Here is a 57,671-nt window from a genome sequence, read left to right on the forward strand (position 1 = left end):
GAGGAGCTTGTGGATGTGAATTCGATTGATTTCTCCCTGCAGCAAAATGGGCAAACAGTTCAGCAGGGAAATACCAAGGACATGATTTTCTCCTACGAAGATCTGATTGTGTATACTTCCAAATTTATTACCCTCCGCAAAGGGGACCTTATTTACACGGGTACGCCTGTGGGTGTCGGTTCGGTAGCCATCGGCGATTTATTGGAAGGTTTCATCGGCGAACAGAAGATGTTTAGCTGTAAAATTAAATAAGCTGGGACATCTTATGACAAAAAAAAGAATAGCATTACTGGCCCTCCTCACTTGTATGGCAGGCCTAAGCCAAGGGCAAGATATTATCAAAAGCCGCAATTATCCACAAAACTATTTTGTACGGCCCATGGACATTGCGCCGCAGGCTTCAGGATCGTTCGGCGAATTGCGCGCAACGCATTTCCATGGTGGAGACGATTACCGGACACAACAACGCATCAATATTCCTGTGCATGCAACGGCGGAAGGTTTTGTGTCCCGCGTCAGGGTTCAGATAGGTGGTGGTGGTAATTATGTTTATATTGATCACCCCAATGGTTACACCTCGGTATACATGCACCTAGAAAGTTTCAATTCGGATCTTGCTAAAATCATCAAAGATGAGCAGTACAAGCAGAAACGTTTTGATGTCGATGTATTCCTCAAACCAAATCAGGTGCCGGTGAAAAAAGGCGAGTTTATTGCAAATTCGGGCAATACAGGCGGGTCTGCAGGCCCACATCTTCATTTTGAAATCCGTGACACAAAAGCGCAGCTACCACTCAATCCACAGTTGTTCGGGCTGCTCTTCCCGGATGGTGTAAAACCGATCATCCGCGGCGTGACGGTCTATGATTTAGGCTCCGAACTATTTGATGAAAATACACCACGCAGGCATCAAACCATCAGATCTGTTGGTAGCGGCAATTATAGTTTAGCAACAAACGCCCCCATCTCTGTGAATGGCACCTTTGGGCTAGGCATTAACACGGTTGATAAACGCAGAGGTATCTCATTTACGTATGGTGTCTACTCGATCGAACTTTTCTTGGACAACAAAAACATCAGTACGGTGCTGTTTGAATCAATCCCTTTTGATCAGACCCGTGCGATCCAGTCTTACGTAGACTACCCTTACTTAAAAAAGTCCGGTGTACGCGTTCAAAAAAGTTTTAAAGACCCAAACAATCCGATCAACATCTATAAACACTTGGACAACCTGGGGAAAATCGAATTGAAAGACAATGAGGTCCATGATGTCAAATATGTTGTCAAGGATGTTCAAGGGAATACGAGCGAATTGAATTTTAAGGTGCAGAATAACCCTTCACTTTCCATCAGCCGTACAGGTGCTACAGGCCTCAAAATGTTCCACTATGCTGACGAGAACAAATATGAAGCGGAGAATGCCCGGGTTTATATGAGCAAAAATATATTGTATGACGACCTTTACTTCAATTATTCGCAGGGAGCAAAACCTGCAAAAGGCTACTCGGCAATGCACTATATCCACAACGCTTATACACCGGTCTTCGGATATTACAAGCTCATGATCAAACCAGACTACAGCTTGTCTGAAAATCTTTATGACAAGGCTTTGATTGTTTCTTCCGACGGTGGAGCACAGGGAGGTAAATATGAGAACGGTTGGGTCGTGGCCAATGTACGCGAGTTTGGCGGTTTTTATGTTGCTGTTGACACCATTGCACCGAATATTGTGGCACGTAACCTGGCCGACGGAAAGAATGTGAGTGGACAGCAATCCATTGACTTTACAATCAGCGACAATCTCTCTGGAATAGATACTTTTGACGCTTATATTGATGGAAAATGGGCCTTGATGAAATATGACCCTAAAACGAGACATATCTGGCACGACTTCGAACCCGACTTAAGCAGTGGCCGACATGCGTTTAAACTCGAAGTGAAAGACAACAAAGGGAATTTAAAGACATACGAAGCTTCTTTTATAAGGTAGTCCTCTAATTTTTGGCAATAAATCAGGGGGTTCAAGAGATTAATCGTATCTTAATCGACTAAATACAATGTAATATGGCAACACTAGAAATAGGACAGAAAGCACCGGATTTCAGTGCAAAAAATCAAAATGGTGAAACAGTCCATCTTTCAGATTTTAAAGGGAAAAAAGTTATTTTATATTTTTATCCAAAAGACAATACCCCAGGCTGCACCACGGAGGCCTGCAATTTCAGAGACAATTATCAGTCTTTGAAAAAAGATGGTTTTGAAATCATAGGCGTAAGTGTGGATGGCGAGGCATCGCACCAAAAATTCATCAGCAAACATGAGCTTCCTTTTCAGCTGCTTGTAGATGAAGACAAGAGCCTTGTAGAGGCTTATGGTGTATGGGTCGAAAAGAACATGTATGGCAAAAAGTATATGGGCACAGCACGCACCACTTTTGTGATTGATGCAGATGGCATTATCCAGCATATCATCAAAAAAGTAGATAACAAAAATGCGTCCCAGCAGATCCGTGATTTAGGCATTTAAAGAATACCTCTTATCAAGAATCTTATATCTAAAATCTAAAACTAATATCTATATTTGCCACTTATGAGCAAACAGACAGACGACTTTTTCAAAAGTGTAGTATCACACGCGAAGGAATACGGTTTTGTATTTCAATCGAGCGAAATATATGACGGATTAAGTGCCGTCTACGATTACGGTCAATTAGGTTCGGAATTAAAAAACAACCTAAAGACTTATTGGTGGAAATCCATGGTGCAATTGCACGAAAACATTGTTGGTATTGATGCCGCAATTTTCATGCACCCTACGACATGGAAAGCCTCTGGTCACGTTGATGGCTTTAACGACCCGATGATCGACAATAAGGATTCAAAAAAACGTTACCGTGCTGATCAATTGATCGAAGATAAGATTGCACGTTATGAGGCAGATGGCAAGACAGCAGAAGCTGCTGCATTATTAGACGCTTTGAATACCGCATTGAATGCAGACGATTTAGCTGGACTAAAAACCATCATTGAAGAACATAATATCGTATGTCCGGTTTCAGGCACCAAAAATTGGACTGAAGTACGTCAATTTAATTTGATGTTTGCAACTCAGATGGGTGCTATGGCAGATGGAGCAGATCAAGTTTATCTTCGCCCTGAAACTGCACAAGGTATTTTTGTCAACTTCCTTAACGTTCAAAAGACAGGACGTATGAAAATTCCTTTTGGTATTGCACAAATTGGTAAAGCTTTCCGTAACGAAGTAATTGCACGTCAGTTTATCATGCGTATGCGTGAATTCGAGCAAATGGAAATGCAATTTTTCTGCCGCCCGGGTACTGAATTGGAATGGTATAACAAATGGAAAGAGACACGCTTGAAATGGCACTTGGCCTTGGGCTTCGATCCATCAAACTACCGTTACCACGATCACGATAAATTAGCGCATTACGCAAATGCTGCAGTTGATATTGAATTCAACTTCCCATTCGGATTCAAAGAAGTTGAAGGTATCCACTCGCGTACAGATTTTGACTTGAAACAACATCAGGAATTTTCTAAAAAGAAAATGCAATATTTTGATCCTGAAATCAATCAAAACTACATTCCATATGTAATTGAAACTTCAATTGGATTGGATCGCCTTTTCTTAACAGTATTATGCAACTCTTTGGTAACGGAAGATCTTTCTACTGCAGAAAAACAAGATTCTCGTGTTGTATTGAAATTTCCACCAGCATTGGCACCGGTAAAAGCTGCAATTTTACCATTGACCAAAAAAGATGGTTTACCAGAAAAAGCACGTGAGATCCTAAATACGTTAAAATTGGATTACAACGTTCAATATGACGAAAAAGATGCCATTGGAAAACGTTACCGTCGTCAAGACGCAATCGGAACACCAATCTGTATTACAGTCGATTACGATTCACTGGAAGACAACACCGTTACCATCCGTCACCGCGATACGATGGCACAGGAACGTGTTGCCATTGCCGATCTTGAAAAAATATTGAATGACTTGGCTGGTTGGAATACCTTGCTAAAAAAATTGATATAGCCAATCCGCTATCACAGAAAAGGTGTCCATTGCTGGACACCTTTTTGTTTTAATAGATGTAGGGCGGCTAGATGCTAAGTACAATAACTGTGCTAGTATTCTATCACAATATGATCGTCCCAATGTTCGTTCTTCACGACCTGAAAGCCCAAATTCCCATTGGCAGTCTCCAGCAATTTGCCCTTAAACTGTATTTGAACATTATTTCGGATTTCGCTTCCCAGTTCAAATGTACGCAGTAATTGGCCGTCTTTGAAAACTCGAAACTGATACCGAATAACCTTGTTATCAAGATAATAGCCCATAAATTGGTTAAACGAAAAACTTTGATCAGCTACCGTAAAATGTGGGACAACAGTCAACACACTTTTATCGAACTGATCGCTACTTCGCGTCATAAAAGGATAATAATGAAATACAGGATGAAGTTGCTCCACCTGAATACTATCAATTGCGCTCAGATCTTCGCTGTCTGTAAAGGTCAACTTGACCTCACTGTAGATCCGGTTTAACTTCAGTACCCGCTCTAGCGCCCCGTTAACCTCAAAGGTATCCCGACCTGCAAACAACTCCGCAGATTGTTCAGAAAAAGCATTCCTAGCATAAAAGTGTTCAAAATCCACAGCCTCTGCCATAATCAGCGGCAATATTGAATTTTTAGCAATCAGACTCAGATAATAGGTTCCATTCGGCAATTCAACATCGAAAGTTTCCTGCGAATTAAGTACGCCCGATTTGATCATGGCCTTCGATTTTGCATCGAACACATGATAGTAAAACTTGCTTGGTAAAGCGGCCGGGTTGACTTGTCCGTAAACCATTAAGTTATCCATCTTAAAGGTACCTGTCGTTGGACTGTAACCCGCTCCTCCATCCCTGCTACCCGCAAATAATGAAATTTTCAGCCAGAGCTCTTTGCTATTACCAAGAGGAATATTCGCCAACGATACACTCACAGGGATTTTGGATGAAAGTGACACATTCGATGGATACTTGATTGTGTCCGAGAGCGCCAAAAAACTATTCCCCTCATCCAGCGAATAACTCAAAAGCAGCGCCCTTGGTCCTGTACTCGAACTATTGCCATCAAACGTCCAGCTGCCTAAGGATTGAATACCTTTGGTAGGGATTTTGATTAGGATCTCTTTCCCGCCCTTAAAACTTATGGCTTTTCCCGTTGCGGGCCAACCGCTCAAAAAATCATAGTCTGTCTTTCCATTGTTGTAATCGATCAAAACAGCGGCATCGAGTGCGCCTTCTGGAACAGTGTTGCTATTATCAAACGTCCAGTGGTACAGCAATTCGTTTTCGGAAGCAGCTCCGCTCAGCGCTGCTCGTTTTGCCGTGGTTGATTGTTTTTTTAGAGGAGTAACAATCGCTTCAAAATCCTTGACTTTGAATTTTACCGCATGAATTGTTTCATCGTTTTCATCGGGAAGTTTTGCATGCTTTTTGCACGAAGGCATTGCGGCTAAAACCAGGATGAATACACATGAAAGAATTCCCCAAGTTGACTTGGATTTTCTTTTCATAAATATAAATGATTTATAAGTTAATTAACCGGCAGACTAAAATTAACTTATAAATCATTTCACTCCAACAGTATAACTAAAAAGTTACAATCGTTTTCTCACTTTTACAAGTGGTCTCTTTATCTATTTTTTGAACGTATATCTTTCCAGAAGAGGTTGTTAATTTCATTTTAAGCACATTGTTCACCCCTGTTGGACGTACATACTCGCCATTAAATTCGTCCCATTCATAGATCGGATTACCTTCTTCGTTCAACCAGATATAGTTATAACGCGCATCGACTTTATCTTTTACCGTCAATTGTACTGTGTTTTTCTTCTTGTCGATTTTAACCTGAATATTCTTTGGCTTATCAATTTTGTCCAATATGTTGATGTAAACTTTTGTTTTCTCGGAAACCCGGTCATCCCAAATACCACGGACGAGGTATACTTTTGACTCCACAATATTTTGCAAAAAAATATTATTGCCCGTCTCTTCCCAAAATCCTGTGGCGGCATCATACCAGCGATATTCAAGTCCGGCAATAGGATGCTTTACTGTAAGCACCTGAGCACCACCATAACAGGTTTCCAATGTATCGCCCCATGTGGTCGATGGTTTCGCTAAATCAATCAATTTTACCTGATTAAATGTCCATACAACCGAGTCTCGATGGTTGACATAGGATGGATTACGTAATAGATTTGTCGTATCTTGAATCATCACCTTCAAGGTATTCGCTCCAACGCTTAGCATTCCCGGATCAAGGTAAATCGAATCAATGTCGGTCGCAATTGTTTGATCATTCAACAACCAGGACATTTTAAAGGTGTTCGGAGAAGGTTTTGCCAGACGTAGCGAAAACTTCTGAACACTATCTAAGGTAATCGGGTTATCGAGGGCAGGTTTTACCTGAATAAATGGACTTGACTTCTTCTTGATGGAAGCAACAAATTGCTCTTGACAAACGGGACAAAATGGAGCTACCAGGTATTGCATTTTACAATATTCATGTGGTCTAAACCAGTTAGAGGGCGAACCTTTACCACCATAAGAGTAAATACCAACTCCGTCTTTTCCAAGCCAGTATTTCCAGGGGACCTGCTTTGCATCTGCCGATTGCGAGCGGTTTACAGACTCAATAGCATATTGATTACCAGCCCAATACTCATCCGCAAGCTGGGCAAAAGAATGTCCAATTTCGTGCACCGCGATGTCATTGCTCTTAAAATTAACAGTAGAAGTTGCCCATTTTCCTCCTGAACCACCATAAAATGGGGAATTGACCAGCACAACGACCTGTGTATAATTTAGGGTATGCATTTTCAATACCTCTTCAATACGATCATTTTTCTGCGGTACAACCAAACGATGTAAACCACCATTGTCAAAGCTGCTTCCAAAAATCGTGTTCGGATGAGCAATCGGAACAGCATGATCCCGTGTAAACTTATTGTAACGGGGGGGATATTTACTCAGATCGGTTTCACCATGTACACAGTCACCCGCTTTGCAGTCGTGCGCTGCACCAGATTCCTCGGATACCGTACGAATAGCAAACACATTAAAAAAAACTGCTGTATTGTTTGAAGGGTTCGATCGAGAAAAAATAGTTGGTAAACTGCTTGGCATCGGCAGCGTAGTCATCCAGCTGTGCTTTGGTGTAACCGTCCCCCAAAATGACCAAATTGACAATATGCTTATCCGTTCCTTGGTATTGCAGCGTATCGATCTTAAAAAGAGAAGATTGGGCCCGGAGCTGCAGCGAAGATATACATAAAACTAGGAGTGCAATAAATAGATTTTTATTCATCGGAATGGTTATCGTTAGAACTCAAAAATACCATTTTAGCACCTGCTATTTTTAAATTTTATTGACGAGTCTTTCTCCGATATTGTCAACAAAACCATTCTTCCGATTTCCGCGGAGGCGAGCCTACCAAAAATCAACGGCATGAGGATCCAGCTATAGCTCGGAAATCCCCATAGACTATTCCATTAAACGGCATAGTAACATCCGCCAAACAGCCTAGTCGCGCATACGATGTTCCTGTACATATTCACTCGGCGAAAGTTTGGTTATTTTCTTGAACACCCGATTGAAATTGACAACATTGTTAAACCCTGTTTTAAAAGCGATATTAGAAACACTTTCCGAAGATTCGTCAATCAACATTTTACAGGCGCGTTCAATCCGGATTTCATTGAGGAAGGTAACATAGGTTTTCCGGGTATGTTTCTTAAAATACTTGCAAAATGCGTGTGGTGTCATGTGTGCTACCGCAGCTATATCTTCCAAGGAAATCTTGTCTCCAAAATGCTGGAAAGTATATTGGAATATTTCATTGATTCGCAATCCTTCGGCATCTGAGAACTTCTTTTGTGGAATACCTGTATACAGCGAAGTCCATTGATCCACTTTTTTACTTAAAAAATTAATCAGCTTCACAAACGAGAGGAGACGATCTATGCCCGCACTCACGTTAATCTGTACAAATTTTTCTTTCAACGCGACGGAGTGCTCTGCATCCAATTTTTTACTGACGTTGATGTGTTCCAGGAAATACTTGACATCATCGAATTCAGGAAAATCCAGAAAGGGTTTAAAATGTTCGTAGTCGAAAAAAATATGGATGGCATGAATGCCATCCCTTATATCTTCCCCCGTTTTGAACATATGCGGTTCATCCGCATCAACGATATAGATCTCGTCCTCTTCAAAACTATGTGTAAAGTTGCCAATCATAAAGGTTCCCCGCCCTTTCAGGATGTAGGTCAGTTGGATTTCCTTGTGTCGGTGATAGTTGCTATAGAATGAAGGCAGAATGTCTTCCTGCACACAAATAGATCCTTGGTAAACAACCGGAACTGTAAATTGAACGACTTTCATTATGTATTGAAATAACAAATATTAAACAGTTAATTCAAATATAAGATTTTTTAAGACAATAATCGTTAATTTTTAGCAAGAAATTCCTTTACCTTCCCTAAAAACTGTGGCATTGCTGGATCCTCACCACTCAAGGATAAAATTTGGAAGGTCTGCGGATTTATCCATAGATAACTTGGCGTACGATCTATACCAAAATCATTTTCCATCGTTGCCTGGTCATTATAATTCAAAAAATAACTCTGTTTGCCGAGGGCCAGCTCCTTACTTGATTTGATCCATTTATCCAGATCCTTATCCAGCGAAAAATAGATAACCCTTACCCCCATAGCGTTTAACTGAGATTCTTTTTTCCGTAACATTTCCATATCGGCCTTGCTATTTGTATTGGAAGTTCTCCAAAACGCGGCAATCAGCATTTTAGCCTTTGAAATATCCTTTAAATTCAAACTATCCCGTTCCACATTCATGGGGCTAATAGCAGGAAATACAGGCATATTTTCATAGAAGTCTTTCACCCTATCGACCTTTTCGCGGGCAAATTTAAAATAAGGATGCTTCTGCAAATCCGTATTAAAACTCAGCAATGCGGCATCGAATTTTTTATAATTCGTCTGATCCAAGGAGATGTATTTAAAAAAATAAGGCAATACTAAGGATGAACGGTGGGTACTATCGAGAATAAAATCGGCGTATAGTGTGCGTGGATTAAATGCGGCATTGCCGCTTAAGCGCTGTATTTCATCCACTGTTTTCTCATAGGAACCATCATTTCTCGCAGCCATCGAAGGCAACTGACTCTCCAGCTGCCTTACCCGTTGGCTTTTATTTGCTGTTTTATTTTTTTCCTCCTCTTCACGCTGTTTATAGTTCGCATTGAACTGTATGAAATCCTTGGCATTCTGCGAAGAGGTTGTCAAGGTAAACTTGCCCTGATTTTCACTCAGATCATAGTCACTCCCGCCTTCGACAAATAATGTATAGGCCTCCATACCCTTTATCTGAATATCATAAAATCCGGCCATGGCCAATTCGCCTTCCAAAACAAATTGCCCATTGGCAACCTGCGTTTTTACAAATTGCTGCAGTTTATTATCGTGATCGACGAGGCTCACCTGAGTCCCGTCCCCGGCAGTGGTTTTTCCGGTTATCTTATAGCTAAAGCTATTCAACAAGGCGGCTGTCTTCGCCGATTCGGACTTTTGTGTACAGGCTATCGTCCCCAAGGCCAGCACAGAAATCAAGCAAAAATAGTTAACGAACTTCATAATCTTTATAGTTTCCGTTTTCAAATAGACGAAGCTTTCCTTTTTTACCTTTAATCTGCACGGCGGAAACCTTTCCATTTTCCCATTTGATGTCTACGGTATAGTTTCCACGGGTTTTAAGTCCCTTAACTTCACCCTTTGACCAGGCTTTGGGTAGAGCAGGTAATAGATGGATATAACCATTGTGGCTCTGTATCAACATCTCGGCAATTCCGGCTGCACCGCCAAAGTTTCCGTCTATCTGAAAAGGCGGATGCGCACAGAACAAATTAGGGTAGGTACCTGCCCCGACTCCCTGATAGGTTGTTTCATTGGTAAAAGCGGGCTTAAGCAACTGCCTTAGAATTTCGAGTGCATGATCACCATCCTGTAATCTCGCCCAAAACAATATTTTCCATGCTCTAGACCAGCCGGTTCCTTCATCACCACGTACAGCTAAAGTCTTACGTGCTGCGTCAGCCCATTCAGGTGTCGTCTGTGGCGAGATAAATGCCGCGGGATACAGACCATATAAATGTGATACATGTCGATGTTTAGGTTCAACTTCCTGATAGTCCTCGAGCCATTCCATTACGCGCCCCGATGGGCTAACGACTACAGGCGGAGGGACATCCTTCAGCTTCGCTTTCAAGGCGCCGGCAAAACTATCGTTCGTCGCAAGGATAGAATCAGCTTTGATCACCGCCTGGTATAACTCACGTACGATCTGGTTATCAATGGTAGGTCCCATCACAACCGCAGCAACTTTTCCATTGGCCATTCGGAAAGCATTTTCCGGCGACACCGACGGTGAAGTGACCCACCATCCTGTTTTAGGGTCCTGAACCAATGTATGATCGTAGAACTCTGCAGCTCCTTTGAGTATCGGATAAATCTCTTTGAGGTAATTTTTATCTCCGGTAAACAGATAATGTTCCCAGAGATGGTTACATAGCCAGCCTGATGCCGTACTCGCTCCCCAGGAAGCCTGCTCACCCGGAGCGGAATACCCCCAGATATTCGTCATCATATAGACCACCCAACCCGGTGCGTTATAGTAAGCCTTTGCTGTCTGCTCGCCAGTTTTTGCAATCCGCTTTATCATTTCAATAAAAGGCTTATGATATTCGCTCAGGTTATTGACCTCCACGCCCCAATGATTCATCTGTGCATTGATATTGAGATGATAGTCACCATTCCAAGGTGTATTGATCTGATTAGCCCATAGTCCCTGCAGATTTGGCGGCAGAGAATTTGTATTTTTAGGAGCAGCACTTGAAATATTCAAATACCTTCCATACTGATAATAAATCGTGGCCAGATCAGGGTCCTGAACTGGATTTTTATAGAAATTGGCAATCCGTTCATTGGTAGGGATAGCGTTATTCGCCTTATTTCCAAACAAATTAAGATTTACCCGATTAAAGATTTCTTGATAGGCAGCAAGATGGTTTTTATATATTTTCTGTTCGTCAGCAGTTTTTGCGGCTGCAACAGCCGCTTTGACAACAGGTAAAGGATCCTTCCCATAATAGGAAGTACTTGCTGAGAAATAGACCGTGAGACCGCCTTTTGCAGACAGCTCTAAGGTTTTATCTTTTTTGCTGATCTGCAGATTTTTACCTTTAACCTGAATTAATCCAACGAATTTCAGATTTTTACCTCCCTTTCCATCAGGCAAAGATCCCTCGATCAGAATCCCATCGTCCAACAAGGTATAACGATCAATATTTTCCTGGCGCTGGAATGATATGCCTAACTGCTGTACCTCATCATTATGTTGACTTAATTGGATAACACCTACATTATTGTCAAAAGAAGTATAATAACGACGTTGGAACTGTTGTCCGTTAATCCTGAATGAAGTTTGTGCCGAGGCTGTCGCTAAGTCCAAGGAACGCTTGTAATCTTTGATCCTTCCCGCGGGCAATTTATAATCCAGTAAAAGGTCGCCGAATAGCTGATAACAGCCATAGGGAACCTTTGCACCATTACCAAAACCAGACCCCTTGCCTTTGGTCACAAAAGTTTCATTGACCAGTTTTTCGGCTTCATCATTTTTACCAGCTTTAAGCAGTGCCTGAATGGCTTCAACATTTTTGTAGGCTTCATAATTATTGGGATCTTCTGGACTGCCCGACCACATACTGATCTCGTTGAGCACGATTTTTTCCTGACTAGGATTTCCATCTGGCATCATGCCGATGAGTCCGTTTCCTAATGGCAAAGTTTCTTCCCAAACCTTCGCGGGCTTATTATACCAAAGTACGAGTGGATTTTGTTGGGCAAAAAGCAAAGTGGTATGACATATACATACCACGATAAGCATTAAAAATTTATTTGCCATACAATTCAAGTTCCGCTATGGCCAATTCATTGCCGTCGATAAATTGTTTTGGTTCAAATTTGATAAACTTGGTTGCGCTGTTCGTATCAAAAAACACCTGTTGCAAAATTGGATTTGCCTTAATATTGGAAAACTCGCCCTCTTTAACAAGGGTCCATGTTTTCCCGTCGGTACTGGTTGATATTTTATAATGTGTTGGTGTCCCTATGTTCTTTCCATCCTGACGAGGAAGGAAGCCGATACCAGAAACAGGTTTGTCTGTAGCGACAACGATTACACCTTGATCGGCAACAGTCGCATAAGTACTTGGTTTTCCGTCAGATATATAAGCATTATTATTGGATCTACCTGTCGAAATCTTAAATCCAGTCAGCTTTTTCACCTCTTTGGTATTAAATGCAAAGGGCTCGTTATACTCCTTGAACAATCCAAAATCACTGAGCGTAATCGCTACAGGAGCATAAACATGAAGACGTAGTTTACTTGCAGTTTGAGGTTGCTCGATTTTGATGAGGCGGTTTGCGCCGATACTTGTTGCTTTGGCCAAAGGCTTCCAGCTGTCATTTTCCCAACGTTCAATCGAAACACTATCGATACGTTGTCCCAACTTAATATTCTCTCTTAACTGGATAAGGTCGAACTTAGCAGCGGATTTTAATTTTATTTCCAATGTTGCCGATGTTTTGGAATCGTCTGTTGCCCAATAGCTATAGCGGTCGTTATCGGTAATAAATGAAGTACCATAGGATTTTGAATCACCATTACGGACATTGGATGCCGTGATGGTTGCTCCCTTAGCCAGATTTGTACGGAAAGTTTCCTTCACTTTTTTCCCAAAAGCCTGCAGCGACTTCACATCATTCTCATGTAATGTACCAGAAGGCATCGGTGCTAAGCCAAGATTCATGCATGCTCCTCTTCCAACGGATTTTAAATAGATCTCAAAAAGCTGATTTGGTGTTTTTACACGGCTATCTTGTTCTTCATGATAAAACCATCCCGGACGTTGTGGCACGTCACATTCAGCAGGTATCCAATATTTACCATTACGGTCACCTGTTTCGGCATTATGTGATTCTGTCGCTCCGGGAACAGCGACTTTTCCATTTAAGCCAATCGGCGTAAATGTTGCCCATGATGTTTCGGCAGCAAATCCTTTCTCATTACCCACCCAACGCATATCGGGACCGATATCTGAGAAAATAACGGCTTCAGGCTGTAATTTTCGTACAATAGGCCAAGTTTTCTCATGCCACTCATAGTAAGTTGTTCGATCGATGATACGCTTCCCTTCATGGCCACCATAAAAGCCGTCACCACCATTTGCTCCATCATGCCACGAGGTAAACAAAGAGCCATAATTGCTCATCAATTCGGTCAGTTGCTGTCTGTAGGCATCTGCATAGGCCGGTGTGCCGTAACGTTCATCGTGACGGTCCCAAGCAGAAAGATATACACCAAATTTCATCCCATTCCGATGGGTCGCTTGCATAAAATCTTTGACCATATCACCTTTTCCATTTTCCCATGGTGAAGAAGCGATACTATAGGATGTTGTCTTGGTTGGCCACAAACAGAATCCATCATGGTGTTTTGCCACACTAATTAAGCCCCTGAAACCACCTGCTGCCGCTGCCTTAGCAATTTGATTTGCATCAAAGGCCGAAGGATTAAACAACGAGGGCTGTGCATCACCATAACCCCACTCCTTATTTTGGAAAGTTGTCGGCGTATAATGAATCAAACAATACGTTTCCATCTCTTGCCACTTTAATTGACGCTCGGTTGGCAGAGCCCCGTAAGCTTTTAAAGTATCTGATTTGGCTACAGGCCCGCTGGAAAGTAAAATGGAGGATAACAAGATTGTCAACATAGTCTATATTTATGTGCTAGAAAATTAGGTTGTAAAGCCCTAAGATAAGAAGTTTTGCAAAATGCTGTATGTAACATTTGCGTACAAAACCGACCGATGCTCAGCTCCAATAGGATAAATCCCAGGTCAAATCGTATTTTTTGTTTTAATCAATCGATTGATTAAAACAAGAATTCCAATTTATCAATGGTACTATTTACAGCCAGTTATTTAACTTTTCGTATACCGGCATAAGCGATTTTTTATCTTCAACACCAAAGAAAAACATGCTTTACCTCGATTGATATGCTATATCAAACCAAAACTGTCCTTTTTTCACCCTAATTTCCCCAAAAATCAGATTCTTTCGCTTGTCGGTCAAACAAAAATCATCCATAAGTTATTAATAGAGGATAAAGTAGTTAACAGCATTCAAATAGATGCTCCATTGGGCTATACCTGAGATTGGCATGATAATTATAAGTATAGGGCAGAAAAAGGAACGTTTTTTCTAAAAGTGTCTGTCTTTATTGACCAAAAAGAACCTTCAGGTTGTTTTCATGGTTTTTGATGCTGAAGAAATAATGAAAGTTTAATATTATTAAAAATGATTATGAGAGGTAATTTAATGATTTTAGCGGTTGCATTGGCGTTTTCAACAATCGCATGTAACACAACTGGAAAAAAAGCTGAGGCAACAGGTAGCGGCGACACTGCGACTACGGTTCAAAAACCAAGCACAGTGGACAATGCGTCTCTGGAAGGCACCTGGGAACTTAAATCCCTGACCACACCAGAAACTGCAGGAAAACAACTTAAGGATTTATTTAAGGACAAAATTCCAACATTGACTTTCAATACAAAAGACCACAAAGTAGATGGTAACAACGGCTGTAATGGTATTGGTGGAACTTACGAAAGCGAAAAAGGCAATTCGATCAAAATCGGTGATAAATTGGTTTCAACCATGATGCACTGTGAGAATGCGGCTTACAACGAATTTATGAATGGTTTAAAGTCTACGACAAACTTTGATGTACGGGATAATGAATTGACATTTATTTCTGGAGATATCGTCGTGATGCAATTCGTCAAAAAATAAGTTAGTTTAATGATATAAGAGAGGCCGGTACATATACCGGCTTTTTTCATTTAGGAGTCGAGGTTATCCACCAGGTTATGCTTCGGATAACATTCACAACTATTGATTCATCCCAAAGCATAAAGTTTAATAGTGTTATGTTTCATTAATTGAAAAGGCTTGCGTCCCATTTTTTCTCATTGGGCGCAGTTCGTTGGCCATTTTCAAAGATCGTCACAGTAGTTTTTTTCAAATAATTATTTTTGGACAGTGCCCTCGGCATAAGATCTTCAAGTACTGTAAGTCCTCTCACCTTATTTTCTTGTGTATCATAATTACTAAATATTTCTACTGTCTTGGAGGTAACATAGGAAAATTCAGATACAATACTGTCCAAATTTTGTTTTTGATTAAAATAAAACGTCCTGTCGGTATATAATTTACCATCAACATATCGATATTCTTTTTTCAACTGGTTCCCCTCATATTCATAGCTATAGAAATTAGTGGGGACATCTTTTTGAACGATTGTTCTTTCAACAATCAACTTATTCCGATACAATAATTCATGCGTTTCAGTAAAAGCCATCATTGCATTGGTACTCTTTTTTTTCAATATTGCTCGATTGCCACTTAAGTTAACATCCCAATAAATTTCATCGGTAAAATAAGGCTTGTAACCTGTTGCCAAAGGTAATGGCATCACATCACCGGTAATGCGCGTAAGTTTATTCCCTTTATAGGCCAGTTTCATCTCGCTCAATGGAGATATTAGCTCTCTATCTATATAAGAGTTTAAATAAAAAATCGCAATTTTTTTTTGTTTGTTCCCTAAGTCCATTTCTCCTTCCTTTGAACAGGAAAAGCAAAGCACTAGGATTATAATACAAGGCAAAAGCCAATTTTTTTTTCATAAAATGGGTTATTTCGATGCTAATTATACAAATATAAAATTTTCATCTCGTACCTTTACACATCATGAAACAAGATCAATCTAAAATCATACGTGAACAGGTCGATCGTTCAGCACTTCGCGAACATTCGACTCCTTTATACCTTACATCAAGTTTTATCTTCGACAGCGCTGAACAAGGTCGGGCGGTCTTTGCTGGCGAAGAGGATGCAATGATTTATTCCCGCTATGCCAATCCAAATACTTCAGAATTCATCAACAAAGTTTGTATTCTTGAAGGTGCAGAAGCAGGATTGTCTTTTGCATCAGGTATGGCAGCAGTATTTGCCTCCTTTGCAGGAATTATCGAAAGTGGAGACCATATCGTTTCTTCACGTGCAATATTCGGTTCTACACATCAGTTATTTACAGAACTCTTCCCACGTTGGGGTGTTACAACAACTTACGTAGACGCAGCTAATCCGGAAGAATGGGAAAAAGCGATTCAGCCAAATACGAAAATCATCTTTTTAGAGTCACCTTCTAACCCTGGTCTGGAATTGGTTGATTTGGAATGGTTGGGTAAATTCAAGGAGAAATATCCTCATATCATTCTGTCGATCGACAACTGCTTTGCCACACCTTATCTTCAGAAACCGATTCAATATGGATTTGACCTGGTTATCCATTCGGCGACCAAATATATGGATGGACAGGGTCGTGTTTTGGGTGGAATTGTTGTCGGGAAACAAGAGCTAATCGATAAATTGATGTTCTTTATCCGTCATACAGGCCCCGCATTATCGCCATTCAATGCCTGGATCATATCAAAAAGTTTAGACACGTTGGGCATCCGTATGGACCGTCATTGTTCTAACGCATTGGCTTTGGCCGAGGCATTGGAAAATCATGCGGAAATTGAGGATGTAAAATATCCATTTTTACCAAGCCATCCACAATATGAGCTGGCCAAGAAACAAATGAAAGCTGGTGGCGGTATTGTAACCTTTGTTGTCAAAGGTGGTTTTGAGCGAGCAAAAGCCTTTGTGGATCATTTGGAAATGATTTTATATACCTCTAATTTAGGAGATTCAAGATCAATCGCAACGCATCCAGCCTCCACCACACACTCAAAATTGTCGGAAGATGAACGCCTGAACTTAGGCATCAAACCGGGCAGTATCCGCCTGTCTGTGGGTCTGGAAGATCAACAAGATATCATCAACGACATCTTGCAAGCATTAGAAAAAACAAAATAACAACAAGAAGACATATTAAATAAAAAAGCCTTTGCATAAGCAAAGGCTTTTTTTATTCACTCGCATCCTTCTTAATTCAACGATGCGATCGCTGCAGCATAATTTGGCTCATCAGCAATTTCTGCGACTTGCTCTTCGTACAATACTTTTCCATTTTCATCCAATGTGATGACAACACGGCTCAATAAACCCGCCAAAGGTCCATCAGCGATAGCCAATTGATAAGCATCTGAAAAGTTTGAATCTTTATACTCTGATAATGTCACTACGTTATTTAGCCCCTCTGCTGCACAAAAGCGTCCTTGTGCAAAAGGCAAATCTTTCGATATACATAACACAATAGTGTTATCCAACTGCGATGCTTCTTTATTAAATGCACGTACGGAAGCAGCACAAGTTCCGGTATCTACACTAGGAAAAATATTTAATACAATTTTTTTTCCTTTGAAATCTGTAAGAGACTTATCGGAAAGATCGCCTGCAGTTAATTTAAAATCAGGAGCTTGCTCGCCAACCTGTGGTAAACTGCCTTTCGTGTTTACTGGATTGCCTTTAAAAGTGATTGTAGCCATATAATATGATCGTTTAATTTTTAGTATCCTTGCACTTAAAGGTACGAGCAAAAAAAATATTACACAACATTTATTAATTTTAGTCAAACATTTATTATGTTAGCATTGTATTTGAAAGAGGAATGTTAACCAAACAATAAACACTAGTATGAAGAAACTACTATTCTCAATACTTTGTGCAAGTCCGTCACTCTTGTTTGCACAAGGATCACAAGTGAATCTACAAAGTCCCAAGGCAGTGGGAATGGGAGGAGCAGGCTCTGCTTACTTTTTAGATGAATCTTCCATTTTCTATAGCCCGGGTGCTTTAGCAAAAATGGACCATAATGCTATTTCAGTTGCAGGTAATGCCGTAATGTACAAATCTGCATTTCAAGAGGTTGGAAGTACAGTTGTTTATCATACTAGAAATCAGATTTCAACTCCTTTTTCATTATTTGCCGCATTCGGCCCTAAAAATTCCTGGTGGAAAGCCGGTATTGGAGTCTACACACCTTATGGTGGAGCCGTCGATTGGGGGAAAGATTGGGTGGGTAAATTCAGTTTGGTTAGCCTTTCGCTACGTGCAATCTATATTCAGCCCACATTAAGTTTCAAACTAACTGAAAATTTTAGTGTTGGGGGTGGTTTTGTATACAACATTGGTACCGTAGACCTCGAAAATTCTGTTCCTGTATTCTATCCGGACGGTCACGCCGGATTGGCAACCTTAAAAGGAACTGGAACTGGAACGGGGTATAACGTGGGTATACATTATAACCTAGAAGACGAATTTGCCATATCGGTAAGTTACCGCTCTAAAGTCGTCACCAAACTTAAAAATGGGGATGCAAATTTTGACGTACCTGAATCCGTCGCAAGCAACTTCCCTGCGGGCAACAAATTCAGTGCTGAATTACCGCTACCATCCACATTTGCCGCAGGCATCGCCTTCCCTATTTCGGAGAAATTGAAGATGGCTCTTGATGCAACGCTCATCAACTACGACATCTATAAAGCGCTAGATTTCGATTACAAAGAAAACACGCCCGTATTGCAAGATACGCATTCACCAAAAAAATACGATAAAGCAGGATCCGTCAAAGCAGGATTGGAATATATTGCTTCCGACCGCTTGCAATTACGTATAGGTGGCGGTGTGATCGCAACACCCGTGCAACAGAGCGCCTATGTTTATCCCGAGACACCAGACAACACCAGATACTTAATATCGGGAGGTTTTACAATAAAACCATCACCAAAATTTGACGTCACAGGTTCCTTTGCGTATCAACGGATTGTGGCTCGCCAGTCAACCAACGTGGAGAGCCATCTATCAGGTACTTATGCAACAAATATTTTTGCTCCTGGTATTGGTGTAAGCTATAAATGGTAATTAACAGCCAAATTTGACTAAGATGAAAAAAAACAAACTTTATATAGCTGCGGCGTTAGCACTTTTAGCGATCGCCTCATGTAAACCGACCTTGGACGAATATACGCCTTCGGCTGGATCGCTTAATTTTTCAAAATATGTTGCCATCGGTAATTCATTGACAGCAGGATATGCCGATGGCGGACTCTACTTAGAGGGCCAAAAGGTGGCTTACCCCAATTTAATTGCGGAACAATTGAAACAAGTGGGTGGAGGTGAGTTCAAATCGCCATTTTTCAGTGAAGATCAAGCCAATGGTTCTGGCTATATTACGCTTACAGCACTTGTCAATGGACAGCCTGTGACGGCACAGGTAACCGATAAATTAGCTTATCGCTCGGCTTCACCAAAATTATTGACCAAATATACAGATCCGATCAACAACCTTGGTGTACCAGGCATGCGTATGGATATGGCTTTTGTAGCTGGGATAGGGTCGCAGGCCGGAAATATGTACTTCGAACGTTTGCTACCCGATGCAGATGCGATGAAAACATATTTTGCCTATTCAACGACGCAAAACCATACCTTCTTTAGTTTTGCTTTGGGCAATAACGATGCTTTAGGCTGGGCGACTAACGGTGGTGTGGAAGATGGACCAACATCAACATTGACCTCTACAGCGCTCTTCACGTCTTTATTGGGCAACTATGTAACGACATTAACAGCAGGAGGTCAAAAAGGCGTACTGGCCACAATTCCAGATGTAACAGCAACACCTTATTTTACGACGGTAACCCGTGCTGCTTTATTGGCAGCTGTGAATGCAACAAATCCGCCGACACCGGTAACAAATATCTACATTGCAACAAAGTCAGGTCCTCGTGCTGCTACTGATCAAGATTATTTTGTTCTCCCTTTCTCTTCAACAGGATTATTGGGGAAACCAAATGCGGCACAAATTCCGTACGGCTTACACCCACTGAATCCTGTGGAAGACAAATACGTGCTTGATGTAAGCGAAACGGCAACAGTTGTACAACGTATCAACGAGTATAATGCGGCCATCAAAGCTGCTGCGGACTCAAAAGGCCTGGCTCTAGCGGATGTACATGAGTTCTTGAATAATGTAAAAGATGGTGTTCGTATCAACGGACTAGCGGTTAGTGCAAAATATATCACTGGAAATGCTTTCTCTTTGGATGGTATCCACCTAACGCCAATTGGAAATGCCCTAATGGCCAACATCTTCATCAGTGCGATCAATTCAAAATATGGATCGAAGATCCCACAAGTTGACGTAGCAAAATATCGCGGTGTTAAACTGCCAGATACTGCCCCTGCTTCAAACTAGTTAATGATCTACATACTGACAAAAGGCAGACGAATATTCGTCTGCCTTTTTTGTATATTTGTTTAGTATAGATTGAACCGAAAGAAACTCGTATGGATTGAAAAAGGAGATGAAGTATAACCCCATCTCCCCACAGCCTAAATGAGCAAAAAAAGAATAAAATAGAATAAGATGAAAATCAAATTAAACCGTGTCAACCAAGCTGTGCATTTCGAAGCCAGCAGTGAATTATCCCCTGTCAAAGTCAACATTGATGGCTCGGAAGCTATCGGCGGTGAAGGTAAAGGTGTTCGTCCAATGGAATTGGTTTTAATGGCACTGGGTTCTTGCAGCGTCTTTGACCTCCATAGCATACTGGTAAAACAACGCCAACAAATTGACGATATCCAGGTCGAAGTAGAAGGTAAACGCCGGGAAGAAATTCCACAAGTATTTACAGATATTCACATTAATTTTTTCCTAAAAGGTGAAATTGATGAGGTAAAAGCAGCCAAAGCGGCTGAATTAGCCGTTAAAAAGTATTGCTCAGTACACGATATGCTTGCCGCTGGTGGTATTAATATCACGTATTCGTTGAAAATAAACTAAGAAAATACTTTCTGGGCATCTGATAATCCTCCACATGCGATGTGGAGGATTATTGTTTTATCCGTGTTGCATTCATTCCCATTTACCGACAGATGGAAAATATACGAAGTCAATAGAATCTGTAGCAGGATTTAACTTTACTAAGGTTAACTGATTTACAAACGATTCTGTTCTTCTGTTCTAGTGGGCTGATTACTGCTTTTGACTTTCTGATTTCCAAAATGATACCGCAGCGTCAGATTTACTTTTCTAGTATCCCGATAGTCCCTATAAAAATTATTTTGATCGCCGTACTTGGATGATATCGTCATTTTCTCTGTTTTGAAAATATCCATAAATGATAGATTTACTTCAAATTTCTTTTTAAAGAATTTTCGATTTGTCATCACATAGGTACTTGAATACCCTGTAATATGAAATGGCCCCTGTATCGTGGGCGATGTAAATGTATTACCCAGTTCAAGGTTCCAACCGGCATCCTTATTCAGCACATAGTTGGTGCTTACGTTTCCGTTGCCGATATACACATCATTCTTGTGCAATACGTCATCAGTACCCATAAAGTAATTCTGGTTATACATCCCCTCTAGCTGCAGATTCAATCCCCAGCGCCCGGTCAGCTGAAAACTCTTTCCTAAGTCTATCCCTGCCCCTTGTCCTTTCTTGATATTGGTATATTGGAAAATAAGTTGGTGATTGTTGTTATCTTGGCGGGAAATTTCCATATTGGGCCACTTTTCAAATCGGTAGAAGAGATCGATATTCCAGTTGTTTTTTGTCCAGGTCAGATTCAGGTTATGAACGATCGTCGCCCTTAAACGTGGGTCTCCCTGAAAATAAGAAAAACGATTGTAATAAGATTTTGCGGGATTAAGCCAAGAGTAAGAAGGTCGGCTGATACGCTTCCCATAGGAAAAACCAAACTGCTGATCGTCAGTCAAGGCATATTGCATGTAAAATGTCGGAAAGAGCACAAAATAATCACGCTTATTGATATCAGCTGGTTCGGATACAATACCTTCCAAATCGGTATATTCTCCCCTTAAACCTGCTTTCCAGCTCCATTTTTTCCAGGCATAGTCCAATGAGCCATACAAAGCCACATTACGTTCTTTGTAATCAAACACACTACTCTTATCAGGCCTTTGCTCGAGCTCTCCTGATTCATCATCAAAGAAAGCAAGGGTACTCGTCGTTTTCACATCGCTAAATTTTCCACCAAACTCCATCCCCAGCTTCTTTATTTTTCCGGTGAAATCTATCTGGGAAGAAAAAAGCCGATTTTTATTTCCATTATTACTAATAAATCGGGTATCTGTCGGTTCCTCCCCCTTAAATCGCAGCTCTGTCAGTACATCCTGATCATTTGTCGAATGATTGTCAGTGAAGTAGGATGACCAATTTATGCTCCACCTGGAATTAAGCTTCTTTGTTACCTGAAGGTAGAGGTTATTCGTTTTTGTCGATCGTTGATGATCATTGGTGGTAAAATAACTGGACTCCTGTACATGATTTTTATCGTATATAATGGTGGGCACCTCATAAATACCATAGGTTTTCGGTCCGTAATATCCATTTAGTCCAGCATTAACCGTCCAGGTTGTATCGGGTGTATAGTCTATCGAAAACACATAGCTGTTCTGACTGTTATTGGTATCAAATCGATCCATGACACCTTCCCATGAGGTTTGCTCATTTGGATAATAAACATAATTCGTTTCATAGCGTGCGTAAGTCCCTCGTCCGAAATTATACGTACCTCGAAGATTGAATTTTTCATTTTTATAATACTGGGTTAGTCCAAACAGTTGCTTCCAGGTACTGCTTTTTTCGGCCAATGCAACCACCGTGCCTCTATAGCCATATAGGTTGGATTTGGAAAGTTTAATATTGATAATCGTACTTCCCTCAGCTTCATATTTTGCAGGTGGATTGGTAATAACCTCTATCGATTGCACGTCGCTACCTGCTGTATTCTCCAGATAGGTTTTCAGTTCGTCCCCCGTGAGCATCACTTTTCGGTCATTAATGAGGACAACAATATTTTTGTTTCCACGGACCATTAAATCCGCACCATTCACCATCACCAATGGCGTACGCTTCAAAATATCCCAGCTATTCAGTGCTGAAAGATTGGAATTCTGAACGTTGAACTCTAAGCGATCCAACTTACGGATCAATCGGGGAGCTCGACCCACGACCTGCGCTTCTTCAAGTACCTTTGCTTCGGGAATAAGTTCAAGTAACAAAGGGCGTGAAATGGTATCGCTGCGAAAAAAAAGTTCCTGAGACTTGAAGTTCAGATAGCTTGTCCGTAGATAGTATCCACTAGGATGATCCAGCGTAAGTAAGAATTTTCCAAAATGGTCAGTCTTTACTTCACGGATCTCTTGATAGTTGCTATCCAATAGCATAACAGTCGCTCCCGCCAGCACAATTTTGTTTGCATCCTGTACTTGTCCCCCGATTTGCTTGGTCTGTGCCGAAAGCAACAAGGGGAAAGCCAGAAAAAATAGGATCAATTTCATGTACAAATAAATAGTATTTTAATAGTAGTATAGCTTATCCGCATTATTCTATTTGTTAGAATTTATGTTTTGTAATACGTAGGCCAGTTTGTGGTCATACCTATTTGACAATCGCGGCCATTTCATACGCTGATATTCTATGCTTCAAAAGTGTCTATAGTGACGGCAAATAATGGTTAATAAAGGGTTAATACTGGGTTAAGGTATATTATCTTAGCCCTCAGCAGTTATATTTGTGTATGGAATTGAAACCCAAAAGTTATATCGTCCTCTTCGCGTTATTTTTTGCCGTACTTATTGGCATACAGGGGTATCAATTGTACAATACTTATCAGCTCAAACAGCGTGATATTTTTGCCACTGTGAAAAGCAAGCTGGGCAAGCTTCATGACAACGACAAGCTTTTTGATGATGATTTAATGAGCAAAGACATTGCTAGAGATTACTACATCAAATTGGTTAAACATGAGATAACGGCCGAAAAATTAAAGGAGTTATACCATGCAAACGCCCATAAAACATCCCAAAGGCTCACGCGATATGTCGACAGCTTATTTCAACCCTTGGGAATGGATGTCATCCTGAAAAAGGAAATTTTGGGTATTTACTTCAAGAACCTAGAAAAACAAATCGCAGCGGGGCCTATCACTGTCTACATAACAAATGGAACGTTTCGTCAACCCGTAGAACTCTCTTCAAGCGAATGGATAACAGAAAAAACAGAAACACAGAAAATCAAAGACAGTATCCAAAGCCGAGAGATCTTGTACACCTTTTTTGTACATCGGAAAACTTCCTTTGAGGTAACGAATCTCAACTGGATATTGTTCAAAGAACTTACTTCGCTCCTATTGAGCACCTTATTTATTCTAGCCGCTTTTCTTTGGCTTTTTTATAGAACCATTCAGAATCTCCGAAAACAGCAGAAACAGATCACCGTACTGCACGATGTCGTCGACAATATTTCACATGAACTCAAAACACCTATTGCAACCCTGAAGATTGCCGCTAAAACACTTCGAAAATCAACAGACGAAAACATTATAACGGTTATTGAGCGACAAGTAAATCGCTTGGAACAGACAATTGATCCCCTTAACGAGAACCTTCAAACAACTGATCAGCCTCCTGTTACCAGAGCAGAACTTCAAGCTATTTTCGACGATTTTCAATTGACCAATCCGGCTATCGCATTCCAATTAAGTCCTTTGCCTGACGGCAAACTATGCCTGAGCCCAAATGATGCGACAACATTATTTCAGAACCTGATGAACAATGCCGTAAAATATGGTGCAACTTGGATTGATATCTTTTTTGAGGATCAAAAAGGTAAACTCTCGGTTTATATACAGGATAACGGTTATGGCATGGAGGAGTCCGAGCTACCCTATATTTTCGACAAGTTTTACCGTATCCAAAAAGACAATGTTCACGACACCAAAGGCCTGGGAATCGGCCTTTTCCTTGTAAAAAAAATCGTCGATCGTTATCACGGACAGCTTACTGTAACCAGCGAACCCAATGTCGGGACTACGTTTAAAATCCAGCTGCCGCATACGCTTGTTCCATCATCGGAAATATGACCAAAAACAAGGATAAGCTGTGAAAAGACAATAGGCGGCCATAGACTAAAGCATTTATATTAACTCAACTACTGAAAACAAAAATGAATAAAATATTACTCGTTGAAGATGATCCAGATTTTGGTTATATGCTTAAGCAGTACCTTGAGCTATCCACATTTGCCATAGACTGGATAGCGCAGCCCAATGATCTGACGGAAAATTTCCAGCTGCTAGCCGATTACGATCTGGTTATACTGGATGTTATGCTTCCTCAAATCAGTGGTTTTAGCCTCGCCAAAGAAATCAATGCACTATACCCTGCTTTACCCTTTATCTTCTTAACAGCAAAGGAGCAAAAAATAGATAAGCTCACGGGACTAAAAATCGGTGCAGATGATTATGTCACTAAACCTTGTGATCCCGAGGAACTATTGCTTCGCATACAAAATATATTAAAGCGGAATCAGAAAAATAGTACTCCAAAATCGATCGCCATCGGGAGCTATCTATTCCATCCTGAACAATTATTATTAAGCCATACTTTGGAACAATTTAAGCTCACTGAACGTGAAGCACAACTTCTCCTCTTTCTATGGCAACACAATGGTCAGCTTGTCACACGTGAAGAAATCCTTGAAAAGGTATGGGGAACTGCAGATTTCTTTACAGGAAGGAGCATGGATGTCTTTATTACCCGAATCCGCAAATATTTAAGTCTGGATCCCAATCTGAGCATCAGTTCGAATAGAGGTGTCGGATTTACGATTCAATTTTAAGAGTTATCCAGCAATCTCTTCCTTCCGTTTGTTCCATAATTTCTCTGCCCAACGGCCGACAAACCAAAAGGACACGGCCAAAATTAAAAAGAACACTGCTCTATTGATATTATCCCAGAGATACTCGACATAGCGGGTATAGATATTGAGCACTAAAAATACAAAGCCTACTTCTCTGCTGACGTTATCTTTCGCTTTTAAGCCGTAGACAACCAGGAATACCGACACGGCAGTGGATAAAATACCCCAGTAGAACATATGGTATTGACGTACAGTCGTCCATTCATAGAAATCAGCATAATTTCCAAAAATAGAAAGGGTCCACAAGGATACCATCAGATAGATCAATCCGACAATATAACTGATGGGCTGAAAGATTTGTAGCCGTTCAAACCTGGGTTGAACCCAAACAGCCAACGCGGTTATCAGTGCCCCAAAAATGGTAAAACGCAGCGGATAGTTCATCCCCCAAAACTTAAATCCCCAATTGCTATGGTAGGCGGTCTCGGTCGCAAACCATACGCCCAAGGCCAAAAGCATAAACGTCCAAATCAGCTTACTCTCGAGCTTAACGGCAAGAAAGCCATAAATCGCCACGGAGAGTAAAAATAACAGGGAATAGTGCATCGTATCTTTATCCAATACTTTACCCATAAACCCGATACAGGCCGCAGTTCCGAAAACCCCAATCAGCATCATGGTTTCCGTGGATAGATTTTTATAAGGATAGCGTTTCTTATACCGAAAACCCAGCGTATAGAATAATACAGCCACGGCAGCGAAAAAGAAGCAAAATAGGATATTAGGTGCTTCGTAGAGGGTATCCACAAAGGCCAAGAATGATGCATCTGTAAACAACGAAAAAACAGCGAAGACCAGAGATGCCAAGGCAATCCAAAAGGCATATCTAGCCAGTTGTCCCCAATCAAAACTTTTCACGTCTAAACTATCCATCAGCTCGTTCGCTTTTTGTTCATCCAATAAGTTCTCTTTCTTCCAAAATTGGACAATATCGTCGATCGATTGTTTCTCTTGTTTGCTGACGTCGTATTTTCGCATAAATTTAGATTTACTGTGCAAGGTACATTATTTTTTTAAATCACTTGTATATCACATTTTGTTCCAAAAGTCAGATAGGCTCGCATAATTCCTTTAAAATCTGTAATTTTGCATGTTTTGCATTTAATCCCTCACACGGGGACCTTAAGGAGTTTTCATGGCAGTAAAAAGAAGCCCAGATTTGGGCGAACAAAGTGAAGTTCAGGTATTTGGAGCGCGTGCGCATAATCTAAAAAATATAGATGTTTCTTTTCCGAGAAATGAATTGGTTGTTATCACAGGTTTAAGTGGCAGCGGAAAGTCTTCCTTGGCTTTTGACACCATTTATGCCGAAGGACAACGTCGGTATATGGAGACATTCAGTGCCTACAGCCGTCAGTTTTTGGGTGGCATGGAACGTCCGGATGTGGACAAGATATCGGGCTTAAGCCCAGTGATCTCCATTGAGCAGAAAACCACCAGCAAAAACCCGAGGTCCACTGTTGGAACCATTACTGAGGTGTATGATTTTATGCGTCTACTATTTGCCCGAGCAGGAGAAGCTTTCTCCTATGTGACCGGGAAGAAAATGGAGCGTATGTCGGACGATCAGGTTATCGAACGGATTTTGACTGAGTTTGAAGGACAGTCCCTGAACATCCTGGCACCAGTGGTTAAGGGACGTAAAGGCCACTACCGTGAGTTGTTTGAACAAATCCGTAAGCAAGGTTATGTGAAGGTACGTGTGGATGGAGAAATATTGGACCTTGTTCCAAAAATGCAGGTCGACCGCTACAAAATACACGATATTGAAATCGTCGTAGATCGTCTGAAAGTAGAGCGTGAAGATAAAAAGCGCTTACAAACTTCCGTGATGCAGGCGATGAAAACAGCGAAAGGTATCATCAAGGTCTCCACGAAAGATAATCAGGAGCAATTCTATAGCCGTTATCTCATGGATGCCGAATCGGGGATCTCTTATGATGAGCCACAGCCAAATACCTTCTCATTCAATTCCCCATACGGTGCGTGTCCTACATGTGATGGTTTGGGCTATATTTTTGAAATTGATAAGAATGCCGTTATCCCGGATAAAAAACTAAGTATTCAAAAAGGTGGTTTGGCCCCTTTGGGACCTACCCGGGAAAATTGGACTTCGGAAGTATTGAAAGCTGTCGCAAAAAAATTAGATTTTACCATTACGACACCGCTTGAAAAACTAACTGAAGAACAGATTGACCAGCTTTTATTTGGCAATAAGGAAGAGCCTATCGTTGTCACTGTATCTTATGGAAGTTATGGCACGCGTGAATATCGTGTTGAATTTGAAGGAATCTTTAAGATGCTGGAAGAGTTTTCGGGAAAATCATCGGATGAGGCGCCTTCTTTAGATGACTTCAGAACGAAAGTGACCTGTCCAACCTGTGCGGGAGCACGTCTGAAAAAAGAATCTTTACATTTTAAAATTGCGGATAAAAACATCCATGAGCTCTCAACGATGGACATTACATCCATCAAAGAATGGTTTGATCAGGTAGAAAGCAAACTTGATGAACGCCAGCTCATTATTGCAACAGAGATATTAAAGGAAATCCGTGCACGTTTAGGCTTCCTGCTGGATGTCGGCCTAAATTACTTGACTTTAGACCGTACAGCTAAAACACTTTCAGGTGGTGAAGCACAGCGGATCCGTCTGGCCACACAGATTGGTTCCCAACTGGTGAATGTACTTTATATTCTGGATGAACCGAGTATTGGGCTCCATCAGCGGGATAATGAACGTTTGATCAATGCGCTTAAAAACCTACGCGATATTGGCAATTCGGTCCTTGTTGTAGAACATGATAAAGACATGATCCTACATGCCGACCATGTGATCGACATGGGACCTGCTGCAGGCGTTCATGGTGGGACTGTGGTTGCCGAAGGTACACCAACAGAAATCCTAAAATCAAACTCTTTAACAGCAGCTTACCTCAACGGGACAAAAGAGGTTAAGATTCCTGAGAAACGCCGTGAGGGCAATGGAAAAACATTGTCATTACATGGAGCAACCGGACATAACTTAAAAAATCTGTCTGTCTCTTTTCCATTAGGAAAACTCATTGTTGTATCGGGTGTTTCAGGTTCGGGTAAATCAAGCCTAATCACAGGTACTTTATACCCGATTTTGAATAAACATTTTTTCAGAGCCAAAGCAATTCCACTGCCTTTCAAAAAAATTGAAGGGTTAGAACATATTGACAAAGTCATCGAGATCGACCAGAGTCCTATCGGCCGTACACCACGGTCCAACCCTTCGACCTATACCGGTGTATTTTCAGACATCAGAACCTTGTTTGTTCAACTTCCAGAAGCTAAGATCAGAGGCTATAAACCAGGAAGATTTTCCTTTAACGTCAAAGGTGGTCGTTGTGAAACCTGTCAGGGAGCCGGGCTGAAAGTCATCGAAATGAATTTCCTTCCCGATGTACAGGTTCCTTGTGAAACATGTCACGGAAAACGCTACAACCGAGAAACTTTAGAGGTACGCTACAAAGGAAAATCCATTTCCGATGTACTTGATATGAGCATCAACGATGCTGTGGATTTCTTCGAAAATGTACCGAGTATTTACCGAAAGATCAAAACACTGCAGGATGTAGGTTTGGGTTATATCACCTTAGGACAGTCCTCGACAACCTTATCCGGAGGTGAGGCACAACGGGTAAAATTGGCTACTGAACTTTCTAAAAAAGACACTGGAAATACATTCTATATCCTTGATGAACCGACAACAGGTCTTCACTTTGAAGATGTCAATGTCCTTATGGGCGTTATCAATCGTCTGGTCGGGCGCGGGAATACCATTTTGATTATTGAGCATAACCTTGATGTCGTTAAATCGGCCGATTGGGTCATTGATATCGGTCCCGAAGGTGGCAAAGACGGTGGGCAGGTTCTATTTGAAGGAACACCTGAAAACTTAATTAAAAATAATAAAAGCGAAACAGCACGTTTCTTAAAACTGGAAATGTAATGCCTATGAAGCGGCAGTCGCGAAGTATTATGTTTCACGGCTGCTGTTTGCCCGGGATGGCTCGGTTATTGCGCAGGAATGTTTTCCAACTCCTTGGGCTTTGTCTTACAGGGGCAATAGATATCGCACACTGACTTTGACGGCCGAGGAATAGGACACAACTATTTATCAATGCCATCCATTTTTCATTTGTATAAATGAACACATTAAAGGTTTTTGCTTTTAAAGAACATATGGAATGTCCAGTTGATTTTCATCAGTGTTTATACGCTGTAAATATGGATATTTCTTAACTTTGTATTATATGTCGGATATTATTCAATTACTTCCAGATAATGTTGCTAATCAGATTGCGGCGGGAGAAGTGGTGCAGCGACCAGCGTCTGCCATTAAAGAATTGATTGAGAATGCTATTGATGCTGGAGCTGACAAAATAAAACTTATTGTTAAAGATGCAGGCAAGTCATTGATCCAGGTCATTGACAATGGCTGTGGAATGAGCGTAACTGATGCTCGTCTTTGTTTTGAACGTCACGCAACATCGAAAATTCGTAAGGCTGAAGACTTATTCGCTATCCGCACAATGGGTTTCCGTGGTGAAGCAATGGCTTCCATTGCTGCGATTGCACAGGTAGAGCTCAAAACACGCCGCATTGAAGATGAACTGGGTACAGTTGTTGAGATAGAGGGATCAAAAGTTGTCAACCAATACCCGGAAGCTGTTGCTGCCGGAACAAATATTTTAGTTAAAAATCTATTTTACAATATTCCTGCGCGAAGGAACTTTCTAAAGAGTAACTCCGTAGAAATGCGTCATATTATTGATGAATTTCAACGTATTGCCTTATCAAATCCACAGATTTTCCTAACCCTACATAGCGACGGAAATGAGATCTACCATTTGCCGGCTGAGACGCTGAAACAACGTATTGTCCATATTTTTGGCAACAATTACAATCAGCGACTTGTCCCGGTGGAAGAAGATACGTCAATCATCAAGGTAGAAGGTTTTGTTGGGAAACCTGAATTTGCAAAAAAAACACGTGGTGAACAGTTTTTCTTTGTCAACAAACGCTTTGTACGTGATCCATACCTGCACCATGCAGTCATGAATGCTTATGAAGATATTTTACAGGCCGAAACATTCCCTTTCTATGTCTTATTTATCGACATAGATCCTGCACGCATCGATATCAACGTACACCCTACCAAGACCGAAATTAAGTATGAAGACGATAAGGCTATTTACGCCATTATCCGTTCAGCCGTAAAAAGATCGTTGGGACGATACAATATCATGCCATCTTTGGATTTTGAACAGGAAACAAGCTTCACCAATCTTATTACAAAAAAGGCATTGGATGAAATTATCGTTCCAACGGTAACTTTTAATCCAGACTTCAATCCATTTGATACAGACAAATCAAAATCTGGCTCGAGCTACACGCGCTCAGAAAGCTATGCTGAAGGACTCAGTAAGAAAACAGGTGGCATACCCAGCAATTGGGATTCCCTGTACCAAATCGTCGAAAAGGAGGAATCTGTTCAGCTGCCATTGCATGCGGAGCCGGAATTGCATACGGATAGCTCACAGGTCATTCAGGTCGAAGATAAGTCATCCTCAAAGCTCTTTTTTCAGCTCCATAATAAATATATTGTCTCTCAGATTCACTCTGGATTTATTCTAATCGATCAACAGGCTGCACATGAGCGTATTCTCTTTGAGCAATTTCTTGCGCAACTGGACCAACATAAAGGTCTGAGTCAACAAAGTTTGTTTCCACAGACTTTGGACCTAAATGCTGCCGATAATGAATTAATGAAAGACCTTCTTGAGGACATCAATGGCTTAGGCTTTCAAATTCGTGAATTTGGAAAAAATTCCTATATTATTGACGGAATTCCTGCAGACTTAGGGACAGGATTCGACGAAATAAAGATGATTGAGAAAATATTGGAGGATTACAAAAACAATCAATCTGAGTATAAGCTCGCTAAGCGCGAAAATCTTGCAAAAAGCCTGGCCCGTAATGCGGCCATTAAACCTGGTACCGCGTTGGACAATACAGCAATGGCAGAGCTTGTAGACAGACTGTTTGCTTGTCACTCACCCAATATCTCCATCTATGGCAATCCTGTAATTGTAACATTTACATTGCAAGAATTGGCGGAAAAATTTGGCAAAAATTAGAAGATAAAATATATGTTTCCACAACTGACACCTGTTATCAAGAATTTATTGATCATCAATATCATATTTTATATTGGATCACAACTTGTACCTGTAGCATATGATTATCTTGCGGTCTATTATCCGGACTCCCCTTATTTTAAAATCTGGCAGGTGATCACGCATATGTTTATGCACGACAAGAACAATATTACCCATATTTTCTTCAATATGTTTTCCCTGGTCATGTTCGGTCCTATGATTGAGCAGGTCCTTGGTTCAAAACGTTTTTTAAATTTCTACCTGGTTTCGGGAATCGGTGCCTGGTTTCTTTATACAGCTGTAAATGGTATACAACTCTATAATGCGACAGGTTCTTTCGCTCCACTTCACGGCTTAAGCGGAAACGAACTTATTGCGATGGCCAATACCGGAAATAATGAAGCCCTAACTTACCTCATTCCGATGTTGGGGGCCTCAGGAGCGATTTATGGTGTTCTATTGGCATTTGCCTACCTTTTTCCAAACATACCGCTTCAATTTTTGTTTATTCCTGTACCAGTCAAAGCAAAGTATATGATCGGTGGATTTATCCTCATCGAAATTTACATGAGCTTGTCTAGACCAGGAGATTCTGTGGCTCACCTGGCGCATGTCGGTGGTGCACTATTTGGCTATCTACTGCTTAAACTGTGGAAGATTAGAAAAGGAATTTATTAATATCGTGCGCAATGAATAACATCGGTTTAAAAGATTTTTGGAGACAAACCTATAAAACTGGCTCGCCCGTACCTTTGGTGATCAGTATTCAGGTCTGTTTATTTGTCCTCATTTATTTTTTAGATCTACTCTTCGAATTAAAAATTGTACCACAAAGCTTTTTGGAGCCTATTGTACGTCGATTGAGTTTACCGAGTAATTTCTCAGCATTTATCGCACAACCTTGGTCATTAATCACATCAAATTTCGTTTACGTCAAGCTTCTGACCATACTTTTTGATAGTCTTTGGCTCTATTGGGTTGGTCAGATCTTTTTTACCTTCTTAAACAAACGGCAATTTCTATTTGTTTATATTGCTTCTTGGTTGCTCGGCAGCCTTCTTTATGTGGGCTTTGGGTCACTTATTCCCGTTTCTGACAGCGTTCAGCTCATGGGCGGCTCTCTCCCGTTGGCAGCAGTATTAGCCGCGATTGTGACTTTGGTTCCCAAGTACGAATTACGCTTTCTCCTTATTGGTACTGTTAAGCTAAAATTAGTGGCTATTATTTATTTTGGATTCGAATTCCTTACCCTTACGATGACCAATCGACCTGCTGCCATTTCGTATTTTGCAGTTATACTTTTTGGAATGGGATTCACTTATGCGCTAAAATCGGGAATGGACTGGTCTACGATTTTTCAGAAAAAACAACAGAAGCCTGCAAAAATGAAAGTCGTTGTAGGTAACAATATTCCGACAAATCGGAAACATCGTTATGACTTACCCAATCAGGACGAAATCGATGCTATCTTAGATAAAATTTCTGTTTCTGGCTACGACAGTCTAACGAACCATGAAAAAGAAACGCTCTTTAGGGCAAGCAATAGTGGTGACAAGGTTGATGGATAAAAGGACATTTTTAAGAAGAAAACTGGGCTTTATAAGTAAAACAATGTTCCTGGCAAATATGCTTGCGATCGTTGCATTACTTATGAGCTATTCGGCGACCTTCATTAATCCCAAATCCTTTTGGCCAATTGCATTTATGGGCCTGGGCTACCTTCCAATTCTCCTTATCAATATTGGATTTATCTTTTACTGGCTACTCCGCAAACGAAAAATTGCACTTTATTCACTCGTGACAATCCTCATTGGATGGCCTTTTTTAACTAAACATTGGAACATTCGAAAAGAGAATGCCCCTGTATCCTCCGAGACACGTACCCTTCGCATCATGACCTTCAATGCTCATTTGTTCAAAAAAGTAAACGATGAGAAAAAAAACTTTAAAGCCGACGTTGTCCGAATTATTGACAGCATATCTCCCGATGTGATCTGCTTTCAGGAATATATTAGCAAGATTAAAGGAAAACATGTGTTCTCCGAGGAATTCAAAGATAAACTGGGCTATGATTATTTTTTCTTTGAGCCTAGTTCTAAAAACGATTACGAGGCTTATGGAATGGCTGTCCTATCCCGCTTCCCAATTTATGATTCAGGTACCATCAGAGACAACGATTACGGAATCAACCGGATTAGTTATGTAGATATCAAAAAACAGGATACACTGATTCGTATCTATAATATACATCTCCGTTCTTTTGCGCTTCAAAATGAAGACAAGGAATTTATCCAAAATCTGTCGAATAATAATGAATCGGATAATTCGAGGACACGTAAATTGAGCCGTAAACTTAAGAATGCCTTCGAGCTTCGTAGCGAACAGGCGCATTCGTTAAAGAAACACATGAATGAATGTCAATATCCTTATATTGCGGTAGGTGATTTCAATGATACGCCAATGAGCTACTCGGTCAATCTAATTGGAGACAGGCTGTATAATGCATTTAAGGAGAAAGGTAATGGCTGGGGAGTAACCCATCATGCCCTGCTTCCGATATTCCAGATCGATTATATTTTTGCCAGCCTGAAATTTCAGGTGATGAACTATCAGATTGTCAAACAGAAATTGTCGGATCATTATCCTGTATGGTCTGATCTTAGACTTAAACCTTAGGCATTTGATAGCCCAACGTTTTAAGACCTATTTCAATAAATTTATCTCTTCGGTTTTTGATTTTGTAATACGCTTCACGACCAAAATAATACCGACCTACCAAGGCCTCGATATCGGATTGAATTAAATCATGTAAGTTTTTTGCTTCTTTGGCTGTGACCGCGATCCGCTTTTGGCTATTAAGATATGAAATGAATAGATCAAATTCTGTTGCGGGCAAGTGATAGCCACTAATAAAATTTTCGATAGAATATGCCGGCAGATGTTTCGTGAAACGATCATAAACAAACTCTTCGATCGCATTGGAATGAAATATCTCGCGGTACTTGGCACTGGTTTCATTGGTGTCAATCGGGATAGTCACGTCCGGAAGAATACCGCCACCACCGAAGACAAGCTTTCCTTTACTGGTTGTAAACATTTCCTTTTGACTGAATTCGGTATCCATTGTCCATAGATCGAAGCCTGTCATGTATTTTGCCGCATCAAAATTTGCCCGTGCATATTTTCGCTGAATACACCTTCCAAGCGGTGTATAGTAGCGAGCAACAGTCAGGTTGATTGCAGAACCGTCTGAAAAATCAAACTGCTCTTGTACCAAACCTTTGCCATAGGATCTGCGACCGACAATAGTTGCCCGATCCAAATCCTGAAGAGCACCGCTCAGTATTTCGCTCGCTGATGCTGTGCTTTCATTGATCAGCACAATGACCCGGCCATCACCAAAATCGCCCGCCTTCTCAGAATAGAAATCCTGGCGTAGTTCATTCGCACCCTCGGTATACATCAACAGTCTCTTTTCTTTGAAAAATTGACCAGCCAGATCAATTGCCGTATGTACAAATCCGCCACCATTATTACGTAGGTCCAAAATAAGATCTTGAGCTCCGCTTTTTCGTAAGTCAATGAGTGACTGCCGGAATTCATCTGCTGTCTTATGTCCAAATCTTCGAATTTTCACATAAGCTGTTTTCGGAGCGATCATATACGATGCATCTAAACTCGAAACATTTACCTGATCACGAATGACTTTTATTGGATTGCCCAATACTACTCCATTGCGTTGAATGGAGATCAATACAGCTGTCCCCTTCTTTCCGCGGATCAGTTTTTCAATTTCGGATTCCGCAACCTTTCTTCCGACAAGATCCTTATTTCCGATCTTTAAAATGCGATCGCCAATACGCATACCTGCTTTTTCAGCGGGACCAGCTGCAACCATCCCAACAACAAGTAGCGTATCTTTCAGGCGAAAGTACTCTACTCCGATACCATCAAATGTTCCCTCAAGCGTTTCCTGCTTTGCTAGCACTTGATTGGGTTTCAAAAAGGTGGAAAAAGGATCCAGGCGGGAAACAACATGCTCAATGGCTTCATCCTGCACGGTGTCTATACTGACATTGTCGACGTAATTCTCGGAAATTAATTGAATGAGATATTGTAATTTATCGGAATTGCCATTGGAGCGCAAACTTGAAAAGGTGGTTTTCTGGTTACTTCCCTGCTCCTCGGCATAATTTTGTCCCAACAGCAAGCCGAGAAGCAATACTGCAGCATATGTAGCGGCTACAAAAATATTTCGTTTAATACTTTTCTGCATGGGAAATCTTCATGAATTACCGAAGATGAGACAAACTATTCAACAATTAATTACTTTATCAAAAATAGCAAGTTTATTCGGTTAAACGAGTTTTTGAACCCATATTTTTACATTAAAAACAAAAAATTCACGACCTTGTTTTGGCCAGCAAACAAAGCTGTCCATGATTAAAAGTCTTTATCAAAAATCATAACCAAACAGCTCGTAGGAGTGCCAAACATTTAATTACAATAGATGACAATGATCTCTATAATTTAACTTGCAAATTCGCGTAAATTTATCTTAGTTTGAATTGAAAAAGATTCCACTTTATGCACGAAATCGAACCTTATTACAATTGGCGGGACTATTACATTGCCGCTGAAGATGAACAATCCCCATTTTATGGTACAGTCTACAGCGAATTCGATTTTGACAAACAGATCTATAATTTTCTTTTGCACCCACAATGGGATGAATTCGGTTCGCTTACCTTATATCTGAAAATACTGTTTGTAGACTATGAGAAACAGTACTGTATTATCGAACTGATTGGTGAATGGAATGATGCAATCTACAATGACATCATGTTGCTCAAGCGAGAGATTATCGATGTATTGATCAGTCAAGGGATCAAGTATTTTATTCTAATCGGAGAGAATGTACTGAATTTTCATGCTTCAGACGACTCTTACTATGAGGAATGGTTTCAGGATATCGAGGACGGATGGATTGCGGGCATTGGTTTCCGTGAACATGTTATTGAAGAATTCCAGCAGCAAAATATAGATTATTACATTAATTTCGGTGGTACATTGAACGTGATTCCCTGGCGGACGTTAAAACCGAAACAGGTTTTCCACCATGTGAATGATTCCTTGACAAAACGTCTTGGTTTTTAAAACCTGCTTATTGTGTCTTTATGCTTTAATCCTTGTTCTTTACTGTATTATCCTGTAACTTTGTGAGTGATGTATAATGTGCTTTGCACATATGCTTTTAATTTTTACGTTTTACTTATACTTACATACTATGTCATTCAGAATTGAAAAAGACACAATGGGTGAAGTTCAAGTACCTGCAGACAAATACTGGGGTGCACAAACAGAGCGTTCACGCAACAACTTTAAAATCGGACCGGCAGCTTCAATGCCACACGAAATCGTCGCAGGCTTTGCTTATTTGAAAAAAGCAGCTGCTTATGCTAACCACGAGTTGGGGGTATTACCTGTAGAGAAACGTGATGCGATCGCTACAGTATGTGATGAGATCTTGGCGGGCAAATTGGATGATCAATTTCCATTGGTTATTTGGCAAACGGGCTCGGGTACACAATCCAATATGAATGTGAATGAGGTTGTAGCAAACCGTGCACAAGTATTGGCTGGACATAAAATTGGTGAAGGTGAACCTGTGTTAAAAGCAAATGATGATGTAAACAAATCACAATCATCTAACGATACTTTCCCTACAGGAATGCATATTGCGGCTTACAAAGCTGTTGCTGAAGTTACCATTCCAGGAGTTGAAAAATTGCGTGACACATTGGCGAAAAAAGCTGAGGAGTTTAAAAACGTAGTTAAAATTGGCCGTACGCACTTAATGGATGCTACCCCATTGACTCTAGGTCAAGAGATTTCAGGTTATGTCGCTCAATTGAACCATGGTCTGAAAGCTTTAAGAAATACACTTTCGCATTTGTCAGAACTTGCATTGGGTGGTACTGCTGTAGGTACAGGATTAAATACACCAAACGGCTATGACGTTGTCGTTGCTAAATATATCGCTGAATTTACTGGCCTACCTTTCGTAACCGCTGAAAATAAATTTGAGGCATTGGCTGCTCACGACGCAATCGTTGAAACACACGGTGCATTAAAGCAATTGGCTGTTTCATTAAATAAAATTGCAAACGATATCCGTATGTTGGCTTCTGGCCCACGTTCAGGTATCGGTGAAATCTTGATTCCTGAAAACGAACCAGGGTCATCGATTATGCCAGGTAAAGTTAATCCAACGCAATGTGAAGCATTGACAATGGTTGCGGCGCAAGTGATGGGTAATGATGTGGCTATTACAATTGGTGGAACGCAAGGTCACTACGAACTAAACGTGTTCAAACCATTGATGGCCGCAAACTTCTTGCAGTCTGCTCGCCTATTGGGTGATGCTTGTGTTTCATTTGAAGAGCACTGTGCAGCTGGTATTGAACCGAACTACAAACGCATCAAAGAATTGGTAGACAACTCATTGATGTTAGTAACGGCACTAAACACAAAAATTGGTTACTACAAATCAGCAGAAATCGCGCAAACAGCACATAAAAACGGCACTACGCTTAAAGAAGAAGCGGTACGCTTAGGTTATGTGACTCCTGAAGATTTCGATGCTTGGGTAAAACCAGAAGATATGGTTGGAAGTTTAAAATAAGCTGTGACTTTTATTTCAATAAAAAATATACGAACAAAGACATACCTATTGGCACTTGCCATAGGTATGTTTTTCTTTTTTACTGCCTGCAAATTCAATTCGGATATGCAGAACGAAGGCGCACCCTTTTTACAGGGAGAATGGGTCCAAGACAGTATTCCAGGACAACAGCAGATGATGCAGTATACCTTAACCGATTTCAAGTTTACCTGTGATTCTGTTTACGCGACCATGCACGTCAACAATAAGGTACAAACAATCCCGGATAGCTGTTACAAAAATGGATCCTGGACAGAACATGCAAAAGGTATTTATGTTTTGCGTGGAGACTCCATCATTGTCGATGGTATTTATACCAAAGAGAATGGCAAGCAGAAAATTTCAGGCTGCTATCTTTCCGGCCAGTATATCCCCCGCTTTAAAGTTGTTTATCATGCTGCGGATTCGGTGGTACTGGAAAGCAGATTAGATCAACGTCAGATCATCTTAAGAAAGACTAAAAATATTACTTGTGTCCCTCAAAAAAGGTATCAGTAATTTTTAGTACAATCTATTTATTATCTTCGTACCATTATCGTACAACCTCAACCTTAAAATACAATGAACAAAGGAATTATCGCTTTGGCATTTGGCGGACTTGCCATCGGAATGACCGAATTCACGATGATGGGTATCCTGCCTGATATTGCCAAAGATCTTCATATCGAGATCCCTACTGCCGCGCACCTAATTGCACTATACGCACTGGGTGTTGTTGTAGGTGCCCCAACATTAGTCCTATTTACGGGAAAATATCCGCCAAAGAAGGTATTACTTTTTTTAATGTTGCTCTTTTTTATTTTCAACGGACTATTTAGTATTGCTCCAGGTCAATTTTTGATCAGCCTCTCCCGTTTTATGGCGGGGCTTCCGCATGGTGCATTTTTTGGTGTTGGATCTGTTGTTGCTGCTCGGTTGGCACCAAAGGGAAAAGAAGCCCAGGCTATATCTATCATGTTTACAGGAATGACCATTGCCAATTTGGCTGGAGTACCGCTAGGAACCTACCTCGGCCATCATTATTCATGGCGTTTGACGTATGGTATCATCAGTGTATTGGGGTTAATCACTTTTGCAGCAATTTATGCTTGGATGCCAAAAATTGAAGCTTCCAAAGGGAATAATATCTTTAGCCAGCTCAACTTCTTCAACAAAAAAATTGCTTGGCTATTAATGGCTATTATCGCCATCGGTACCGGTGGACTTTTTGCATGGATCAGTTACATCGCACCTTTAGTGACCAATGTGTCGGGCATCGCTGCTGATCGTGTACCGTTGATTATGGTCCTGATCGGTGTCGGTATGTTTTTCGGGAATCTTATCGGCGGAAAACTGGCCGATACAATCTCCCCAACCAAAGCTGCGATCGCTAGTTTTTCCGCCATGGCACTATGCCTTGTGATGGTTTACTTTATATCGCCATTGGGCTGGACAGCTTATCCTTTGGCATTTATTACTGGACTGGTATCTTTTACTATTGGTTCGCCGACACAACTGATGTTAATCCGCGCTTCAAAAGAAGCTGCAACATTGGCTGCGGCAGGTGGCCAGGCTGCCTTTAACCTCGGCAATACCTTAGGTGCATTTTTAGGTGGAATTCCAATAACGTTGGGTTTAGCTTATAACACACCTTCGCTTGTTGGCGTGGGCATGGCGAGCATTGGCGCACTCCTAACCCTGCTGTATTTGAAAGCCTACGACAGTAAAAGTCAATAAAAACAGCATAATCAAATGGCGCGAACCAGTTATATCAGTGTACTACGTATTGTTGCGATATTCCTCGTTATATTGATTCATTCATCTTCGGGCTACCTAAACAGCAATGAATTTGAGTCATTCGACTGGAGTTATGCCAATTGGCTCAATAGCTTCTCGCGCTTTGCGGTACCCCTGTTTGTCATTATTTCAGGCGCTCTGCTGCTACAGAAAGATGAAAGTACGGGACAGTTTTATCGGAAACGTCTGTTAAAAATTGTCCCGCCCTTTCTTTTTTGGACGATCGTCTATCTTCTCTATTATTTTATTCGGTACATTGATTTTGACTATATTGGTTTTCCACAAGTTATTAACATTGTGTTAATTCGCTTAAAATCAGGAACGAATGCACACCTTTGGTATCTATACATGATACTTGGGCTCTACCTTGCAGTTCCTTTCATATGCAAAATTGTTGGCAACTGCAGTAAAAGGGAGCTTGAGATCTTTTTGGGATTGTGGTTTGCAGCGTTATTTTTTACGAATAAATGGTTCAATAGTTACCTACCTAATTTTGACCTGACCTTTTTCTCGGGGTATGCGGGCTACCTAGTCTTGGGGCATTATTTACGTAATTATCCAATCCAAATGGTCAAATTATCAAGTTTTACGTTTTTTCTGATCTGTTGTTTAATTACGGTTTCGGGGACATCGCATTTGAGTGTTTCTCGTGGAGAATTTGACCCGACACTTTACAACTATCTTTCGCCAAATATCGCATTGAGTGCAGGCTTTTTATTCATCTTCGTGCAAGGCCTTAAACTCCCAGAACAGCTCAACGCTTTCTGGGAATTTATTGACATTCACAGCTTTGGCATTTACTTATGCCATATTTTATTGCTGAATTATATTCATCCTTTACTTCCATTATCCACTTTGTGGAAAATCCCGGCAGCAACGGTTCTCACCCTGTTGGCGAGTGCCTTACTGACGTATCTTCTCCGAAAAGTTCCCTACGGTAAATACGTCAGCGGCTAATTCTGTTATCGGAGCTTCGTTTTACAGTTTCTCTCCTTCGACCTTATTGTACACATAGAGATGTGCATTGGGACCATCGATCGCATGGCCTTCCTGATCTAGTCCAATCAGCTTATTTTCACCGACCTTCAATTTCATATTTGTCTCTTTCCCTGTGAGATGAACAACGGATCCGTTGTCATGCCACATGACTTTGCCAGTATCTTCAACCTTGGTATTTTTATTAATATATTCACTGACGATGGCAAAGGTATTATCATTCTTTAAGGTGATATTGGTTTTGATACCTTCACAATCTGCACAGGGAATAGTAGCTTCATAGGTACCAGCCCAATCCAGTGAGTTTTGTGATGTATGGGCAGTATCTACTGCCGCAGTCTCATGTACTGAAGAATCTGCTGTAGCATGCGGACTCTCTTTTGAAGTTTGATTGCATGCACTTAGCGAAACTGCTGCTAAGCAAAGAAATAATACGGATAATTTCATATCTATTGTTTTTTGATGTACGACACCGTATAGCAAGCAATTTCAGCGCCAAGAAAAATCAGGTGCCATGCTGATGCTATGAAATAAAAAAGGCTTCTTGAAGAAGCCTTTTTTATTGTAAATAACTGGATTGTTTACAGTTCAAATAATCTATTGGCTACCGCAAAGGCGATAGTGCATAAAATCCTATTCAGATTAGAATGGTAGATCATCATCATCTGATGAACCAGCCAAATCTACAGGAGCAGGCATATCTGCGTAACCTGGAGAAGATGGTGCTGGAGCAGCATTACCCAATTTTGTTACACGCCATGCTACCAATGAATTGAAATAAGTTGTTACGCCATCTTTATTAGTCCAAGGACGACCACGAAGATTAAAAGATACTTCTACCTCTTCACCAATTGCTAGGTTATCAAAAATTGACGTTCTGTCTTGTGTTGATTCAAAACGGATATACTCAACAAATTGTGGGTTTTCGGCATAAGCTACAATCATATCGCGTTTTTTGAATGATTCTGTCACTTGTTGTGTCGCTCCTATCTCGTGTACTTTTCCTCTAATTTCCATAATCAAAAAAATAAATATTAAAGCGTAAAATTAAGCAATTTTTGAGGAAGAGTTTAATTAACTTTGTACAAAATATGATGGAAGTTTTCAACACCCCCAATAAAGTTATTATAACGTGCAATAAGCGCTTATCACCTTATTTGCAACAGGAAGTTAAAGAGTTAGGTTTTGACATTGTCAGGGCATTTCCTACAGGAGTAGAATTAAAGGTCAGTATAAACGATACGATCAAGCTCAATCTGAACCTGCGCACAGCATCTCAGATTTTGTATTCGTTAAAAGAGTTTACGGCCAATAATCCGACGGAGCTCTATGACGAATTGAGTCAAATCGCATGGGAAGAACTCATTCAATTTGACGGATACTTCTCTGTCAGCTCCAATGTGGACAATGAGACAATCAGCACACCATTATTTGCAAACGTCAAAGTTAAGGATGCAATCGTAGACCGTATCAAGGAAAAAAAGGGTATGCGCCCTAATTCAGGTCCGGACAATAATAAAGCGGTTGTGCACTTGTACTGGAAAGATGACCGTGCTGAAATTTTTCTAGATACCTCAGGTGAAACACTAGCGAAACATGGCTACCGGAAGATCCCGGGAAAAGCGCCAATGTTGGAAGCCCTGGCAGCCTCTACTATTATTGCATCCAAATGGGATGGTAATTCTCCTTTTGTGAACCCGATGTGTGGATCCGGAACCTTAGCTATTGAGGCAGCTCTGATTGCTACAAACAGAAAACCTGGATTATTACGCATGAACTATTCATTTATGCATTTCATAGGTTATGATGAAACAGTTTTCTTCCAGGAACGTCGCGTACTTAAAGATCAGATCAATAAAAAAGCGGCTCCGCAAATTATCGCAAGTGATATTTCGGAAGAGGCTATCAACGTCTCCAAGATGAACGCAAGAACTGCTGGTGTAGAGCAATTAATTTCATTTGAAGTATGCGATTTTGCCGAAACACACGTTCCTAAAGAAGGAGGTGTCATTTTATTCAATCCTGAATATGGTGAACGTTTGGGCACACACAGCAAGCTAGAAATTACCTATAAGCGTATGGGAGATTTCATGAAACAGGAATGCAAAGGTTATAGAGGCTATATATTTACTGGAAATCCAGATCTGGCAAAGAAAATCGGGTTGCGCGCATCCCGACGTATAGAATTTTATAATGGTAAATTAGATTGTAGATTATTAGAATACGAATTATACGAGGGTACTCGCGAAAAAACAAAAGTATTGTATGAATAACATTATTGAGCGCACAGTAGCATTTGTGCAAGACCGGTTGAAATTTGCAGAAGCAGGCCACGATTGGTCGCATATTCAACGCGTATGGAACAATACGAAGTTAATTTTAGAAGATGAAGAAGCAGATGTTATGGTGTGCGAATTGGCGGCGCTATTACATGACATCGCTGACAGTAAATTCCATGATGGCGACGAAACAATCGGCCCTCGTGTTGCCGGAGAGTTTTTGGCAAGTCTAGAAATTTCGCCTGAGATCATTGACCATGTCAAGAAAATCATCTTCAACATGTCTTTCAAAGCAAGTTTAGGTGAAGTTTCATTCCATTCAAAAGAGATGGAGATCGTGCAAGATGCTGACCGTCTAGATGCTATTGGCGCAATAGGTATTGCCCGCGCGTTTAGCTTTGGCGGAAACAAAGGCCGTGAGATGTATAATCCCAACGTTCCCGTTCAGGAATATAAGGATAAGGAAGCGTACAAGCATTCGGAAGCTCCTACAATCAATCACTTCTACGAAAAGCTACTATTGTTAAAGAATAAGATGAATACAGAAGCCGCGAAAAGAATCGCAGCGCATCGCCATGAATATATGCTCAGCTTCCTAGATGAGTTCATGGCCGAATGGAACGGTAAAAAATAAATTACACTTAACAATTCCTAAATATAAAAGTGGTACTTTAGATCTTGTACATCGAGATAAAAAGTACCACTTTTTTGTCCTATGTAAAATCAGCTTTTAAACAGCTTTGTAAGAAACGATCCTATCATTAGGGGTCGATTTTTTACCATAAACATCTTAATCGGTAATATAAATGCCCAAAAAGAGAAATAGAATAGGAATAAATCAACGAGTGAAACGTGCAAATTATGCCGTTGAAAACAAACACTCATACATAATTATCACATGAAAAAACATATTTTTAGCTGTCTGACACTGGCCATGGTGATCTCATCTTCAGCATTATTTGCACAAACTAAGGCCATTGCACATCGTGGCGTATGGAAAAACAGCCATCTTCCGCAAAATTCCATTGCTTCTTTAACAGCAGCCCACGACCTTAAGCTCTTCGGATCCGAATTTGATGTGCATTTGACCAAAGACAATATTCTTGTGGTCAACCATGATAATGATTTCTATGGTATCGATATTGCCACAGCAACGTACAAGGAGCTCTTAGAAAAGAAGCATCCTAACGGTGAGTCTATTCCCACCTTGGAAGAATATCTTAACGCTGGTAAAAAATTGAAAGGTTTACGTCTTATCCTTGAATTGAAAATCAATAAACTAGGCGTAGAGCGTACACTTGAAGCGACAACAAAAACGGTGGAAATGGTTATAAACTTGAAAGCAGAGAAAGTCACTGATTATATTTCCTTTAGCTTTGAGGCTTGTCAGAAGATTCACGAACTGGCGCCTAAGGCCAATATTCAATACCTCACAGGTGACAAAACTCCTGCTGAGGTGAAGGCTGCGGGAATAAATGGTTTGGATTATCACTTTTCGGTTTTCAAAAAGAATGCGACATGGCTGAAAGATGCACATCAACTTGGCATGAAAGTGAATGCGTGGACAGTAAACACAGAAGAGGAAATGACAAATCTAATTAATCAGAAAATTGATTTTATTACAACTGACGAACCTGAATTGTTGCTCCGTGTATTAAAGAAATAACAATACCGTTGAAATAATCATGGATCCTAATCAGTCGACCACTTACCAGGCCGACTTGATGAGCATGACCGTTTCAGTACCTTTTTAAAAACTAGATTCTAAATGAAAAAAAGTATTATTCTCGCTTTAGCGCTCTGTCTATCTTTTCTGTCTTATGCACAGGAATTTATTGCAGCCAGCTATAATATCCGTCAAAGAAATACCGTCGATGTTGACAACATGTGGAACGACCGTAAAGTTCCGCTAACCAATCTGATTAAATACCATGGCTTTGATATCTTTGGTATCCAAGAAGGTTTTTTTGATCAGGTTCAAGATCTTAAAAAGCTCCTTCCTGGATTTGATTATGTGGGTGTTGGTCGCGACGATGGTGCACAAGAGGGCGAGCACTCGGCTATTTATTACAATACAAATCGCTTTAAAGCAATAAAGAGCGGAACTTTCTGGCTTTCGGCAACAGATACCGAACACCCGAATAAAGGCTGGGATGCAGCACTACCGCGAATCTGTACCTGGGGTATTTTTGAAGACAAGGCCAACAAAAAACGCTTCATCTTCATGAACACGCACTTTGACCATATCGGACGTACTGCACGCACCGAGAGTGCCAAGTTGATTCTAGAAAAAGCAAAAGAGTTTGCCAAAGACCTACCTTTGATTTTAACCGGCGACTTCAATGTGGATGAAAAAGATGAGGCTTATTTCACATTAGCCAACAGCAAAGTAGTCACTGACGTACATGAACTGGCAACATTCAAATATGAACCCAATTCTTCCTTCAATGGCTGGGGCAAAAGCATCAGACCAACAGGCCGCATTGATCATATTTTTATTACCAAACCTTTCCAGGTTAAAAAATATGGTATCCTGACGGACACGTATATGAATAAATTCCCCTCAGATCACTTTCCAGTAGCAACGACGCTCTCCTGGAAATAATATCATGTTAATTACAACAACCCTATAACACAAACAGCAGGTTCGCTTAGAATCTGCTGTTTTATTTTGTGGGACAGCTTTTTATTTATACCGCATCAGGGATAGCGATTCAGCACGGTGTAGCGCATCTGCTACGATTCTTGACAATAGCTATGGTTCCTAGCAATTGCTTTAAACTTTCACATAAATTAACAGTCGATATGTTTAATTTTGACAGCAAAACAATAACATGATGAAATTTCCACTATTATATTGTACACTATTTGTCTCAGGACTACTTTACTCCAATGCAAGCGAAGCGCAGATTTTCAAGAAAATCAGTGAAACATTGACAAAAGCAAATCAGAGCCAAACCGACAGTACTAAAACGACGACAGCATCAAATACTAAAGCAACAGCATCAAAATCCAATACCTTGACGTCTTTATCCAACAAAGATGCTTCATTGGGGATCAAACAGGCTTTAAGCAATGGTTTAAATCTGAGTATCGAATCTTTAGCCAAGAAGGATGGTTTTTTGGGGGATGCGGCAGTAAAGATTTTGATGCCTGCCGAAGCACAGAAAGTAGAAAAAACACTTCGCGCTGTTGGTATGGGAAAATTATGCGATCAGTTTATACAGAGCATGAACAGAGCTGCTGAGGGAGCCGTTAAAGAGGCTGCCCCCGTATTTGTCAATGCACTTTCAAAGATGACAATTACAGATGCGACCAATATTCTTTTAGGCAGCAAAGAAGACGCCGCGACAACGTTTTTTAAAACAAATACATCGACAGAGTTAACGAACAAATTTAGTCCAGTTATCAAATCTGCCATGGGTACAAACAATGTGGACCAGTATTGGACACAATTGACTTCAGCTTATAACAACCTCCCTTTAGGCAATAAAGTGGAGACAAATCTTACTGCCTACGTTACGCAGAAAGCAATAGACGGCCTTTTCATCAAAGTTGCCGACCAGGAGTCAAAAATTAGACAGAACATAGGCGGCAGTAGAAATACCAATATTTTACAGAAAGTATTTGGTTACGCAGACGAAAAGAAATAGAGAACGATACAATAAAAAGAGGACCTGTCAACGATTTGATAGGTCTTTTTTTTGATGTGGGATCATCCAAGATTTCTTTTTCACATAGCTATGGGTAAAACTTACTGTTCAAAAGCGCTACTGCACATTATATGTAGCAACAAATTATAGATAACAATAAATTCCTTTCAGCGGGAATTGGGGTCGTGCCCCCTCCTATGAGTTTCAGTTATTGTCAGTTTGTTAACAAATAGAATTAAACCTGTGGTGTAGGGACAAATTGTTTGTAAATGCAACCAAATTAAATTGCAAATAAAAAGCAATTTATCTAAGTTTGACCACCCTTATCACATTAAGGCTATTAGAAAATGAGCACATTTGAGATCAACAACATAAGTGATTTTTCGGTATCCGAAAGATTTCAACGCTATGTACAGATTGACACACAATCTGATGCAAATTCACCAACATGTCCTTCTACGGAAAAGCAAAAGAACCTTGGAAAGTTACTTGTAGCTGAGTTGCTAGCATTGGGTATTTCAGACGCAGCAATGGATGAAAATGGATATATCTATGCAACTATTCCATCCAATACTGCAAAGCAAGTTCCTGTTATCTGCTTCTGTTCTCATATGGATACATCTCCGGACTCTTCTGGAAAAGATGTTAAACCACTGGTTCATCCTAATTATCAGGGCCAGGATCTTGTGCTTCCTGACGACAAGAGTATTATTATCAAATACGCCGAACATCCCGATCTAGCCAATCAAATTGGCAATGATATCATTACAGCGAGTGGCACCACTTTGTTGGGTGCAGATGACAAAGCAGGTGTGGCCGAAATCATGGATGCTGCCCGTTTATTGATGAAACATCCTGAAATCAAACATGGCGATATCAAAATTCTTTTCACACCAGATGAGGAGATTGGAAGAGGTGTTGATAAAGCAGATTTGAAACGTTTAGCAGCAGATTTTGCTTATACAATGGATGGCGAAAAAGCGGGAACCATTGAGGATGAAACATTTTCAGCGGATGGAGCTACATTAACTATTCATGGTGTATCCGTACATCCGGGCTTTGCTAAGGGTAAAATGCAAAGCGCCATCAAAATCGCCAGTGCGGTAATTGATGCACTACCAAAAGATCGACTTTCACCTGAAAGCACCAACAAAAAAGACGGCTTTGTACACCCCGTTCATATCAGTGGATCTGTGGAAAAAGCTGAAATTCAATTTATCGTACGCGACCACGTTACAGCCAATCTAAAGAAACATGAAGATGAGCTGAAAGGCATCGCAAAATCGATTGTCGAACAATATCCAAACTGCACCTATACTTTTGTCGTAAAAGAACAATACCGTAACATGAAAGAAGTGCTGGATCAGCATCCTGAAATTATGGAAATCGGTATGGAAGCCATCAACCGTGCAGGAATGGTGGCCGAAAGAAGAAGTATCCGCGGTGGAACAGATGGCTCCCGCCTTTCATTTATGGGCTTACCTTGTCCAAATATTTTTGCTGGAGGGCATGCTTTCCACGGAAAACAAGAGTGGGTAGCTGTACAAGATATGGAAAAAGCCGTCAAAACAATTTTGCATGTTGTATCTTTATGGGAAGAAAAAGCATAAAGGAAAAATAAATTATAATGAAAAACGACGTATTAAAAGCAATACACTACAGAAGATCCGTATTTCAAGCTTCCTTTACTGAAGAAGAAGTCAGTAAAGAAGATATCTTGAGTATCTTGGAAGCGGCCAATGCTGCTCCAACACACAAAAGAACACAACCTTGGCGTTTTGTGATCTTCCGCAAAGAAGGATTAGAACGTTTAGGCACTGAATTATCACGTATCTACAAATCGGTAACACCTACAGAGAAATATACTGAAGCAACTGAAATAACAATGGGCAAAAAAGCAACACAGTCAAACGTTGCCATTGCGATTGTTGTCAATTATACGGGTGAAGTTCCTGAATGGGAAGAATTAGCTTGTACAGCTGCTGCAGTTGAAAACATGTGGTTGGCTGCGCACTCGCTAAATATCGGTGGATACTGGGCGACTCCAGGTTTAATCAATCACTTGGGTGGTTTCTTAAATCTCGAGGAAAATCAAAAATGTATCGGTCTATTCTACTTAGGACACCACCAATCTGAGGCGCGTGAACCTAACCGTACACCCATTGCAGATAAAATTCGTTGGGAAGAATAAACTTTATATCCTCTCTTATAGAATAACAGCCCATTTATTACAAAATGGGCTGTTATTTAAAACCGATCTCTATTTCTTCTCAATTCCAAAACAATGCGGAGGTTTAATGACAGCTGCTTGTGCCGTATTATTTTCCGCTTTAACGGGGAAAACAATCTTTAAACGGCCTTTTGTTCCCTGCCATTTTGGTCCATTCTGTAGAAGGTGAACCGTTTCATTAAAGAGTAACTGATCGGGTTGCCCTTCGGCAGCAATATTGGTGGGCACTCCATTTTTGTCGATCGTAAAATTGACAATAATTTCGCCACCTCCTGCAGGCGCTACCGACTTCTGATTGAGGTACTGTTCAAAAATTTTCCATCCTTCACGGGGTGTTGCATCCCCCCCGTCCAGCAAAGGTTGAACAGATACCCTATTTTCAGGTTCACTTAATTCTACATCCGTTGTACGCTCAGCTTTGCCGCTAAAATGTTTAAAATATAGCAGGGCCAATAAAGTCACAAACAGTACACCTGCGGTAGCACCTATGGCCAAACGCTGCCATGTGAAATACTGGGCGTGTCTTGTTGCAACAGTATCTTCCACCCTACGATTGAGGCGTTGTTGCAATAGGCTCAATTGCCGGGCATCCACACCATTTTGTAATCGGTAACCATCGATGGCATCTTGTAAAAAGGGATCTTCCAACGCTTCACGTTCCAACTGAAACATCTCCTCTTTACTCATCAAACCATGGATGTAATTATGGATCCTTGATAATTGATAATTATTTTCCATTTTCTTTCCTTTCCATACAGATTTTCAGATTGCGCTTTCCATTTTGAATAGCACTTTTGACCTTATTCAAATCATATCCAGTCAAATCTGCAATATCTTTATAACATTTTTGCTCGAGATAGAACAAACGTACACATTCCTCTTGTTCGCGGTTTAAAGTTTGCATACAGCCTTCCAGTTTCTCGAAATCCTTTTCTTCCCACTTCGCTTCACTGGTATCATTTAGCTTTTGTTCGCTTTCAAACAAATTGTTTTCAATATCAACCTGCGTCGTCCGCTTATCCTTACGTAATTGCATAAGGCAATAATTTTTACTGTAAACGTGTAACCAGCTCTTAAAATTATCGACTTCATATTGACGAAGCTTCGGTATCAGCTCTTCAAATATCTGCATCACAGCATCCTGACTACGATCGGGATCCTGTAAGTATTTAAAGCACACACCATAAAGCAAAGACATATAGGGCGAATATAGTTTCCCCAGTGTAGACAAGTCACCGCTTGTTTTATAGTGTTGTAAAAGCTCTTTTTCGTTCATGCGCAAATCATTCACCTTAATGATGATTTAATATACAAATTTCCATATATAAAAAAAGGAGCTATTCAAAATTACCGAAAAAACAAAAACCGTCCCCATGATAAAATGGAGACGGTCGATAAGAATATACTATGAATTACGGATTTAATTCCCTTGTTTCCAATTGTATCGCAGTGTAACGCCGTAAGTCCTTGGATCTGCAACTACACCTGCGTATTGCCCATAACTTCCAGGTGCCGCCAGCAACTGCTCGTAGTAATCTTTATTTGTTAGATTTCTACTCCACACAAACACCGAAATACCATTCGATCCCCTGAATCCTAGCCTGGCGTTCAAGACCGAATAGGCATCAATATTTAGGTATTGGGATGGTGAAGAACTGGACGAAAATTTAGAACGGTGAAATAGGTCTGCACCTAAAAAGTAAGATCCATTAAGCCCGATCAGCTTACCGCTTTTATTCGCTTCGCCACCCAGCGACCAGGACCATTTGGAAACACCAGGAAGGACGCCACCAGAAATATCTTTAAAAGCCTGAGCTCCGCCAACCTCTTCTAAAGGGACAGGTGCATTGGTAAATTTGACATACTTGGCATCTGTATAGGCCAGTGCTCCATTCAATCGGAGAAAATGTCCGATGTTGATGTTTCCATCCAATTCAACACCCTTTACACGCACCTTCTCGGCATTGGCCAGATAACCACGGTTCACCCCTGGTTCAGGAGTCTGCACTTGGGTCTGGTAGTCTTTGATATCCGTTTGGTACACGGTCAGATTGAGCAGTGAATTGCGTGTTGGATTCGTCTTCACACCAATTTCCTTATGACGGACAGCCTCAGGTTTTACTTCGGCGAGATCCAGCAACACTGCTCCATTGGCTGTCGGCAATCCGCCGACGTTGATACCGACAGGTTTATAGCTGATGGAATACGTTGCGTAAGCATTTATCTTTGGATTGAAGCGATATCTTGCGGAGAGTTGACCAGAGAAATTGTCTGCATCCGCATTGACATCAAAAGTCTGATTGGTATATACACCGTTCTTTAAGGCAAGCAGGGCGGGATCTGAGGTCTGCAAACCACCATAGGTCTGCCTATCGTAGTTGGCCACCTTTTTATCGTAATTGTAGCGCAGCCCTGGGAGGATATGTAATTTTGGCGTCACAGCCCAATCAATCTGTGTATAGGCTGCCAAGCTTGTGCTTTTAATCCCGTAAACGGTCTTGATTCCAAAATTGTCAAATAATCCCGGTGTCTGCCACAAAGCACTGGTAGAGCTTTTTTGAAAACGCCAAAAGGCAGATCCTGTTTCTTCGGTATGTACGGGGTCTGTACCCAGATCCTGCCAAAGGCCAAATAAACCGACGACCCCGCTAACCTTTTCACTGATTTTTCCAGAGTATCTGAACTCCTGTGACCACTGGTTATGGACGGAATTACCTGCTGAAACGGTGTATACCGGAAGTCCTAAATAATCGCGGTCATTGAGCGGGACCCATGTCCATGTCCGCCACGCAGAGGTTGAGGTCAGTGTCCCTTCTCCAATCTTGATATCGGCATTCAATGCGACCCCACCCAATTTATTATCAGCTTTAGATTGCGTATCCAAATCTATCTTACGCTCGAAGGCACTTTTATAAGGCAACTCGTAGCCCAGATCTTTAATAATTGCATCAAATTGTCTATAGTCTGCACGCTGTGTTTTTACAACTCCGGCAACCGCCCAGCCGTAACCATCGGGTTTCTGTGATGAAACATCACCCGAAAGCACCAGTTTGATATTCTCGGTTGGGGTAAACAGCAATTGCCCTCTAAAGCCCAGGTTGTTGATATCATTGATCTTCCTATTGGTATGTACATTAAACAAGTTTCCATCCCGTTGTGTGCCAGAGAAAGAAGCTCTCGCAGCCAGGTTTTTGGCCAATGGCCCCGAGATTGAAGTCTTCGCCTGAATAAAACCTTGGTTTCCGTAGCTGACTTCCACATTGGCCTCTGGTGTGAATTGTGGTAAACGTGAGGTTATATTAAATGCACCTGCTGTTGTATTCTTTCCAAAGAGTGTACCTTGAGGTCCACGCAGCACCTCTATCTGGTCGATATCAATAAAGTCCAGCCAAGTCGCGGCAGGGCGGGCGATATATACACCATCAAGATAAAATCCTACACCAGGATCGATACCATCATTGGTGAGGCCATAAGTTGAGCCCAGTCCCCGGATATTAAGCGTCGTATTACGTGCATTCGATGCATATAACTGAACTGTAGGTACAAGCTCTTTTAGTCGATTAACATTAAATGCCCCTGCATCCTCCAATGCAGCGCCACGAATAATCGATACGGGAATCGGAACATCCTGTAACTGCTCCTTACGACGGCGTGCGGTGACCACTACTTGATCCAATGCTTCCAATCGTGGGGTAAGCTCAATCACTGCCGGAGAATGGTCCACCACGATATGACGGGTTTGATAACCAACAATGGATACAATCAATGAAAATGGCAATTTTTGTCCTGTTACAAACTGGAAAACGCCTTTACTGTCGGTTTTCACCTGGTGTGTAACAGCCTCCAACTGAACCGTTACGCCTTGCAGGGGCTCTTTTGTTACGGCGTCAATTACGGTACCTGTTAACGAGGCATTTATAATAGGTTTAGGGTTTTCTACTTGCGCGTAGGTATGGTAAGAACCTGTTAAAAGCAAGCTAAAAATGACGCTAATTCGAAAAATAGCATTTTTTTTCATAAATTTATTCAGTTTAATGGTGAATCTAAAACAAGTGCCAACGCCAATCGATACTTGCTTCATTGTTAAAACTTTGTAAAAGGGAAGCCTCGGCTTCCCTTTTCTAATATAAGAGAGTGTAAGAGAGAAATTTTAACAACACATTCGTTTCTTGTCACTTTTTAGGGTAACAACAGATCCTTCTACCGAAGCAACCAATAAACTTGTTTTTGGAGAGTAATTTTGTTTCATTCTTTTTATCTTGTTATTTTCTTTTATTTCCTGCTGCATAAACGAATCCGTATATGCACTTATCAGGCAGCAATTTCAAACAACTTTCATCACATTTCTTTTTTATAAAATCAATTTCATGGCTAGTTCGATTCATAATCAAGTCAGTCCTTTTTGCTCGCCTTCCTATTTACCTGTAAATCAGATAACGATACAAATATATAAATATTTTTTAAAAGACTACTAATTTGATAGATTTAATGATATTTTTTTTCAAAACCCAATTAAACCTTAACTAACAGCCATTTAGATCCAAAAAAAAGGCTATTCATAGTTCCCTCAGCATGAAAAAAATCGCGAAGGCAACCATCCTACACACCAACAATCCAGCGAAAATCAAGAAGCAAGCGATTTTATAAAAAACGAAGATCTGTGCTACGAATCAGAAAAAAAATCACTCATAACCCCTTGATGAAAAAGCATAAAAAAGGCCGTCCTAGTTAGACAGCCATCTTTACAGTCATATTTTAACGATCTATTTCACCTTGAAACACTTACCGTCTTAGCGAAATAGCACCAGTGCAATCAATAAGGTGATAATAACATTAAAAGTCTGGGCAATCAGAAAAGCATATAGCGGTTTCTTGTTATCTTGAGCAAAAAGATCCTTAAAGTTCGTTTCCAAACCAATGGATGTAAATGCCAGGGTAAACCAGAGGCCCTGTAAGTTTTTCAAACTTCCTTTGACGGCATCAATCTTCTCGGGAGATATCACGAATGAAAAGAGCAGCGATGCAAATACAAATCCCAACACAAACTTCGGGAAACGTTCCCATATAATTTTTAGCGTAGGCTTATCCCGCTTGGTTTCATCATCAACCGATTTCGCATAAGTCCAATAAATACTGATTGCAAAAGCAGCCAGCCCCAACAATACGTTTTGGGAAAATTTCACAATGGTACTGATTTTCAACGCTTCTTCTCCTACCAGGGAACCTGAAGCCACGACAGCACCAGTTGTATCAATACTCCCGCCGAGCCAAGCACCGGTAACTTCTTGCGACAAGCCCATCCACTCCGCCATATAAGGCATGAAAATCATCATTGGAATCGCTGTAATAAGGACCAACGAAATGACATAGGAAAGCTTTTTGCTATCACCTTTAATTGCTCCCGAAGTTGCTATCGCTGCGGAAACACCACAAATAGATACTGCACTCGACAGCATTAGGGACATCTCCTTATCAATCTTTAATTTTTTACAGATCCAGAAAGCAAAGTACCAAACAGACAATACGACAGCCAGTGCTTGAATAAGCCCCAAGGATCCCGCTTTGAGGATATCCCCGAAGATCACTGTAGTTCCGAGCAGAATTAGGCCTATCTTGACATACAGCTCGGTACTGAGCGCCTCTTTAAACCAATTAGGCAGTTTAAAGCAATTGCTGATGACTAAACCGATAATCAAACTAAAAATTACAGCTTCGAGATTGTATTCTTTAACCGTTGCATTCCCTGCCAGCACCAATGCAAATACGGTAAGGATAAATACAACAGGAAATACAACGAATAAATGTTTTACAGATTTCCCCAAAAGAAAGGCGCCCAATATCGCGGTAACGAATACAAAAATAAACTGCTCAAAAAGCTTCATTAAATTTGTCGGGTCGAAAACCGTTGCGACGAGTTCGGCGGAATTACTCCACGAAAAACTAGGTACTGGCGCAACAATTCCTGAGAGTGCGAGAAATATGGTAGCGATCCCCAAAATGACGACTACCCAGTCTTCTGTAAATGTAAATGATCTTGAAGATGTCATATAATGGTTAGGGTTTAAAAGGTTAAATTTAGCATAATTACAGTGACTTTCTAGGATTGTAACACAAAAATGGCCGAAGATTTCTCTCCGGCCATCAACCAAAACCAATAATCTATTATCAATCAAAAACAATATTTATTCTCATCTATCAATTTCTTTGCGATTCGCTGACGTGCATCTTTCACATTAAATGGCTGTGCTTTTGTGAATCTGCGCAAACCAACCAACATCATATTCAGTTCATCACCCTCACCAAAAGAATATAATGCTTCTTTACCGGCAGCGCTGATTTTATCAATAGCGCCATACAGATAGATCTTAGCCATATCTTTTGCATAGTCTGCTTTATCAGAACCTGTATGCAGCAATTTTTCTGCGCGCAACAAAACTGACTCGGTGATATAAACATACCCGATAATATCCGCAATATTCATGAGGATTTCCTCTTCTTTGGAAAGAGACATCATCAATTTTTGCACTGCTGCTCCCGCAATCAATAATCCTGCTTTTTTAAGGTTTGCCACAATTTTCTTTTCTGCAGCAAAAGGCGCATCGTCCTCTTCACCAAAATCCGGAATAGCTAAAAGCTCTTCGGCTACAGCTTGCGCAGGTTCCATCAGTTCCACTTCACCTTTCATGGCCCGTTTTAACAGCATGTCAACGACAAGCAATCGATTCACTTCATTCGTACCTTCAAAGATCCTGTTGATCCGTGAATCCCGATAAGCGCGTTCCATTGGCGCATCTGCGGAGTACCCCATTCCACCATAAATCTGGACTCCTTCGTCTACCACATAATCCAACATCTCCGAGCACCATACTTTGATGATAGCACACTCAATTGCAAACTGCTCCACCGACTTCAATTTTGCTTTTGCTTCATCCATCCCGCCGGCAATCAATGCCTCGTAGGCATCATCAATATTTTGACCGGCACGATACGATGCCGACTCCACAGCAAACAAACGTGTTGCCATCTCAGCCAGCTTATAACGAATGGCGCCAAATTTAGAAATCGGCAGATTAAACTGCACACGTTCATTGGCATACTGCACCGCATGGTTGATCACCATACGTGCCGAACCGATCGTGGCAGCGCCCAGTTTTATACGACCAATATTCAGGATATTTACAGCAATCTTAAATCCATTTTCACGATCAGAAAGCATATTCTCTACAGGAACGGCGCAATCGTTGAAAAAGATCTGACGTGTTGAAGATCCCTTGATACCCAATTTATGTTCTTCAGGATTCATCGTGATGCCACCAAAGTCTTTCTCGACAATAAATGCCGTCAGGTTTGTATCATCATCGATTTTTGCAAATACGATGAAGATATCTGCAAAACCACCGTTTGTAATCCACATTTTTTGCCCGTTGATCAAATAATGTGTCCCCTCGGCATTTAATTTTGCGGAAGTACGACCCGAATTTGCATCCGATCCAGCATTGGGTTCTGTCAAACAATACGACGCCTTCCATTCACCCGTAGCAAGCTTTGGAACATATTTTGCCTTTTGGGCATCATTACCATAATACAAAATAGGCAGCGTACCGATTCCCGTATGAGCAGACAATGCGACAGCAAAGGAAAACCCGCCACCTACCGCATCGGCAACAAGCATAGAAGTGTTGAAATTCTTGCCGAAACCACCATATTCTTCGGGAATAGAAACACCCAACATCCCCAGTTCACCGGCCTTATCCATCAAACTAGGCATAAGTCCTTCTTCTTGCGCATCGATACGGTCCAGCTTGTTCAATACTTCCGTATCCAAGAAGTCCAAGCAGGTCTGACGAATCATTTTGGCTTCTTCA

The 57,671-nt window shown here is 40.8% G+C and carries 47 protein-coding genes (2 of these 47 only partly in view); 28 read left to right on the top strand and 19 right to left on the bottom strand.

Annotated features, from left to right (window positions below; all coding sequences use genetic code 11):
- The 4 genes from BV902_RS26095 to BV902_RS26110 all read left to right on the top strand — a co-directional run.
- A protein-coding gene (locus BV902_RS26095; protein WP_075994389.1) for a fumarylacetoacetate hydrolase family protein crosses the window boundary here: on the top strand, positions 1-252 show its 3' end. Its footprint begins 360 nt before the window's first position; 252 of the gene's 612 nt are visible here — the last part of the coding sequence; its start codon lies beyond the left edge, outside the window; it ends in the stop codon at positions 250-252.
- Positions 253-265: 13 nt separating this feature from the next.
- The gene (locus BV902_RS26100; protein ID WP_237241866.1) at positions 266-1,990 is read left to right on the top strand and encodes a M23 family metallopeptidase; all 1,725 of its coding nucleotides are present in this window, start codon (positions 266-268) and stop codon (positions 1,988-1,990) included.
- A 74-nt stretch (positions 1,991-2,064) separates the two neighbouring features.
- Positions 2,065-2,526 (top strand): thioredoxin-dependent thiol peroxidase, encoded by a 462-nt coding sequence (bcp, locus tag BV902_RS26105; protein ID WP_075994391.1) that lies wholly within the window; start codon positions 2,065-2,067, stop codon positions 2,524-2,526.
- 63 nt (positions 2,527-2,589) lie between these two features.
- A complete protein-coding gene (locus BV902_RS26110) occupies positions 2,590-4,059 on the top strand; it encodes a glycine--tRNA ligase (RefSeq protein WP_075994392.1) in 1,470 nt (489 codons plus the stop codon).
- A gap of 92 nt (positions 4,060-4,151) precedes the next feature.
- Here BV902_RS26110 and BV902_RS26115 read toward each other — a convergent pair whose 3' ends face one another.
- The 7 genes from BV902_RS26115 to BV902_RS26140 form a co-directional block, all read right to left on the bottom strand.
- Complete coding sequence (locus tag BV902_RS26115; protein ID WP_075994393.1) at positions 4,152-5,591, bottom strand: hypothetical protein; 1,440 nt, start codon at positions 5,589-5,591, stop codon at positions 4,152-4,154.
- Between the two features lie 76 nt (positions 5,592-5,667).
- Positions 5,668-7,137, bottom strand: a complete 1,470-nt coding sequence (locus tag BV902_RS28420; RefSeq protein WP_250637950.1) for a M64 family metallopeptidase — start codon at positions 7,135-7,137, stop codon at positions 5,668-5,670.
- A gap of 1 nt (position 7,138) precedes the next feature.
- The gene (locus BV902_RS28425) at positions 7,139-7,387 is read right to left on the bottom strand and encodes a M64 family metallopeptidase (protein ID WP_250637951.1); all 249 of its coding nucleotides are present in this window, start codon (positions 7,385-7,387) and stop codon (positions 7,139-7,141) included.
- 216 nt (positions 7,388-7,603) lie between these two features.
- Positions 7,604-8,464 carry a helix-turn-helix domain-containing protein gene (locus tag BV902_RS26125; RefSeq protein WP_070570223.1) on the bottom strand — a complete coding sequence of 287 codons (861 nt, stop codon included), beginning with the start codon at positions 8,462-8,464 and terminating at the stop codon, positions 7,604-7,606.
- A 65-nt stretch (positions 8,465-8,529) separates the two neighbouring features.
- Positions 8,530-9,732, bottom strand: a complete 1,203-nt coding sequence (locus tag BV902_RS26130; RefSeq protein WP_075994394.1) for a DUF4369 domain-containing protein — start codon at positions 9,730-9,732, stop codon at positions 8,530-8,532.
- Positions 9,719-12,058: a glycoside hydrolase family 95 protein gene (locus tag BV902_RS26135; RefSeq protein WP_075994395.1), complete on the bottom strand. Its 2,340-nt coding sequence runs from the start codon at positions 12,056-12,058 to the stop codon at positions 9,719-9,721. The genes BV902_RS26130 and BV902_RS26135 overlap by 14 nt, the downstream gene beginning before the upstream one ends.
- Positions 12,048-13,931 carry an alpha-L-fucosidase gene (locus BV902_RS26140; RefSeq protein WP_075994396.1) on the bottom strand — a complete coding sequence of 628 codons (1,884 nt, stop codon included), beginning with the start codon at positions 13,929-13,931 and terminating at the stop codon, positions 12,048-12,050. Before BV902_RS26140 ends, BV902_RS26135 begins: the two co-directional genes overlap by 11 nt.
- Before the next feature lie 592 nt (positions 13,932-14,523).
- On the opposite strand from BV902_RS26140, the gene BV902_RS26145 reads away from it, so the two are divergent.
- Positions 14,524-15,012, top strand: coding sequence for an META domain-containing protein (locus tag BV902_RS26145; protein ID WP_075994997.1), 489 nt, complete (start codon positions 14,524-14,526; stop codon positions 15,010-15,012).
- A gap of 145 nt (positions 15,013-15,157) precedes the next feature.
- On the opposite strand, the gene BV902_RS26150 is transcribed toward BV902_RS26145, so the two are convergent.
- Positions 15,158-15,745 (bottom strand): hypothetical protein, encoded by a 588-nt coding sequence (locus BV902_RS26150; RefSeq protein WP_157626247.1) that lies wholly within the window; start codon positions 15,743-15,745, stop codon positions 15,158-15,160.
- A gap of 224 nt (positions 15,746-15,969) precedes the next feature.
- Here BV902_RS26150 and BV902_RS26155 point away from each other — a divergent pair, with 224 nt between their 5' ends.
- Entirely contained in the window at positions 15,970-17,142 is a 1,173-nt protein-coding gene (locus BV902_RS26155) for a trans-sulfuration enzyme family protein (RefSeq protein WP_075994398.1), read from the top strand.
- Positions 17,143-17,213: 71 nt separating this feature from the next.
- Here BV902_RS26155 and tpx read toward each other — a convergent pair whose 3' ends face one another.
- Positions 17,214-17,714: a thiol peroxidase gene (tpx, locus tag BV902_RS26160; RefSeq protein ID WP_075994399.1), complete on the bottom strand. Its 501-nt coding sequence runs from the start codon at positions 17,712-17,714 to the stop codon at positions 17,214-17,216.
- A gap of 148 nt (positions 17,715-17,862) precedes the next feature.
- On the opposite strand from tpx, the gene BV902_RS26165 reads away from it, so the two are divergent.
- The 3 genes from BV902_RS26165 (at position 17,863) to BV902_RS26175 (ending at position 21,010) form a co-directional block, all read left to right on the top strand.
- The gene (locus BV902_RS26165; RefSeq protein ID WP_075994400.1) at positions 17,863-19,089 is read left to right on the top strand and encodes an OmpP1/FadL family transporter; all 1,227 of its coding nucleotides are present in this window, start codon (positions 17,863-17,865) and stop codon (positions 19,087-19,089) included.
- A 22-nt stretch (positions 19,090-19,111) separates the two neighbouring features.
- A complete protein-coding gene (locus BV902_RS26170; protein ID WP_075994401.1) occupies positions 19,112-20,422 on the top strand; it encodes an SGNH/GDSL hydrolase family protein in 1,311 nt (436 codons plus the stop codon).
- Between the two features lie 171 nt (positions 20,423-20,593).
- Positions 20,594-21,010 (top strand): OsmC family protein, encoded by a 417-nt coding sequence (locus BV902_RS26175; protein ID WP_070570243.1) that lies wholly within the window; start codon positions 20,594-20,596, stop codon positions 21,008-21,010.
- A gap of 155 nt (positions 21,011-21,165) precedes the next feature.
- Here BV902_RS26175 and BV902_RS26180 read toward each other — a convergent pair whose 3' ends face one another.
- Positions 21,166-23,538: an outer membrane beta-barrel family protein gene (locus BV902_RS26180; RefSeq protein ID WP_075994402.1), complete on the bottom strand. Its 2,373-nt coding sequence runs from the start codon at positions 23,536-23,538 to the stop codon at positions 21,166-21,168.
- 239 nt (positions 23,539-23,777) lie between these two features.
- Between BV902_RS26180 and BV902_RS26185 the strand changes: the two genes are divergently transcribed.
- Both BV902_RS26185 and BV902_RS26190 read left to right on the top strand, forming a co-directional pair.
- Positions 23,778-25,121: a sensor histidine kinase gene (locus BV902_RS26185; protein ID WP_075994403.1), complete on the top strand. Its 1,344-nt coding sequence runs from the start codon at positions 23,778-23,780 to the stop codon at positions 25,119-25,121.
- 83 nt (positions 25,122-25,204) lie between these two features.
- The gene (locus BV902_RS26190; RefSeq protein ID WP_075994404.1) at positions 25,205-25,879 is read left to right on the top strand and encodes a response regulator transcription factor; all 675 of its coding nucleotides are present in this window, start codon (positions 25,205-25,207) and stop codon (positions 25,877-25,879) included.
- A gap of 3 nt (positions 25,880-25,882) precedes the next feature.
- On the opposite strand, the gene BV902_RS26195 is transcribed toward BV902_RS26190, so the two are convergent.
- Entirely contained in the window at positions 25,883-26,938 is a 1,056-nt protein-coding gene (locus tag BV902_RS26195) for a DUF2157 domain-containing protein (RefSeq protein WP_070570250.1), read from the bottom strand.
- Positions 26,939-27,095: 157 nt separating this feature from the next.
- On the opposite strand from BV902_RS26195, the gene uvrA reads away from it, so the two are divergent.
- From uvrA to BV902_RS26220, 5 genes are all read left to right on the top strand, one after another.
- Positions 27,096-29,936 (top strand): excinuclease ABC subunit UvrA, encoded by a 2,841-nt coding sequence (gene uvrA, locus BV902_RS26200; protein WP_075994405.1) that lies wholly within the window; start codon positions 27,096-27,098, stop codon positions 29,934-29,936.
- Between the two features lie 304 nt (positions 29,937-30,240).
- Entirely contained in the window at positions 30,241-32,127 is a 1,887-nt protein-coding gene (gene mutL / locus BV902_RS26205) for a DNA mismatch repair endonuclease MutL (RefSeq protein ID WP_075994406.1), read from the top strand.
- Positions 32,128-32,139: 12 nt separating this feature from the next.
- Positions 32,140-32,826 carry a rhomboid family intramembrane serine protease gene (locus tag BV902_RS26210; protein ID WP_075994407.1) on the top strand — a complete coding sequence of 229 codons (687 nt, stop codon included), beginning with the start codon at positions 32,140-32,142 and terminating at the stop codon, positions 32,824-32,826.
- Positions 32,827-32,837: 11 nt separating this feature from the next.
- A complete protein-coding gene (locus BV902_RS26215) occupies positions 32,838-33,716 on the top strand; it encodes a rhomboid family intramembrane serine protease (RefSeq protein WP_075994408.1) in 879 nt (292 codons plus the stop codon).
- Positions 33,661-34,824 (top strand): endonuclease/exonuclease/phosphatase family protein, encoded by a 1,164-nt coding sequence (locus BV902_RS26220; RefSeq protein WP_237241868.1) that lies wholly within the window; start codon positions 33,661-33,663, stop codon positions 34,822-34,824. Before BV902_RS26215 ends, BV902_RS26220 begins: the two co-directional genes overlap by 56 nt.
- On the opposite strand, the gene BV902_RS26225 is transcribed toward BV902_RS26220, so the two are convergent.
- Positions 34,814-36,424, bottom strand: a complete 1,611-nt coding sequence (locus BV902_RS26225) for a S41 family peptidase (RefSeq protein WP_075994410.1) — start codon at positions 36,422-36,424, stop codon at positions 34,814-34,816. The genes BV902_RS26220 and BV902_RS26225 overlap by 11 nt on opposite strands.
- A 311-nt stretch (positions 36,425-36,735) precedes the next feature.
- On the opposite strand from BV902_RS26225, the gene BV902_RS26230 reads away from it, so the two are divergent.
- From BV902_RS26230 to BV902_RS26250, 5 genes are all read left to right on the top strand, one after another.
- Positions 36,736-37,305: a hypothetical protein gene (locus tag BV902_RS26230; RefSeq protein ID WP_075994411.1), complete on the top strand. Its 570-nt coding sequence runs from the start codon at positions 36,736-36,738 to the stop codon at positions 37,303-37,305.
- A gap of 130 nt (positions 37,306-37,435) precedes the next feature.
- Positions 37,436-38,833, top strand: a complete 1,398-nt coding sequence (gene fumC / locus BV902_RS26235; protein ID WP_075994412.1) for a class II fumarate hydratase — start codon at positions 37,436-37,438, stop codon at positions 38,831-38,833.
- A 105-nt stretch (positions 38,834-38,938) separates the two neighbouring features.
- Complete coding sequence (locus BV902_RS26240; protein ID WP_227550058.1) at positions 38,939-39,370, top strand: fumarate hydratase; 432 nt, start codon at positions 38,939-38,941, stop codon at positions 39,368-39,370.
- Positions 39,371-39,433: 63 nt separating this feature from the next.
- A complete protein-coding gene (locus tag BV902_RS26245) occupies positions 39,434-40,588 on the top strand; it encodes an MFS transporter (protein ID WP_075994414.1) in 1,155 nt (384 codons plus the stop codon).
- Between the two features lie 15 nt (positions 40,589-40,603).
- Positions 40,604-41,605, top strand: coding sequence for an acyltransferase (locus BV902_RS26250; protein ID WP_075994415.1), 1,002 nt, complete (start codon positions 40,604-40,606; stop codon positions 41,603-41,605).
- A gap of 21 nt (positions 41,606-41,626) precedes the next feature.
- Here BV902_RS26250 and BV902_RS26255 read toward each other — a convergent pair whose 3' ends face one another.
- Together BV902_RS26255 and BV902_RS26260 are read right to left on the bottom strand one after the other, a co-directional pair.
- A complete protein-coding gene (locus tag BV902_RS26255; protein WP_075994998.1) occupies positions 41,627-42,091 on the bottom strand; it encodes a copper resistance protein NlpE in 465 nt (154 codons plus the stop codon).
- 195 nt (positions 42,092-42,286) lie between these two features.
- The gene (locus BV902_RS26260; RefSeq protein WP_075994416.1) at positions 42,287-42,661 is read right to left on the bottom strand and encodes a DUF3127 domain-containing protein; all 375 of its coding nucleotides are present in this window, start codon (positions 42,659-42,661) and stop codon (positions 42,287-42,289) included.
- A 77-nt stretch (positions 42,662-42,738) separates the two neighbouring features.
- Here BV902_RS26260 and BV902_RS26265 point away from each other — a divergent pair, with 77 nt between their 5' ends.
- The 7 genes from BV902_RS26265 (at position 42,739) to BV902_RS26295 (ending at position 49,767) form a co-directional block, all read left to right on the top strand.
- On the top strand, positions 42,739-43,917 hold the full coding sequence (locus BV902_RS26265; RefSeq protein ID WP_075994999.1) for a THUMP domain-containing class I SAM-dependent RNA methyltransferase: 1,179 nt from the start codon (positions 42,739-42,741) through the stop codon (positions 43,915-43,917).
- Entirely contained in the window at positions 43,910-44,557 is a 648-nt protein-coding gene (locus tag BV902_RS26270; RefSeq protein WP_075994417.1) for an HD domain-containing protein, read from the top strand. The genes BV902_RS26265 and BV902_RS26270 overlap by 8 nt, the downstream gene beginning before the upstream one ends.
- Positions 44,558-44,821: 264 nt before the next feature.
- Positions 44,822-45,589 (top strand): glycerophosphodiester phosphodiesterase, encoded by a 768-nt coding sequence (locus BV902_RS26275; protein ID WP_075994418.1) that lies wholly within the window; start codon positions 44,822-44,824, stop codon positions 45,587-45,589.
- 102 nt (positions 45,590-45,691) lie between these two features.
- A complete protein-coding gene (locus tag BV902_RS26280; protein ID WP_075994419.1) occupies positions 45,692-46,528 on the top strand; it encodes an endonuclease/exonuclease/phosphatase family protein in 837 nt (278 codons plus the stop codon).
- Between the two features lie 229 nt (positions 46,529-46,757).
- Positions 46,758-47,576 (top strand): DUF4197 domain-containing protein, encoded by an 819-nt coding sequence (locus BV902_RS26285; protein WP_075994420.1) that lies wholly within the window; start codon positions 46,758-46,760, stop codon positions 47,574-47,576.
- Positions 47,577-47,923: 347 nt separating this feature from the next.
- The gene (gene pepT, locus BV902_RS26290; RefSeq protein WP_075994421.1) at positions 47,924-49,186 is read left to right on the top strand and encodes a peptidase T; all 1,263 of its coding nucleotides are present in this window, start codon (positions 47,924-47,926) and stop codon (positions 49,184-49,186) included.
- 17 nt (positions 49,187-49,203) lie between these two features.
- Positions 49,204-49,767, top strand: a complete 564-nt coding sequence (locus tag BV902_RS26295; protein WP_075994422.1) for a nitroreductase family protein — start codon at positions 49,204-49,206, stop codon at positions 49,765-49,767.
- A 69-nt stretch (positions 49,768-49,836) separates the two neighbouring features.
- Here the strand turns inward: BV902_RS26295 and BV902_RS26300 are convergent, their stop codons facing one another.
- The 5 genes from BV902_RS26300 to BV902_RS26320 all read right to left on the bottom strand — a co-directional run.
- Complete coding sequence (locus tag BV902_RS26300; protein ID WP_075994423.1) at positions 49,837-50,544, bottom strand: hypothetical protein; 708 nt, start codon at positions 50,542-50,544, stop codon at positions 49,837-49,839.
- The gene (locus tag BV902_RS26305) at positions 50,534-51,082 is read right to left on the bottom strand and encodes an RNA polymerase sigma factor (protein WP_075994424.1); all 549 of its coding nucleotides are present in this window, start codon (positions 51,080-51,082) and stop codon (positions 50,534-50,536) included. The genes BV902_RS26300 and BV902_RS26305 overlap by 11 nt, the downstream gene beginning before the upstream one ends.
- Positions 51,083-51,226: 144 nt before the next feature.
- Complete coding sequence (locus tag BV902_RS26310) at positions 51,227-53,887, bottom strand: TonB-dependent receptor (RefSeq protein ID WP_237241870.1); 2,661 nt, start codon at positions 53,885-53,887, stop codon at positions 51,227-51,229.
- Positions 53,888-54,596: 709 nt separating this feature from the next.
- Complete coding sequence (locus tag BV902_RS26315) at positions 54,597-55,853, bottom strand: YeiH family protein (RefSeq protein ID WP_075995001.1); 1,257 nt, start codon at positions 55,851-55,853, stop codon at positions 54,597-54,599.
- Positions 55,854-55,975: 122 nt separating this feature from the next.
- Positions 55,976-57,671 carry the 3' portion of an acyl-CoA dehydrogenase family protein gene (locus tag BV902_RS26320; RefSeq protein WP_075994425.1) on the bottom strand. The gene runs 83 nt beyond the window's last position, so the window shows 1,696 of its 1,779 coding nt (coding positions 84-1,779); its start codon lies off the right edge, out of view — the gene reads right to left on this strand; its stop codon occupies positions 55,976-55,978.

Source organism: Sphingobacterium sp. B29, from assembly GCF_001952815.1.
Taxonomy (GTDB): Bacteria; Bacteroidota; Bacteroidia; order Sphingobacteriales; family Sphingobacteriaceae; genus Sphingobacterium; species Sphingobacterium siyangense.

Bases quoted from the DNA above. Each gene is read 5' to 3' on its own strand.
- BV902_RS26100 (WP_237241866.1), top strand. From the start codon at position 266: ATGACAAAAAAAAGAATAGCATTACTGGCCCTCCTCACTTGTATGGCA.
- bcp (WP_075994391.1), top strand. From the start codon at position 2,065: ATGGCAACACTAGAAATAGGACAGAAAGCACCGGATTTCAGTGCAAAA.
- BV902_RS26110 (WP_075994392.1), top strand. From the start codon at position 2,590: ATGAGCAAACAGACAGACGACTTTTTCAAAAGTGTAGTATCACACGCG.
- BV902_RS26115 (WP_075994393.1), bottom strand. From the start codon at position 5,591: ATGAAAAGAAAATCCAAGTCAACTTGGGGAATTCTTTCATGTGTATTC.
- BV902_RS28425 (WP_250637951.1), bottom strand. From the start codon at position 7,387: ATGAATAAAAATCTATTTATTGCACTCCTAGTTTTATGTATATCTTCG.
- BV902_RS26125 (WP_070570223.1), bottom strand. From the start codon at position 8,464: ATGAAAGTCGTTCAATTTACAGTTCCGGTTGTTTACCAAGGATCTATT.
- BV902_RS26130 (WP_075994394.1), bottom strand. From the start codon at position 9,732: ATGAAGTTCGTTAACTATTTTTGCTTGATTTCTGTGCTGGCCTTGGGG.
- BV902_RS26135 (WP_075994395.1), bottom strand. From the start codon at position 12,058: ATGGCAAATAAATTTTTAATGCTTATCGTGGTATGTATATGTCATACC.
- BV902_RS26140 (WP_075994396.1), bottom strand. From the start codon at position 13,931: ATGTTGACAATCTTGTTATCCTCCATTTTACTTTCCAGCGGGCCTGTA.
- BV902_RS26145 (WP_075994997.1), top strand. From the start codon at position 14,524: ATGAGAGGTAATTTAATGATTTTAGCGGTTGCATTGGCGTTTTCAACA.
- BV902_RS26150 (WP_157626247.1), bottom strand. From the start codon at position 15,745: ATGAAACTGGCCTATAAAGGGAATAAACTTACGCGCATTACCGGTGAT.
- BV902_RS26155 (WP_075994398.1), top strand. From the start codon at position 15,970: ATGAAACAAGATCAATCTAAAATCATACGTGAACAGGTCGATCGTTCA.
- tpx (WP_075994399.1), bottom strand. From the start codon at position 17,714: ATGGCTACAATCACTTTTAAAGGCAATCCAGTAAACACGAAAGGCAGT.
- BV902_RS26165 (WP_075994400.1), top strand. From the start codon at position 17,863: ATGAAGAAACTACTATTCTCAATACTTTGTGCAAGTCCGTCACTCTTG.
- BV902_RS26170 (WP_075994401.1), top strand. From the start codon at position 19,112: ATGAAAAAAAACAAACTTTATATAGCTGCGGCGTTAGCACTTTTAGCG.
- BV902_RS26175 (WP_070570243.1), top strand. From the start codon at position 20,594: ATGAAAATCAAATTAAACCGTGTCAACCAAGCTGTGCATTTCGAAGCC.
- BV902_RS26180 (WP_075994402.1), bottom strand. From the start codon at position 23,538: ATGAAATTGATCCTATTTTTTCTGGCTTTCCCCTTGTTGCTTTCGGCA.
- BV902_RS26185 (WP_075994403.1), top strand. From the start codon at position 23,778: ATGGAATTGAAACCCAAAAGTTATATCGTCCTCTTCGCGTTATTTTTT.
- BV902_RS26190 (WP_075994404.1), top strand. From the start codon at position 25,205: ATGAATAAAATATTACTCGTTGAAGATGATCCAGATTTTGGTTATATG.
- BV902_RS26195 (WP_070570250.1), bottom strand. From the start codon at position 26,938: ATGCGAAAATACGACGTCAGCAAACAAGAGAAACAATCGATCGACGAT.
- uvrA (WP_075994405.1), top strand. From the start codon at position 27,096: ATGGCAGTAAAAAGAAGCCCAGATTTGGGCGAACAAAGTGAAGTTCAG.
- mutL (WP_075994406.1), top strand. From the start codon at position 30,241: ATGTCGGATATTATTCAATTACTTCCAGATAATGTTGCTAATCAGATT.
- BV902_RS26210 (WP_075994407.1), top strand. From the start codon at position 32,140: ATGTTTCCACAACTGACACCTGTTATCAAGAATTTATTGATCATCAAT.
- BV902_RS26215 (WP_075994408.1), top strand. From the start codon at position 32,838: ATGAATAACATCGGTTTAAAAGATTTTTGGAGACAAACCTATAAAACT.
- BV902_RS26220 (WP_237241868.1), top strand. From the start codon at position 33,661: ATGAAAAAGAAACGCTCTTTAGGGCAAGCAATAGTGGTGACAAGGTTG.
- BV902_RS26225 (WP_075994410.1), bottom strand. From the start codon at position 36,424: ATGCAGAAAAGTATTAAACGAAATATTTTTGTAGCCGCTACATATGCT.
- BV902_RS26230 (WP_075994411.1), top strand. From the start codon at position 36,736: ATGCACGAAATCGAACCTTATTACAATTGGCGGGACTATTACATTGCC.
- fumC (WP_075994412.1), top strand. From the start codon at position 37,436: ATGTCATTCAGAATTGAAAAAGACACAATGGGTGAAGTTCAAGTACCT.
- BV902_RS26240 (WP_227550058.1), top strand. From the start codon at position 38,939: ATGCAGAACGAAGGCGCACCCTTTTTACAGGGAGAATGGGTCCAAGAC.
- BV902_RS26245 (WP_075994414.1), top strand. From the start codon at position 39,434: ATGAACAAAGGAATTATCGCTTTGGCATTTGGCGGACTTGCCATCGGA.
- BV902_RS26250 (WP_075994415.1), top strand. From the start codon at position 40,604: ATGGCGCGAACCAGTTATATCAGTGTACTACGTATTGTTGCGATATTC.
- BV902_RS26255 (WP_075994998.1), bottom strand. From the start codon at position 42,091: ATGAAATTATCCGTATTATTTCTTTGCTTAGCAGCAGTTTCGCTAAGT.
- BV902_RS26260 (WP_075994416.1), bottom strand. From the start codon at position 42,661: ATGGAAATTAGAGGAAAAGTACACGAGATAGGAGCGACACAACAAGTG.
- BV902_RS26265 (WP_075994999.1), top strand. From the start codon at position 42,739: ATGGAAGTTTTCAACACCCCCAATAAAGTTATTATAACGTGCAATAAG.
- BV902_RS26270 (WP_075994417.1), top strand. From the start codon at position 43,910: ATGAATAACATTATTGAGCGCACAGTAGCATTTGTGCAAGACCGGTTG.
- BV902_RS26275 (WP_075994418.1), top strand. From the start codon at position 44,822: ATGAAAAAACATATTTTTAGCTGTCTGACACTGGCCATGGTGATCTCA.
- BV902_RS26280 (WP_075994419.1), top strand. From the start codon at position 45,692: ATGAAAAAAAGTATTATTCTCGCTTTAGCGCTCTGTCTATCTTTTCTG.
- BV902_RS26285 (WP_075994420.1), top strand. From the start codon at position 46,758: ATGATGAAATTTCCACTATTATATTGTACACTATTTGTCTCAGGACTA.
- pepT (WP_075994421.1), top strand. From the start codon at position 47,924: ATGAGCACATTTGAGATCAACAACATAAGTGATTTTTCGGTATCCGAA.
- BV902_RS26295 (WP_075994422.1), top strand. From the start codon at position 49,204: ATGAAAAACGACGTATTAAAAGCAATACACTACAGAAGATCCGTATTT.
- BV902_RS26300 (WP_075994423.1), bottom strand. From the start codon at position 50,544: ATGGAAAATAATTATCAATTATCAAGGATCCATAATTACATCCATGGT.
- BV902_RS26305 (WP_075994424.1), bottom strand. From the start codon at position 51,082: ATGAACGAAAAAGAGCTTTTACAACACTATAAAACAAGCGGTGACTTG.
- BV902_RS26310 (WP_237241870.1), bottom strand. From the start codon at position 53,887: ATGAAGCAAGTATCGATTGGCGTTGGCACTTGTTTTAGATTCACCATT.
- BV902_RS26315 (WP_075995001.1), bottom strand. From the start codon at position 55,853: ATGACATCTTCAAGATCATTTACATTTACAGAAGACTGGGTAGTCGTC.